Annotated in this window: 47 protein-coding genes, 1 tRNA gene and 2 pseudogenes (1 of these 50 running past the window's edge); 24 read left to right on the forward strand and 26 right to left on the reverse strand. The window is 55.6% G+C overall.

The genetic code is table 11. From position 1 onward, the window contains the following. Window positions 1-512: 512 nt before the first annotated feature. Together K5I40_RS17010 and K5I40_RS17015 are read left to right on the forward strand one after the other, a co-directional pair. Complete coding sequence (locus K5I40_RS17010) at window positions 513-1,952, forward strand: MFS transporter (RefSeq protein WP_197057129.1); 1,440 nt, start codon at window positions 513-515, stop codon at window positions 1,950-1,952. A gap of 64 nt (window positions 1,953-2,016) precedes the next feature. Further along, window positions 2,017-3,696: a glycoside hydrolase family 43 protein gene (locus K5I40_RS17015; RefSeq protein ID WP_223075107.1), complete on the forward strand. Its 1,680-nt coding sequence runs from the start codon at window positions 2,017-2,019 to the stop codon at window positions 3,694-3,696. Between the two features lie 57 nt (window positions 3,697-3,753). On the opposite strand, the gene K5I40_RS17020 is transcribed toward K5I40_RS17015, so the two are convergent. From K5I40_RS17020 to K5I40_RS17045, 6 genes are all read right to left on the reverse strand, one after another. Further along, complete coding sequence (locus K5I40_RS17020; RefSeq protein ID WP_223075106.1) at window positions 3,754-5,850, reverse strand: pyrroloquinoline quinone-dependent dehydrogenase; 2,097 nt, start codon at window positions 5,848-5,850, stop codon at window positions 3,754-3,756. 10 nt (window positions 5,851-5,860) lie between these two features. After that, window positions 5,861-6,226, reverse strand: a complete 366-nt coding sequence (locus tag K5I40_RS17025) for a hypothetical protein (RefSeq protein ID WP_039029424.1) — start codon at window positions 6,224-6,226, stop codon at window positions 5,861-5,863. 244 nt (window positions 6,227-6,470) lie between these two features. Then, window positions 6,471-7,754, reverse strand: coding sequence for a DUF2254 domain-containing protein (locus K5I40_RS17030; RefSeq protein WP_223075105.1), 1,284 nt, complete (start codon window positions 7,752-7,754; stop codon window positions 6,471-6,473). A 65-nt stretch (window positions 7,755-7,819) separates the two neighbouring features. Next, window positions 7,820-9,817 carry a choline BCCT transporter BetT gene (locus K5I40_RS17035; protein WP_039029426.1) on the reverse strand — a complete coding sequence of 666 codons (1,998 nt, stop codon included), beginning with the start codon at window positions 9,815-9,817 and terminating at the stop codon, window positions 7,820-7,822. 239 nt (window positions 9,818-10,056) lie between these two features. After that, a tRNA-Ser gene (locus K5I40_RS17040) sits at window positions 10,057-10,144 on the reverse strand. A 145-nt stretch (window positions 10,145-10,289) separates the two neighbouring features. Continuing rightward, window positions 10,290-11,918, reverse strand: coding sequence for an ABC transporter substrate-binding protein (locus K5I40_RS17045; RefSeq protein ID WP_223075104.1), 1,629 nt, complete (start codon window positions 11,916-11,918; stop codon window positions 10,290-10,292). A 267-nt stretch (window positions 11,919-12,185) separates the two neighbouring features. Here K5I40_RS17045 and yccA point away from each other — a divergent pair, with 267 nt between their 5' ends. Further along, on the forward strand, window positions 12,186-12,845 hold the full coding sequence (gene yccA / locus K5I40_RS17050; protein WP_039029428.1) for an FtsH protease modulator YccA: 660 nt from the start codon (window positions 12,186-12,188) through the stop codon (window positions 12,843-12,845). 86 nt (window positions 12,846-12,931) lie between these two features. Next, window positions 12,932-13,261: a sulfurtransferase TusE gene (tusE, locus tag K5I40_RS17055; protein ID WP_032617485.1), complete on the forward strand. Its 330-nt coding sequence runs from the start codon at window positions 12,932-12,934 to the stop codon at window positions 13,259-13,261. Here the strand turns inward: tusE and yccX are convergent. The 3 genes from yccX to K5I40_RS17070 form a co-directional block, all read right to left on the reverse strand. Next, window positions 13,258-13,539, reverse strand: a complete 282-nt coding sequence (gene yccX / locus K5I40_RS17060) for an acylphosphatase (protein WP_039029429.1) — start codon at window positions 13,537-13,539, stop codon at window positions 13,258-13,260. The genes tusE and yccX overlap by 4 nt on opposite strands. Before the next feature lie 62 nt (window positions 13,540-13,601). Beyond that, a complete protein-coding gene (locus K5I40_RS17065; RefSeq protein ID WP_039029430.1) occupies window positions 13,602-14,390 on the reverse strand; it encodes a helix-turn-helix transcriptional regulator in 789 nt (262 codons plus the stop codon). A 10-nt stretch (window positions 14,391-14,400) separates the two neighbouring features. Beyond that, entirely contained in the window at window positions 14,401-14,958 is a 558-nt protein-coding gene (locus K5I40_RS17070) for a kinase inhibitor (protein ID WP_223075103.1), read from the reverse strand. Window positions 14,959-15,133: 175 nt separating this feature from the next. Here K5I40_RS17070 and rlmI point away from each other — a divergent pair, with 175 nt between their 5' ends. Both rlmI and hspQ read left to right on the forward strand, forming a co-directional pair. Next, the gene (gene rlmI / locus K5I40_RS17075; RefSeq protein WP_223075102.1) at window positions 15,134-16,324 is read left to right on the forward strand and encodes a 23S rRNA (cytosine(1962)-C(5))-methyltransferase RlmI; all 1,191 of its coding nucleotides are present in this window, start codon (window positions 15,134-15,136) and stop codon (window positions 16,322-16,324) included. A 60-nt stretch (window positions 16,325-16,384) separates the two neighbouring features. Beyond that, window positions 16,385-16,702, forward strand: a complete 318-nt coding sequence (hspQ, locus tag K5I40_RS17080) for a heat shock protein HspQ (RefSeq protein ID WP_039029433.1) — start codon at window positions 16,385-16,387, stop codon at window positions 16,700-16,702. A 37-nt stretch (window positions 16,703-16,739) separates the two neighbouring features. Here the strand turns inward: hspQ and K5I40_RS17085 are convergent. Then, window positions 16,740-17,152, reverse strand: a pseudogene (locus K5I40_RS17085) (CoA-binding protein). Between the two features lie 170 nt (window positions 17,153-17,322). Between K5I40_RS17085 and K5I40_RS17090 the strand changes: the two are divergent. Next, window positions 17,323-17,985: a curli synthesis inhibitor gene (locus K5I40_RS17090; protein WP_039029435.1), complete on the forward strand. Its 663-nt coding sequence runs from the start codon at window positions 17,323-17,325 to the stop codon at window positions 17,983-17,985. Between the two features lie 79 nt (window positions 17,986-18,064). Then, complete coding sequence (mgsA, locus tag K5I40_RS17095; protein ID WP_223075101.1) at window positions 18,065-18,523, forward strand: methylglyoxal synthase; 459 nt, start codon at window positions 18,065-18,067, stop codon at window positions 18,521-18,523. A gap of 198 nt (window positions 18,524-18,721) precedes the next feature. Here mgsA and helD read toward each other — a convergent pair whose 3' ends face one another. Beyond that, on the reverse strand, window positions 18,722-20,776 hold the full coding sequence (gene helD, locus K5I40_RS17100) for a DNA helicase IV (protein WP_223075100.1): 2,055 nt from the start codon (window positions 20,774-20,776) through the stop codon (window positions 18,722-18,724). 122 nt (window positions 20,777-20,898) lie between these two features. Between helD and K5I40_RS17105 the strand changes: the two genes are divergently transcribed. Both K5I40_RS17105 and yccS read left to right on the forward strand, forming a co-directional pair. Continuing rightward, window positions 20,899-21,345, forward strand: a complete 447-nt coding sequence (locus tag K5I40_RS17105) for a YccF domain-containing protein (RefSeq protein WP_223075099.1) — start codon at window positions 20,899-20,901, stop codon at window positions 21,343-21,345. Between the two features lie 18 nt (window positions 21,346-21,363). After that, on the forward strand, window positions 21,364-23,499 hold the full coding sequence (gene yccS, locus K5I40_RS17110; protein WP_223075098.1) for a YccS family putative transporter: 2,136 nt from the start codon (window positions 21,364-21,366) through the stop codon (window positions 23,497-23,499). Here yccS and K5I40_RS17115 read toward each other — a convergent pair. Next, entirely contained in the window at window positions 23,484-24,110 is a 627-nt protein-coding gene (locus K5I40_RS17115) for a TfoX/Sxy family DNA transformation protein (protein WP_223075097.1), read from the reverse strand. The two genes, yccS and K5I40_RS17115, sit on opposite strands and share 16 nt — an antisense overlap. Before the next feature lie 217 nt (window positions 24,111-24,327). On the opposite strand from K5I40_RS17115, the gene sulA reads away from it, so the two are divergent. After that, complete coding sequence (gene sulA, locus K5I40_RS17120; RefSeq protein ID WP_223075096.1) at window positions 24,328-24,837, forward strand: SOS-induced cell division inhibitor SulA; 510 nt, start codon at window positions 24,328-24,330, stop codon at window positions 24,835-24,837. A 355-nt stretch (window positions 24,838-25,192) separates the two neighbouring features. Beyond that, window positions 25,193-26,245 carry a porin OmpA gene (gene ompA / locus K5I40_RS17125; protein WP_138369420.1) on the forward strand — a complete coding sequence of 351 codons (1,053 nt, stop codon included), beginning with the start codon at window positions 25,193-25,195 and terminating at the stop codon, window positions 26,243-26,245. Between the two features lie 66 nt (window positions 26,246-26,311). On the opposite strand, the gene matP is transcribed toward ompA, so the two are convergent. Further along, window positions 26,312-26,767 (reverse strand): macrodomain Ter protein MatP, encoded by a 456-nt coding sequence (gene matP, locus K5I40_RS17130; protein WP_039029443.1) that lies wholly within the window; start codon window positions 26,765-26,767, stop codon window positions 26,312-26,314. A 186-nt stretch (window positions 26,768-26,953) separates the two neighbouring features. Here matP and K5I40_RS17135 point away from each other — a divergent pair, with 186 nt between their 5' ends. Further along, window positions 26,954-28,711 (forward strand): Lon protease family protein, encoded by a 1,758-nt coding sequence (locus tag K5I40_RS17135; RefSeq protein ID WP_223075095.1) that lies wholly within the window; start codon window positions 26,954-26,956, stop codon window positions 28,709-28,711. A gap of 68 nt (window positions 28,712-28,779) precedes the next feature. Further along, window positions 28,780-29,298: a 3-hydroxyacyl-[acyl-carrier-protein] dehydratase FabA gene (gene fabA / locus K5I40_RS17140; protein WP_008499931.1), complete on the forward strand. Its 519-nt coding sequence runs from the start codon at window positions 28,780-28,782 to the stop codon at window positions 29,296-29,298. Window positions 29,299-29,371: 73 nt separating this feature from the next. On the opposite strand, the gene rmf is transcribed toward fabA, so the two are convergent. The 6 genes and pseudogenes from rmf to rlmKL all read right to left on the reverse strand — a co-directional run bounded on the left by rmf (window position 29,372) and on the right by rlmKL (window position 37,299). Then, window positions 29,372-29,539 carry a ribosome modulation factor gene (rmf, locus tag K5I40_RS17145; protein WP_032617397.1) on the reverse strand — a complete coding sequence of 56 codons (168 nt, stop codon included), beginning with the start codon at window positions 29,537-29,539 and terminating at the stop codon, window positions 29,372-29,374. Between the two features lie 255 nt (window positions 29,540-29,794). Continuing rightward, the gene (gene pqiC / locus K5I40_RS17150; protein WP_139564705.1) at window positions 29,795-30,358 is read right to left on the reverse strand and encodes a membrane integrity-associated transporter subunit PqiC; all 564 of its coding nucleotides are present in this window, start codon (window positions 30,356-30,358) and stop codon (window positions 29,795-29,797) included. Beyond that, entirely contained in the window at window positions 30,358-31,995 is a 1,638-nt protein-coding gene (pqiB, locus tag K5I40_RS17155) for an intermembrane transport protein PqiB (RefSeq protein ID WP_039029447.1), read from the reverse strand. Before pqiB ends, pqiC begins: the two co-directional genes overlap by 1 nt. Window positions 31,996-31,999: 4 nt before the next feature. Then, a pseudogene (gene pqiA, locus K5I40_RS17160) lies at window positions 32,000-33,252 on the reverse strand (membrane integrity-associated transporter subunit PqiA). An 18-nt stretch (window positions 33,253-33,270) separates the two neighbouring features. Continuing rightward, entirely contained in the window at window positions 33,271-35,178 is a 1,908-nt protein-coding gene (locus K5I40_RS17165) for an ABC transporter ATP-binding protein (protein WP_039029449.1), read from the reverse strand. 12 nt (window positions 35,179-35,190) lie between these two features. Beyond that, the gene (rlmKL, locus tag K5I40_RS17170) at window positions 35,191-37,299 is read right to left on the reverse strand and encodes a bifunctional 23S rRNA (guanine(2069)-N(7))-methyltransferase RlmK/23S rRNA (guanine(2445)-N(2))-methyltransferase RlmL (protein ID WP_223075094.1); all 2,109 of its coding nucleotides are present in this window, start codon (window positions 37,297-37,299) and stop codon (window positions 35,191-35,193) included. Between the two features lie 99 nt (window positions 37,300-37,398). Here rlmKL and K5I40_RS17175 point away from each other — a divergent pair, with 99 nt between their 5' ends. Then, window positions 37,399-38,508 carry a YcbX family protein gene (locus K5I40_RS17175; RefSeq protein WP_223075093.1) on the forward strand — a complete coding sequence of 370 codons (1,110 nt, stop codon included), beginning with the start codon at window positions 37,399-37,401 and terminating at the stop codon, window positions 38,506-38,508. Here K5I40_RS17175 and zapC read toward each other — a convergent pair. Then, on the reverse strand, window positions 38,505-39,041 hold the full coding sequence (gene zapC / locus K5I40_RS17180; protein WP_039029452.1) for a cell division protein ZapC: 537 nt from the start codon (window positions 39,039-39,041) through the stop codon (window positions 38,505-38,507). The two genes, K5I40_RS17175 and zapC, sit on opposite strands and share 4 nt — an antisense overlap. Window positions 39,042-39,208: 167 nt before the next feature. Further along, window positions 39,209-40,219: a quinone-dependent dihydroorotate dehydrogenase gene (gene pyrD / locus K5I40_RS17185; RefSeq protein ID WP_223075092.1), complete on the reverse strand. Its 1,011-nt coding sequence runs from the start codon at window positions 40,217-40,219 to the stop codon at window positions 39,209-39,211. Window positions 40,220-40,467: 248 nt separating this feature from the next. Here pyrD and ssuE point away from each other — a divergent pair, with 248 nt between their 5' ends. From ssuE to ssuB, 5 genes are read left to right on the forward strand one after another with little or no spacing between them, the layout of a single operon-like run. Then, window positions 40,468-41,043 carry an NADPH-dependent FMN reductase gene (gene ssuE, locus K5I40_RS17190; protein WP_223075091.1) on the forward strand — a complete coding sequence of 192 codons (576 nt, stop codon included), beginning with the start codon at window positions 40,468-40,470 and terminating at the stop codon, window positions 41,041-41,043. Further along, window positions 41,036-41,998: a sulfonate ABC transporter substrate-binding protein gene (locus tag K5I40_RS17195; RefSeq protein WP_139564700.1), complete on the forward strand. Its 963-nt coding sequence runs from the start codon at window positions 41,036-41,038 to the stop codon at window positions 41,996-41,998. The genes ssuE and K5I40_RS17195 overlap by 8 nt, the downstream gene beginning before the upstream one ends. After that, a complete protein-coding gene (ssuD, locus tag K5I40_RS17200) occupies window positions 41,995-43,140 on the forward strand; it encodes an FMNH2-dependent alkanesulfonate monooxygenase (protein WP_139564699.1) in 1,146 nt (381 codons plus the stop codon). Before K5I40_RS17195 ends, ssuD begins: the two co-directional genes overlap by 4 nt. 9 nt (window positions 43,141-43,149) lie before the next feature. Further along, window positions 43,150-43,941, forward strand: coding sequence for an aliphatic sulfonate ABC transporter permease SsuC (ssuC, locus tag K5I40_RS17205; RefSeq protein WP_039029457.1), 792 nt, complete (start codon window positions 43,150-43,152; stop codon window positions 43,939-43,941). After that, the gene (gene ssuB / locus K5I40_RS17210) at window positions 43,938-44,705 is read left to right on the forward strand and encodes an aliphatic sulfonates ABC transporter ATP-binding protein (RefSeq protein ID WP_223075090.1); all 768 of its coding nucleotides are present in this window, start codon (window positions 43,938-43,940) and stop codon (window positions 44,703-44,705) included. The genes ssuC and ssuB overlap by 4 nt, the downstream gene beginning before the upstream one ends. Before the next feature lie 155 nt (window positions 44,706-44,860). Here ssuB and pepN read toward each other — a convergent pair whose 3' ends face one another. Continuing rightward, window positions 44,861-47,473: an aminopeptidase N gene (gene pepN / locus K5I40_RS17215; RefSeq protein WP_223075089.1), complete on the reverse strand. Its 2,613-nt coding sequence runs from the start codon at window positions 47,471-47,473 to the stop codon at window positions 44,861-44,863. Between the two features lie 264 nt (window positions 47,474-47,737). Between pepN and pncB the strand changes: the two genes are divergently transcribed. Further along, window positions 47,738-48,940, forward strand: a complete 1,203-nt coding sequence (pncB, locus tag K5I40_RS17220) for a nicotinate phosphoribosyltransferase (RefSeq protein ID WP_223075088.1) — start codon at window positions 47,738-47,740, stop codon at window positions 48,938-48,940. Window positions 48,941-48,994: 54 nt separating this feature from the next. Here pncB and K5I40_RS17225 read toward each other — a convergent pair whose 3' ends face one another. From K5I40_RS17225 to dpaL, 4 genes are all read right to left on the reverse strand, one after another. Next, complete coding sequence (locus K5I40_RS17225; RefSeq protein ID WP_223075087.1) at window positions 48,995-50,158, reverse strand: M20 aminoacylase family protein; 1,164 nt, start codon at window positions 50,156-50,158, stop codon at window positions 48,995-48,997. Between the two features lie 17 nt (window positions 50,159-50,175). Next, window positions 50,176-51,414, reverse strand: a complete 1,239-nt coding sequence (locus K5I40_RS17230; RefSeq protein WP_138369432.1) for a Zn-dependent hydrolase — start codon at window positions 51,412-51,414, stop codon at window positions 50,176-50,178. A 23-nt stretch (window positions 51,415-51,437) separates the two neighbouring features. Further along, window positions 51,438-52,727 (reverse strand): amino acid permease, encoded by a 1,290-nt coding sequence (locus K5I40_RS17235; RefSeq protein WP_223075086.1) that lies wholly within the window; start codon window positions 52,725-52,727, stop codon window positions 51,438-51,440. 117 nt (window positions 52,728-52,844) lie between these two features. Then, the gene (dpaL, locus tag K5I40_RS17240; protein ID WP_223075085.1) at window positions 52,845-54,059 is read right to left on the reverse strand and encodes a diaminopropionate ammonia-lyase; all 1,215 of its coding nucleotides are present in this window, start codon (window positions 54,057-54,059) and stop codon (window positions 52,845-52,847) included. Between the two features lie 207 nt (window positions 54,060-54,266). Between dpaL and K5I40_RS17245 the strand changes: the two genes are divergently transcribed. From K5I40_RS17245 to K5I40_RS17255, 3 genes are all read left to right on the forward strand, one after another. After that, window positions 54,267-54,728, forward strand: a complete 462-nt coding sequence (locus K5I40_RS17245) for an Lrp/AsnC family transcriptional regulator (protein WP_138369435.1) — start codon at window positions 54,267-54,269, stop codon at window positions 54,726-54,728. Window positions 54,729-54,903: 175 nt separating this feature from the next. Continuing rightward, window positions 54,904-56,304, forward strand: a complete 1,401-nt coding sequence (gene asnS / locus K5I40_RS17250; RefSeq protein ID WP_039029466.1) for an asparagine--tRNA ligase — start codon at window positions 54,904-54,906, stop codon at window positions 56,302-56,304. Window positions 56,305-56,910: 606 nt separating this feature from the next. Then, window positions 56,911-57,671 carry the 5' portion of a porin gene (locus tag K5I40_RS17255; RefSeq protein WP_286011607.1) on the forward strand. 319 nt of this gene lie beyond the right edge of the window, so the window shows 761 of its 1,080 coding nt (coding positions 1-761); its start codon is at window positions 56,911-56,913; its stop codon lies off the right edge, out of view.

Raw genomic sequence — 57,671 nt, forward strand, 5'->3', positions numbered from 1 at the left:
GGTTATCTCAATATATTTAAATTTTATTCAGACAATAACCACCCCGTTCCGGATTGACAGAATATGTCGCTATCATCAGAACAAGTTGATTTTTATTTTTATAGGGCCAGAGGTTTTACACAATTATCGTAAGGCTATCTCCTTCTTTGAAACTTATAATGCGCGCTGACTGTTAAAGCGAGAGCGCTCTCAGGTAGCGGCAAGGATCGGCTGAGACATACCCTCTATTTTCCTGGCCTGTTGCTCAATTACGTTATTTCACTATCCGGGTAAGATAATGCTCAAACGTGAACTTCGTCGCAAAATCACCCTTATATTTCCAACACATTGACACCGCTTCACCAGAGCTATTTTATGGCTTTATATAGAACCTGTGCTCGACGATCACAGAAATAAAAAAACATAATAAATTAATTTAAAAACGTAATGGATCCTCCCTGGCCTCCTGTGTCAGAAAGAGCTTCGCGTTCATAAAACAAATCGGAGATCGGATTAGAATGAGTAAAAACATAATGCATAGCCGGCATGATGAATATCACAAATTATCTCGTGGGGAGCGCATTGGCTATGGAATGGGCGACTTTGCGCAAAACCTGGTCTTTGGCACGATTGGTGGTTTTCTGGCGCTTCACATGTTGACGGTAAATACCATCGGTACCGCGACGGCGGGATTCATCTTTCTTTTTGTACGCATCCTCAATGTTTTTTGGGATCCGATGGTCGGAACCTATGTTGACAAAAGAAGTTCATCGGCAGGGAAATATCGTCCGTGGATTTTAAGAGCCGGCGTTCCGCTCGTTATTCTGTCCGCTTTACTTTTTGCACCTATTCCTGGCGTAAAAGGTTCGGTTGCATTTGCCTTTATTGTTTATCTGGCTCTGGATCTGGTTTATTCCGTAGTGAACATTCCTTATGGTTCACTGAATGCCTCATTGACCCGGGATCCTGAATCTATCGATAAACTGACCAGTACGCGAATGATGCTGGCCAACAGCGCCAATCTTTTGGTCTATACCCTCTTCCCTATGTTTGTCCAGATGGCCTCGCCCAAGGATCGCAGCCTCAAGGACACCGGGTTCTTTGGCCTTGAGCTCAATATGGGCAACTATACCGATCCCTCAGCGAACTATGCCTGGTTTGGCGTTTACTCGATCTATATGGTCATCGGCGCAGTTGCCCTGTTCATTTGCTATAAATTCACCAAAGAACGCGTTGTGGCTTCAGCAGAGCAGACGGCCAACGTTAAAACCACCGACCTCTTCCTTGAACTCAAAAATAACCGCCCGCTGGTTATTCTCGGCCTGTTTTTCATGCTGGCATTCACATTTATGTTCTTCATGAACACCGTGAATGGCTTTTTCAATCAGTTTGTTGTCGGCCATTCCGAATGGATGGGCGCCGTCGGCCTTGTTGCCTCAATCCCCGGCATTCTGTTCCCCATTTTCTGGCCTAAGCTGAAGAAGATTTTTGGTAAAAAAGGATTCTTCCACATTTTCCTCGGCATGTTTATTGTCGGCGAATTACTGACCTACGTCTGGTCGCGCGAAGGTATGCATGATGCCCTCTGGCTCGCGTATATCGCCACCTTTATCAAGCAGTGGGGCTTAACCTCGGCGACCGGATTCATGTGGGCACTGGTGCCGGAAGTGATCGCTTATGGTGAATTAAAATCAGGCAAGCGCAATGCCGCCATCATCAATGCCATTATGGGGCTCTTTTTCAAAATTGGATTTACTATCGGCGGCGCAATTCCACTCTGGTTACTCGCAGCCTATGGATTTAGCGAAACCGGGGCCCAGCAAAGTGCGAGTGCAATCGACGGCATTATTATCACCGCAGTCTGGATCCCCATTGCTTTAGCCTTTATCTCGATGATCGTCATTCACATTTATCCCATCTCCGATAAACATGTCACCGATATCAATCGCCAGCTTGATGAGATCCGCGTGTAATTTCGAATATGAATTAAATAGTCTTTAAAAATAAAATTCAGAAAACGTTAAAAGGTAGAATGATATGTCGCTTATCCAGAACCCTGTACTGCCTGGTTTTAACCCGGACCCAAGCATTATTCGTGTAGAAGACACCTACTACATCGCCAACTCAACCTTTGAGTGGTTCCCTGGCGTGCGTCTGCATGAATCAAAAGACCTGAAAAACTGGGATCTTCTGCCCAGCCCATTATCAACGACAGCGCTTTTAGATATGAAAGGAAATCCCTCTTCCGGTGGGATTTGGGCGCCCGCGCTCTCATACGCCGATGGCAAATTCTGGCTGGTGTACACGGACGTGAAAATCACCGAAGGTGCCTTCAAGGACATGAAAAACTACCTGACCACCGCCACCGATATTCGGGGTCCCTGGTCCGATCCCATCAAACTTAATGGTGTCGGTTTCGATGCCTCACTCTTCCATGACGACGATGGGCGTAAATATCTGGTTCAACAAACCTGGGACCATCGCGAGTACCATCATCCCTTCAACGGCATCACGTTAACTGAGCTAAATACCGAGACGCTAAAATTAAAACCAGAGACAGCGCGAACGATTTACCGGGGCACTGCCGTTGCACTGGTTGAGGGGCCACATCTTTATAAACTGAACGGCTATTACTATCTTTTCGCCGCTCAGGGGGGGACGGTGTTCACCCACCAGGAGGTGGTTGCCCGTTCAAAAACTTTAGAGGCCGATAGCTTTGAAACCGAGCCAGGAGAGGTCTTCCTGACGAACGTCGATACTCCGGACAGCTATATTCAGAAACAGGGTCATGGTGCGTTAGTTTCCACCCCTGGCGGTGAATGGTATTACGCCTCGCTCTGCGCACGGCCGTGGAATCGCCCGGGTGAGTCAGCCTACGATCCCCGGGGCTGGTCAACCCTGGGCCGGGAAACCTCTATCCAGAAAGTGTACTGGGATGAAGCGGGCTGGCCACGCATTGAAGGCGGCCATGGGGGTAAAACCTTTGTCGAAGGCCCTGCCGATGCCATTTACACCGAAAGCGCACAAGATCATAGCCAGCGCGATGATTTTAAAAGTGCGACGCTCGATATTAACTGGAATACGCTTCGCGTCCCGTTCACCGAAAAAATGGGCACAACGGGCGACGGAAAATTGACGTTAAACGGCCAGGGTTCTTTAGCCAATACCCACGATCTTTCGCTGATTGCCCGCCGCTGGCAGGCCTTCTATTTTGATGCTCAGGTTAAAGTCAAATTCAATCCATTTAGCTATCAGCAGATGGCTGGCCTGACGAATTATTATAACGATCGTCACTGGAGCTTCGTATTCATCACCTGGAATGAAATTAACGGTGCCGTTATCGAAATAGGGGAAAATAACCGCGGAAAATATACCTCTTACCTGAAAGATAACGCGATCAAAATTCCGCAGGGAACAGAATACGTCTGGTTCCGCACGAAAGTCCGTAAGGAAACCTATACCTACGAATACAGCTTTGATGGCGTCGCGTTCACCGAGATCCCGGTCAAACTGGATGCCGCCGTTCTCTCAGATGATTATGTCCTGCAAAGCTATGGCGGGTTCTTTACCGGGGCGTTCGTGGGCCTCGCGGTCGTCGATTACTCTGGTTACGATGCCAGCGCAGATTTTTATGATTTCGTCTATCAGGAACTGGGCGATACATTGACTGCAAACGGCGAGTATAGCCGGGACGCAAGCGAGTCACGGTTTAATTAAAGACTGACAAAAAAGGGGCCCGCGGGCCCCATTACAGTGATAGTGCGCGTTGTGGAATTATTCAGGCAGCGCGTAAACTACAACCTGGTCGCCCACCTGATCCTTCAGGATAGTGTTCCCGCCCGCGACAAAAGCCACATACTGACGGCCTTTATATTCATAGACTGACGGGTTGGCAACCGCCGGGGCTTCAGCCTGATCGGACCACAGTTCTTCGCCGCTCTCCACCGAGTAAGCGCGTACTTTGGCATCCATAGAGGCACCGATGAAGATCACCCCACCCGCGGTGATCGCCGGGCCGCCGATGGTTGGCGAGCCCCAGCTTTCCGGCATAAAGAAACCGTATTGCTGCGAAGCCCCCACCGGACGGCGCCACTTCACGTCACCGGTATGCATATCCAGCGCGACAATCTCACCAAAAGGTGGCTTCCAGCACGGCATGCCCAGCCAGTTATTGGCCACCAGCAGACGCATACCGTACGGCGCGCCTTCCTGCGGCGCAAAACCACTCTCGTTGCCGGAGTCTTTATCGGCCTTATCGTAATCTTCACGGCTGTAGAGCTTCACGTACTGCACGATATGTGAGGTGTTGACGATAGCGATCTGCTTATTCGGATCGAACGCCACCCCGCCCCACTGCACGCCACCGGCGCTGTCGGGATAGGTCAGCGCGCCCTCGCCTTTGGTGGTTGGTGGGGTGTACATGCCCTCATAGGTCAGATTATCCCACAGGCGTGAGCACTGACCGGCCCCGACCATATCGGCCAACTTCCAGATCTCCGGCTTTTTCGACTGATCGAGCAGCGGCGCAGGCTTCGTCGGGAACGGCTGGGTTGGCGAAAGTTTTTCACCCTGTACAGAACCGTCGCCCTGCGGGACCGGACGCTCTTCGATAGGCCAGACGTCCTCCCCGGTCAGGCGGTTAACCACAAACAGGAAGCCCTGCTTGGTGGCCTGAATCAGCGCCGGGATCTGCTTACCATCAACGGTGATATCCATCAGCGTTGGCGCGGAGTTGATATCGTAATCCCAGACGTCATGATGCACCCACTGGCGGGACCAGACCACTTTACCGGTATTGATGTCCAGCGCGGTCGTTGAGGTGCCAAGCGGGATCGCGTCGACACGGTTACCGCCCCAGTAGTTAGGTGACGGAGAGGAAACAGGAAGATAGACCAGACCGTTGGCTTCGTCGGCGGACATGTGCGTCCAGACGTTAGCGGTCCCCGTGCGTTGGCGGATTTCGGCTGGAATCGCCTCGAAGGACCATTCCCGCTCGCCGGTCTGGGCGTTGATGGAAAATACGGTGCCCGGAGGCGCTTCGGCATAGGCCCAGTCTTTACCAGCCCAGCCCACCAGCAGATGGTTACCCACCACCGTCGGCGGCTGCAGGATGGAGAGCGGGAATTTAGCGTTCACCGTGTTCCACTGATTTACGTTCAGCACGCCGTTGTCCGCAAAGTTGCTGCACGGCTTGCCGGAGTCGGCGTCAAGGGCGTAGAGCTTACCGTCAACGGTGCCCATATAGACGATCTTCTGGCACGCTTCACCGGCGACCGGATTTTTGGCCTGCCAGTAAGAGACACCGCGGTTCTTCAGCACCGGTTGGGTCAGCGCCTTGCGCGGCGATTTGGTGTCATAGTGCCACTTCTCTTTCCCGGTGCCCGGGTCGAGCGCAATCAGGCGATCGAAAGGGGTGCCGATGTAGAGGGTGTCGTTGGCGAAGATGGGCGTGGCTGACCAGACGGTCGCCGGGGTATCGCCTTTACCATCCGATACATCGCCGGTATGAAACTCCCAGACTTTTTTTAATTTTCCGACGTTCTCTGCGGTGATCTGGGTCAGCGGGCTGTATTTCTGGGCATTAAGCTGCCCGTGGAAGCTGTCCCAGGTGGCGGTGGAAGGCACAAGCGGCGTCCCCGGATGCTCTGCCGAGGCCACGGACTGCCCTTCACTTTTTCCGCTTGCGGCGTCATCGGTGGTTTTGGTGGTGCCCGGCGCCTGCTGGTCGGCCGCATCCACGTTGAGCTCTTCCTGCGTTCCCTGAGAGGCCTCAGCGGCTTTATCCTGCGCATGCAGTGAGAGTGGCGCGATCAGCAGTGCCAGCGCTGTCATGCTGACTTTCATTAAAGGGTAGTGTTTATCGTTATGCACGGGTGGCTCCTCAGGCTCTGACGCGGGGATGGTGGTGAACGGAAGTGCTGCTCAGCATAATCAGACCAATCAGGCCGACCACCATGGCTGCCGTTATGATGTACTGGTGTAGCAGCGCGGCCGCAAAACCCGTACCAGCCAGAACCACAAGAGTGACAATAATCAGGAATATACGCCCGCCGCGACCGGATGCGGCACGCAGTATAAAGGTCAGTACCGCCAGCACGGCGCAGGCTATGGCGACGCCCAGCGCACCAATGGTACCGGTGACGCCGGTAAGGGGCGTCAGCCAGGCGTATAACGCCACCGCGAAGCCAATGACCGCAGCCAGCAACAGCAAAATGCTGCCGGTACGGGAGGGATGAGAATGCAACATACCAGGAAGTCCCCTATCAAAAATAAAAATGAGCCAATATGTCCTGTTCCCGGATGGATGCGGCTGTTGTGTGCATGGGCAATAGCTAAAAACTCAGGCAGTTAAGGAAAACAGCGGCATAGATCACTGAACGTAACTGAGTATAGAAGAAGGTTTTTAAAGGGGACGCTCAAACGCCTGAAAGCCAGGCAGTAACCAGGCGTAAAGCACGCATTGTTAACCGGGGATGGCAGCAAGACGACGTTCAGCTCTGCACGTCACGAGGAGATCCCGCCTCCGGAAACAAAGCGTGACAGGCCGCTCTCAGCCGCTGTTTATCCGATGCAATATAGGGCGTGATTTCTATGCGCTCTTTCATCTCCTCGACCATGCCCGCTGCGGCTGAGCCAAAGCGTTCGGGCCAGCCGCAGCTCAGCATGCTGAGGCTTTTCAGCACTCTCAGCTGTATTTCCCGCATCGCCGCGCCGTCGCGCGCGATGGGTGAAAAAAAGTCTTCCATCAGGTCGCAGTCCCGCAGAGGTGCCACGTGAACGGCAGGGTATTTCACCTCGCTCCCGGTGCTGGCGTGGCGGGCATATTCAGACAGTACCCGCACCCCGCGGCCGATAACGTCAATGGCGGTTCCGGGATCGTTCACCGCGGGCGAAAGTGCGCGGCAGGCAATTTCCGCCAGCACGCAAAGGCAAAAACGGGGGTCCTGATTAAAGGAGCGCACGTCAGACACGCGAACTGCTGACTGGATCGCTGAACTGAGTGCCGCGTCTACGCTATCGGTCACGTAGATCAGGGGCCGGGAAGGATGAACGAAGCTGCCCGGTTGCGCCACCAGATAGACATGCAACGAACTGTCGGACAGCAGCGCCTGAAGCCTGTCGACGTCAATATATTCAACGTATCCAATATCCCGGGGAAAAAGAGCGGTGGTGCCTTTTGGCTGCGTGTCGCTCTCAGGCCAGGGAAAGCCGCCGAGACAGGGGTTTTTGGCGCGTTCAATAAAGGTTTCTAACGCCGCATCCTCCACTTTTTTGGTTGTCTCTCCGACGCGGCCAAGGTAAGTCAGATGCTGGATCCAGCGCAGCAGCGTTAACAGAATCAGCGCAATAACGATCAGGGTGACGAAAAATAGAATCACCCGCCCCCGTTCCCCGTATGCGCCCATATTCAGGGCGATGATCCCTACCAGGCTGAACAGAAACGAGCCGATAAAGGTGGCCAGTACGTTTTGGGTAGTGACATCTTCGACAACAAGGCGCGTGGCCCTGGGGGTAACATTTGTTGTCGCTGACCCGTAGGCGGAGACCATAATGCTGAGGGAAAAGGTGGTCACCGCCAGCATGCTTGAAGCGAGGATATTGAGGATGTTGTCTACCGCTTCGGCGCCCACCTTGACCGATAAGGACTCCGGGATCATCGACTTAAAGACGATGGATAGCAGCGCGGTGATAATGGCCGCAATGGCGAACAGCGTTGCCCTGAACCAGAGTTTTTTAAAGACCTGTGCCAGTATCCACCGCCAGCGCGACATCATCGTTGACCTCTCTTCGTCAGTTGCAGGGCAAAAAAAATGCCGCCAGGGTTGGCGGCACCGGAAGATTAACGAACCAGATGCAGGAAGTGCAGATGCTTTTCGTACTGGTCCAGAATGTCGTTGATCAGCTGTTCCTGAGTCCAGCTCATGACATCGTAATCCTGTCCCCCCTCTTTGAGGTAGACTTCTGCACGGTAGTATCTGTGCTGCTCCGCTTGCTGTTCGTCGTTATCGATAGCCGCCAGGGCGAAAGTCGGCGAGTTATAGCCACGCAGCCTGACTTCATAGAGAAAGTTCAGCTCATTGCCTAAATCCACTTCCAGACGAAGACGATCGTCCGGCACATCGCTGATTCGGCTCACCGTGCCCTGCTTTTGCAACTCCTCCTGAACCAGCGTCATCGCCGGTTGGATCACCTCATCCATAAAGCGTTTCACCAGGGAGCGCTTCGGCAGATAGGCGATATTACGTAAACGCCGCTGCCACGGAATTGGATTGCGGGCTGCGGTGGGCGCGATAGTCGCCATACTCAGGCTTTCGCGCTTGGTTAAATCACGACGTAGCGCCTTCAACAGCCCGTAGATGGAGATAAGCAGGATGACGGAAAACGGTAACGCGCTGGCAATGGTGACCGTTTGCAGCGCGCTTAGCCCACCTGCAAGGAGCAGCGCAATCGCCACCACCCCCATCAGCGCGGCCCAGAAAATGCGCTGCCAGACGGGCGTATTCGGCTCGCCGCCGGACGCCAGCGTATCCACCACCATTGCACCCGAGTCGGCTGAGGTGACAAAGAAGACAATGACCATCGCCATGGCGATAAACGACAGTATGGATGAGAACGGGAAGTGCTCGAGGAAATTGAACAGCGCCAGCGCCACATCCTGCTGCACCGTGTTCGCCAGATCGGTTGCCCCCTGGCTCATGATGAGATAAATCGCGCTATTACCGAAAACGGTCATCCACATCAGGGTGAAACCCGCAGGGACAAAGAGCACGCCGGTCACGAATTCACGAATGGTTCTGCCGCGGGAGACTCGGGCAATAAACATCCCGACAAAGGGCGACCAGGAGAGCCACCAGCCCCAGTACAGCAGCGTCCAGCCTCCCAGCCAGTTGCTGGATTTTGGCTCGTAGGCGTAAAGGTTGAACGTCTTACTTACCAGTTCAGAGAGATAGCCGCCCGTGTTTTCAACGAAAGATTTCAGCAGCAGGACGGTAGGCCCCAGGCACAACACCAGCGCCAACAGCAGCAAGGCCAGACCCAGATTAATCTCGGACAGGATGCGGATGCCTTTATCCAGCCCGGAGACCACGGAAATGGTCGCCATACCGGTGATGACGACGATCAGGATCACCTGCACCGTTTCATTAACCGGCACACCGAAGAGATGATTAAGCCCGGCATTCACCTGCAATACGCCATAGCCCAGCGAGGTCGCCACCCCAAAAACGGTGCCAATAACGGCAAAAATATCGACGGCGTGGCCTATCGGCCCATAAATTTTGTCACCGATGATAGGATAGAGCGCCGAGCGCAACGTCAGCGGCAGGCCATGGCGGTAGCTGAAAAAGGCGAGGATCAACGCAACGATGGCATAGATAGCCCAGGCGTGAAGCCCCCAGTGGAAGAAGGTTAGCCGCATTGCTTCTTTGGCAGCGGCAACGGTCTCGGGGGTGCCTACCGGCGGAGAGAGATAGTGCATGACCGGCTCGGCGACGCCGAAGAACATCAGGCCTATCCCCATCCCTGCGGAAAACAGCATGGCAAACCAGGAGTGATAACTGAAATCGGGCTGGGCATGATCGGGACCCAGCTTGATATCGCCGTAGCGAGACAAACCAAGAAACGTCACGCTCAGTAATATCAGCGCGACCGCCAGGATGTAGAACCAGCTGGCGTTAGTGAATATCTGCTGCTGCAGCAGTTTGAAATTTTTGTCGGCAACGTCAGGGAAAATCGCTGCAAATGCAACGAGAAGGAAAATTAACAAAGCAGATGTATAGAAGACCGCTTTGTTAATCTTGCTTGTGGACTGCTTTGGGATGGGGGTATTTTCACTCATATGTTATGTATTCCATTAAAACTGAAACCGCTCCGGATGAGAGGAATCATCTCTTTCAGCTTAGCAAAACGAGTCTGCTTGTGCAGTTGATGATGGCAGAGTTACTTTTTTATGCTCCTGAGTTTTCTGGGGTTAATTTTATTCAGTGCGGGTCTGAATCTGGCTGACATTACGTCATTCTTTGGTAACACGATAAAAGAAAAAGCCCCGCGATATTGCTATCGCAGGGCTTTCAAATTTGGCGGAAGCGTAGAGATTCGAACTCTAGAACCCTTTCGGGTCGCCGGTTTTCAAGACCGGTGCCTTCAACCGCTCGGCCACGCTTCCTAAGTGAGGCGAACTATAAACACCTCCGTGTGCGCTGTAAAGTATGAACCCAATCGTTCGCCTGAAAAATAGCCAAAACGCGTTTAATCGGTTGAATAGACAACGCATTGGCCATTTTCTCAGCACCGGATCTCAGCCATAACCCTTAGTGCTTTTTGATGTACATATCCTTTGTGAAGTAGTACCCGAGCTTATCCGGCGTAAATCCGCCTATCCACGGCTTCACCAGGTGGGTACGCACGTAGTGATAGACCGGGATCGCCGGAACATCCCGCGCCAGCAGATCTTCCGCCTGCTGGTAGAATGCCCCGCGCTCGGCGGTGGTTTTGGCTTTGGCGGCGTTGACCAGCGCTTCGTCATAGGCCGGATTGCTGTACTGGCTGGTGTTCTCGCTGTCGCCGGTGCGGAAGTTGTTCAGGAAGGTCGCCGCATCGTCGTAATCGGCAATCCAGGCGTAGCGCACCGCATCAAAGTTGTGGGTGTGCATGGTATCCAGCATCGTTTTCCACTCCTGGTTTTGCAGCTTCGCCTCTACCCCGAGGTTTTTCTTCCACATTGAGCTGACGGCGATGGCAATACGCTGGTGTGATTCCGAGGTGTTATAGAGCAGATTAAAGCTCAGCGGGTGGCCCTCGTTAAAGCCCGCTTCGGTCAGCAGCTTTTTCGCCTCAGCGATGCGTTTATCCATCGGCCAGCTGGCGTAATCCGGATTTTTTATTTGCACTCCGCCGATATCCGGCTGGCTAATGACCCACGCCGGACGCTGCCCCTGCCCCAGCACTTTCCCGGCAATAATGTCTTTATCCAGGGCCATGTTCAGCGCCTTACGCACGCGCGGATCGTTAAACGGCGGACGGGTGGTGTTGAATTCGTAGTAGTAGGTTGCCAGCTGCGGTGAGACATCTACTTCTTTACCCAGCGTCTTTTGCAGCTGGGCAAACTGGTTGATCGGCAGGGTGTAGGCAATATCGATCTCCCCCGCCTTGTAGCGGTTAACATCGGCGGCTTCAGAAGTGATCGGCAGATACGTCACCTTGTTGATGATGGTATGGGCGTTGTCCCAGTAGCGCGGGTTGCGCTCGGCGATGATCCGCTCGTTGACCACCCACTGGCTGAGCTTATAGGCGCCGCTGCTGACAAAGTGCTCCGGTTTCGTCCACTTATCGCCATAGCGGCCAATCAGGACCTTATCCACCGGCACCAGCGACGGGTGCGCCAGCATGGCCAGGAACGCCGCGTTGGGCTGGGTCAGCGTCACTTCAAGCGTGGTGTCGTTCAGCGCCTTCACGCCCATGGTGTCGGGGGCCTTTTTGCCCTGGGCGATATCGGCGGCGTTAACCACGTGCATATTGCCCGGATAGCTGGCGTACGGCGAGGCGGTTTTCGGATCCACCAGCCGCTGCCAGCTCCAGACCACGTCCTGGGCGGTAATGGCCGTGCCGTCGCTCCAGGTAATGCCCGGGCGCAAATGGAAGGTCCAGACGGTGTTGTCCTTGTTCTCCCATTTCTCGGCCAGCCGCGGCTGGATCTCCCCCTGCGGCGAGACGCTGACCAGCCCGTCGAACAAATCGCTGATAATATTGAATTCGACATCGCTTTCGACTTTATGCGGATCGAGCGATGCCGGCTCATTGCCATTATTCCTGACCAGTTCCTGCTTCTCAGCCAGCTCGGTTCCTGCCGGCACGCTGGCTGCAAACGCCGTTGCGCTTGCGCACAGGATGCCTGCTGTCAGCAAAGAGAGGGTAAATGTTACTTGTGATGAGGGTTTCATGTCCTTCGCCTTATAGTTTAGTTTTGACGATGCAAAATAACTCTTAGCGCTGCGGCTGGAATAAGGCAATATATTTCAGTGACCTATAAGAGCTTGATCTGATTAATCCTGACAAACCGGGGTTTATTCTGCGTTAAAGGCGTTATGGAACACATCATGCTATATCGAGGCCTAAGACGTTGAGTAAAGATGGGTAAAATCACTTTGTAACCGGCGCGTCGTTTTCTATTCTTGCCGTTAATTACATCTGTCATAAGAGAGTGACTCATGGATCGTATTATTAGTTCTTCACGCGACCGCACATCGCTACTCAGCACCCACAAGGTGCTGCGCAATACTTACTTTATGCTCAGCCTGACGCTGGCCTTCTCCGCGCTGACGGCAACTGCCAGCACCGTGCTGATGCTGCCGTCACCGGGGCTGATCCTCACCCTGGTCGGCATGTATGGTCTGATGTTCCTGACCTACAAAACCGCGGATAAGCCGGTAGGCATTTTGTCCGCCTTCGCATTCACCGGTTTCCTGGGCTACATCCTGGGGCCAATGCTTAACACCTACCTGTCTGCCGGTATGGGCGACCTGATCGGCCTGGCGCTGGGTGGTACGGCTGCGGTGTTCTTCTGCTGTTCAGCCTACGTTCTGACCACCCGCAAAGACATGTCTTTCCTCGGCGGGATGCTGATGGCGGGCATCGTCGTGGTGCTGATCGGTATGGTTGCAAATATCTTCCTGCAGCTGCCAGCTCTGCACCTGGCTATCAGCGCCGTGTTCATCCTGATCTCCTCCGGGGCGATCCTGATGGAAACCAGCAACATCATTCATGGCGGCGAGACCAACTACATCCGCGCCACCGTGAGCCTGTATGTGTCGCTGTATAACATCTTCGTCAGCCTGCTGAGCATCCTGGGCTTTGCGAGCCGCGATTAACCGACAGTGCTGTATAACGAGCCCCGCTTATGCGGGGCTTTCTTTTTTGGTAAACTGCCGCGGTTTTCGATAAACCCGTGATGATTATGCTGAACTTTGAAGGTAAAGAGATTGAGACCGATAGCGAAGGCTATCTGAAAGAGACCAGCCAGTGGAGCGAAGGGCTGGCGGCTGTGATTGCCGAAAAAGAGTCTATCGCCCTGACGCCAGAGCACTGGGAAGTGGTGCGCTTCGTGCGTGATTTCTATCTGGAATTTAACACCTCCCCCGCCATCCGCATGCTGGTGAAAGCAATGGCCAATAAGTACGGCGAGGAGAAAGGCAACAGCCGCTATCTTTACCGCCTGTTCCCGAAAGGCCCGGCAAAACAGGCGACCAAAATCGCCGGTCTGCCTAAGCCCGTGAAGTGCATTTAATAGCGAATACCGAAATTCACGTATTCCCGGCCGGGTTGATGCGGTTCTGAGAGAACCTTTTCGACCCGGGCGATGCGTGGCCCGCCCGCCTTAAGCCAGTCGAGCAGTTTATCGACCTGCTCCGCCTCCCCGCACGCCACCACCTCGACGCTTCCGTCATCCATGTTGCGCGCGTAACCGGTCAGCCCCAGCTCAGTGGCTTCGCGCTGCGTGCTGTATCGAAAGCCAACCCCCTGAACCGTGCCGTGAACCCACGCGATGATGCAGACTTTTGCCATACTCCTTCCCCTTATCCATGCCTGGCTCTGAACCCAAAGAATAGCAAATTATGGCCGGAGAATTAGCGCAGCGTTTTGGGTAAACAGCCGTAATGCTGACGAAAACGGGCCGTAAATCGGGAGCTGGAAAGATACCCGCACTGCATGGCGATCTCGCCAATGGGCAGACGGGTCGACTGCAACTGAGAGAGCGCAACCGCCATACGCACCTCCTCCACGATCTGGCGAAAGCTTTGCGACTCTTCCCGTAAGCGTCGGCGTAAGGTCGGCACGCTTAAGGCCAGACGACTGGCCACATCATGAGCAGTCCATGCCCGGGCGGGCGCCAGCATAATGAAATGCCGCACCTGCTCGGTAAGATTGATATTTCGCTCGATCAGCAGCGGACCGGCCACCCCATCATGCAGCAGCGCCAGCAGGAGCCCGAAGGCCTGGTGCTTTTGCAGCTCATCCGAAAAATTATGCCGCACCGCGTGCAGCAGGTTGCCCCACATGAAGGCGAGTCCTTCGCTGAGCGGAGCACAGAGTGAGTCCGTTTTTGCCCGCGGCCAGGATTGCAGGTAGCGCGTTTTAAACTCGGCGATGAGGTCGGGGGATAACAGCAACAGATCGGAATGAAACACGTCCTGCGCAGGCTGGTTAATGATCTCCATCGGGGTGTTCGCCGGAATGATAATGAGCTCATCCGGCGTCGCCACTAAGCGTCTCTCATCCTGGATAATCACCTTACTGCCGTGCGTAATGTGACAGATGGCCGGGTAGAAGAGCTTTACGTGGTGCAGGCGATGCATTTTGCTGGCATTGACCTCAGCCGCTGTCAGATGGTTATGTTGAAAATGAAACTCCTGCACCGGGCCACCTTTATCGTGCGTATGTTGCGGTTAATTGTGCTTTCGCCAGCACGTGACTGTTGAGCATAAAGCCAACCAGTGCCCCGCTGGCGTTGCCGTCGAGCGGCAGTTTTTCCACATTCAGCGCCCAGACGGTGAACTGATAAGGGTGCGGTTTATCCCCTTCAGGCGGACATGCCCCGCCGAAGCCAGCATAACCGAAATCATTACGTCCCTGCACCGCTCCCGCCGGTAATTTATCGCTGTTCGTTTTCCCGGCACCTGAAGGCAGGCTCTGCGTCTTAGCGGGAATGTTGACCAGCGTCCAGTGCCACCAGCCGCTGCCGGTGGGTGCGTCAGGATCGTAGGCGGTAATGGCGAAGCTTTTTGTGCCTGCGGGTGGATTTTGCCAGGCCAACTGTGGCGAGGCATTGCCCCCCTGGCAGCCGAACCCGGCAAAGACCTGCTGTTGCGTTAAGGGGTGACCGTTGGCGATATCCTGGCTGCTGAGGCTAAACGGCAGGGCTGCAGAAACCGTAAAACTGATTGTCGCCAGGGCGCTGACGGCGATGGCAATATGCTTTTTCATTGTTGTCTCCTTTTGCTGAACCGGAAACCACACTGTAAAGCCTGCGACACACTCATAATGTGCCTGACCGATTTTAAAATGTGCCGAAACGCTCAATAGTGTCCGCAGATGATTGCCACTGGCCATCTGTGCTACTCTACGCGCCATTTCCCTGGAATCGACAGAACAGAAAATTATGAGTGTACGTTTAGTGTTAGCCAAAGGGCGCGAGAAGTCATTGCTGCGCCGCCATCCCTGGGTCTTCTCCGGCGCGGTTGCCCGCATGGAAGGCAAAGCCAGCCTCGGTGAAACCATCGATATCGTTGACCACCAGGGGAAATGGTTAGCGCGCGGCGCATACTCGCCTGCCTCGCAGATCCGTGCCCGCGTCTGGACGTTTGATAAAGATGAATCCATCGACATCGACTTCTTTGTCCGCCGCCTGCAGCAGGCGCAGCAGTGGCGCGACTGGCTGGCAAAACGCGACGGGCTGGACAGCTATCGTCTGATCGCCGGCGAATCCGACGGTCTGCCGGGCGTGACCATCGACCGTTTCGGCAATTTCCTGGTGCTGCAGCTGTTAAGCGCGGGTGCTGAGTATCAGCGTGCGGCGTTAATTAGCGCCCTGCAGACGCTGTTCCCCGAGTGCGCTATTTACGATCGCAGCGACGTTGCGGTGCGTAAAAAAGAGGGGATGGAGCTGACCCAGGGTCCGGTGACGGGAGAACTGCCGCCTGCCCTGCTGCCTATCGAAGAGCACGGCATGAAGCTGCTGGTGGATATTCAGGGCGGCCATAAAACCGGTTACTACCTCGATCAGCGCGACAGCCGCCTGGCAACACGCCAGTACGTTGCCGACAAACGCGTGTTGAACTGCTTCTCCTACACCGGCGGCTTTGCGGTTTCGGCCCTGATGGGCGGCTGCAGCCAGGTGGTGAGCGTCGATACCTCACAGGAAGCGCTGGACGTGGCGAAGCAGAACGTTGAGCTGAACCAGCTGGATCTGAGCAAAGCGGAATTTGTCCGCGACGACGTCTTCAAACTGCTGCGCAAATACCGCGACCAGGGTGAAAAGTTTGACGTGATTGTGATGGATCCGCCGAAGTTCGTGGAAAACAAGAACCAGCTGATGGGCGCCTGTCGTGGGTATAAAGACATCAACATGCTGGCAATCCAGCTGCTTAACCCGGGCGGCGTGCTGCTGACCTTCTCCTGCTCCGGCCTGATGACCACCGAATTATTCCAGAAAATTATCGCAGATGCCGCTGTAGATGCTGGGCGTGATGTACAATTTATAGAGCAGTTCCGTCAGGCGGCCGATCATCCGGTGATCGCTACCTATCCGGAAGGGCTGTATCTGAAAGGATTTGCCTGTCGCATCATGTAACTTGAAAAGTGGAATGTTGCCCACACCTATAGTGTAAGTAACGTTTCCCGGGAGGTGACTATGATTGCCAGCAAATTCGGTATCGGCCAGCAGGTCCGCCACTCCCTGTTAGGTTATCTGGGCGTGGTCGTGGATATCGACCCGGAATATTCCCTCGACGAACCGTCAGCGGATGAGCTGGCGGTGAACGCAGAACTCCGCGCCGCGCCCTGGTACCACGTGGTCATGGAAGATGACGACGGACAGGCCGTGCATACCTATCTTGCCGAAGCCCAGTTAAGTAGCGAACAGCAGGATGAACACCCAGAGCAGCCATCTATGGATGAACTGGCGCAAACTATCCGCAGACAGTTACAGGCTCCGCGCCTGCGCAACTAATGAAAACCCGGTAGCCGACGGCTGACCGGGTTTTTTATTACTTCGCCATCCCCAGGCGGGGGATCTCAATGGCCGGACAGCGGTCCATCACTACATTCATGCCCGCATCGCGCGCCAGAACCGCCGCCTGTTCATTAATCACCCCGAGCTGTAACCAAAGGGTTTTCGCCCGACCGCAATTGCCTCCTGAGCAACGCCCCAGGCCGCTTCGGAATTGCGGAACACGTCCACCATATCGATTTTTTCCGGCACTTCTGCCAGGGTGCCGTATCCCTGCTGGCCCAGCAACGTTTTACCTGCCACTTTTGGCGAAACCGGGATCACGTGGTAGCCCTGATCGAGCAGGTATTTCATCACCCTGTAGCTCGGGCGATCCGGCTTGTCGCTTGCCCCCACCAGCGCAATGGTACGGGTGGTAGTAAGGATGTCAGCGATATCGTTCTCTTTCATTTATGTCCTCCTGGCTCGTTCAATCTGGGTATCAATTCCGTTACAGCAACTGCCATCCCATACGTCTGCATGAGGGCAAATTGCCGGGATATGTCTATATGTTAGTAAATATGATTAGCGAAAAATTTTGATACATTATTCATGACGCATGTCTTTTAAGAGGGCTCTCTATGAAAACCGGCATTGCCTGGAGTCTGTTTGCGCTGCTCATGCCGGTTTGCGTTTTTGCCACAACGCTGCGGCTCTCTACGGACATCGACCTGCTGGTATTGGATGGCAAAAAAGTTTCCAGTTCCCTGCTGCGCGGTGCGGACAGTATTGAGCTGGATAACGGCCCGCATCAGATCGTCTTCCGGGTAGAAAAAACCATTCGCCTTGGCAATCACGAGGAGCGGGTCTATATCTCTCCTCCCCTTGTCGCCAGCTTCAACACCCAGCGCATCAGTCAGGTTAATTTTAGCCTTCCACGGCTGGAAACAGAAAAAGAGTCACAACTTTTTGATAAATCACCGCAAATCGAGTTGCTGGATGGCGACGCGACCCCGATCCCGGTGAAGCTGGATATTCTGGCGCTCACCGATACGCCGAACGGCGTGAATTACGAATATGATACCGAGCGCTATAACAAAGCCGGGCAGAGCGCCTCGCTGCCGCAGTTTTCAACCACCATGGCGGATGACAGTACGCTGTTATCCGGGGTGTCTGAGCTGGACATGCCGCCGCCGCAATCCCAGAGCATGACGGAGCAGCGTCTCAAATACTGGTTTGCCCAGGCCGATCCTGAAACCCGAAGCCGTTTCCTGCAATGGGCGAAGCAACAACCCTCGTCCTGAGCCGCATTTTTTCTCCCTTTCTCTTGCAGCGTCAGGTGCTTCCAGTAATCTGTAACCAGTTAACTAACGGATAGAGATTATGGAATCCACAACCCGCACACTGCCGGAACGCAAACATATCGCCCTGGTGGCGCACGATCACTGCAAACAGATGCTGCTCAACTGGGTTCAGCGTCATCAATCCCTGCTGGAAAAACATCAGCTGTCGGCCACCGGGACCACCGGCAACCTGATTCATCGCGAGACCGGACTTGAAGTGAATGCCATGCTGAGCGGCCCGATGGGCGGCGATCAGCAGGTCGGCGCACAGATTTCGGAAGGTAAGATTGATGTGCTGATCTTCTTCTGGGACCCGCTCAATGCGGTGCCGCACGATCCGGACGTAAAAGCCCTGCTGCGTCTGGCAACGGTGTGGAATATACCGGTCGCCACCAACCTGTCGACGGCGGACTTTATTATCGAGTCCCCGCAGTTCAACTCGTCGGTTGAGATCCTGATCCCGGACTATCAGCGCTATCTGGCTGAACGTCTGAAGTAAAAGTGGGCATCGCCGGGTGGCGGCTCCGTCTTACCCGGCCTACAAAACCTCAAACCGCACGCCCCGTAGGCCCGGTAAGCAAAGCGCCACCGGGCAACAGACCGCACGAGCCGTAAGCCCGGTAAGCAAAGCGCCACCGCGCAACAAACCGCACATCCCGTAGGCCCGGTAAGCGAAGCGCCACCGGACAAAACAACGCTAGGGTTTGCGTGCCACCGGAACATCAATTTCTTTGAGGATATCGACAAAGCGTGATGGCTGCTCTTTGTTGAACAGCAACCAGACCCGGTGACGAGCACGGGTGATAGCCACGTAGAGTAATCGCCGCTCCTCGGCGTCGGGAAAATCTTCCACCACTGGCAGCAGGGCCTGCTCCATGACCGATTCCCGGGCAGGTGCCGGGAAGCCATCGCTCCCTTCCTGCAATCCCACCACAATGGCATAGTCCGCCTGCTGGCCCTTGCTGGCGTGAATGGTCATAAAATCCAGCTGCAGTTTCGGCCAGCGGGTCGCGGCTTTCTCCAGGCTGGCGGGCTTCAGGTGGTGATAACGCGCCAGCACCAGAATACGCTCATCCGCCCGGGCGTAACCGCTCAGCTTATCCAGCAGGGCATCGAGCTGATCCTCTGCCAGCAGCGTAACCGCTTTCTTGTCGCCAGCCGACAGGCTGTTGAGCGGTTTTGCCAGCTGATGCGGGTTTTGCTGGATAAACCGGTTGGCGATCTCACCGATCCGGTTATTGAAACGGTAGGTGGTGTCCAGATCGCAGCGATCCCCTTCGCCAAAGTAATGATGAAACGCCGTCGTCAGCGACAGTTGCGCACCACTGAAACGGTAGATCGCCTGCCAGTCATCCCCCACGGCAAACAAAGTGGTGTACTTGTTTTGCGCCCGCAGCGCCGCCAGCAACGCCGCGCGTTGAGGAGAGATATCCTGAAACTCATCCACCAGAATGTGCTTCCACGGGCTGATAAAGCGACCTTTCTCCAGAATGACGATCGCCTGATGAATCAACCCGGAAAAGTCGACGGCGTTCTCCGCCTTGAGGGCGGCTTTCCATGCCTTAAGCAACGGAGCCATTAACTTGACCCGCTTTGAGAACAGGGCCCGCACCTCTTCCGGCGCGCCGGCAATCATCTCGGCCTGCGCGCCACCGTGCATACGCATCAGGCTCACCCAGCGATCGAGCCGGGGTGCCAGTCGGCGCGCCAGCTTTTCGTTTTGCCAGAAACTGCCCTCCGGCACGCTCCAGTCAAGCTCCTCTTCGAGCCACTGTCGCCAGCCTTTGGCCTGAGCTTTTTTCTCGCTGCACTGCTGCTGCCAGGCGTCGATGAAAATTTTCTGCCGCGCCATGGTGTCATTTTCAAGCTCGCTGACTACCGGCACCTTTTTGCTTCCCTGCTGGATGATATGCAGGGCAAGAGAGTGGAAGGTCCTCGCGGTAATGTCGCGGGTGTGCAGTCGCGCCTCGATTCGCTCATCCATCTCCTGAGCCGCCTTACGCCCAAACGCCAGGAGCAATATTTGCTCGGGAGCGGCTTCATTGCGGGCCAGCAGCCAGCCTGCCCGCGCCACCAGCACCGAGGTTTTTCCGCTACCGGCCCCCGCCAGCACCAGCAGCGACTGTTCGCCATTGACCACCGCCCGGGCCTGGGCCGGGTTCAATGGGGATGACTCAATACTGGCAAAAAAATCGGCATACTGGCTGAGCATGGTGTCAGTCCACGCCTGATTGTGCGCCAACCGGCTCTGGTCAATGTCCTGTAGCCAGGCCTGACACTGCCGCCAGGCTTCACGGCAGTTATCAAACTCGTCGAGCCGCGAGACGGATAACGGCAAGGCCTGCAACGCCTGGCGGATTTTTTGCTGAAGGCCGAGCGTTTTTTCCCGCGTCAGCCAGCTGTTTTGCTCATTCGTGGCGGCAATGTCATTCAGCGCGTTTTGCAGCACCTGTGCCGCAACCTCACTCATTTCAGCACTCCATTGCTGCCAGAGCGTGTTCAGATGGCGGTGAAAACGCTGGGTTTCCGCCCACTCGGTGCCGTGCAGCCGCACCACTTTTTCGTCTGTCAGCACAAACTCCAGCTCGCCCCAGACCAGGCCGCGCTTACAGTGAATCGCTAACAGCTGATTGAAGGGGATGAGATATTCGTGACGTTCGCCCGAGACTTTAACCCCGGCGTTAAGCAGAACGACTTTGTCGTACGGATGTTGTGCCAGGCGTTTGCCTAACGATGTTGCTTTCAGTTCCATGTCCAGCCTGATCCACGACGTGAATAATTGCATAACAGTTTAACTGCCAGTTTTCAGGTGCTCCAGCGCAAAAAACGTTACAATCATCAGGGCTTCAACATTACGGAAAGAATTGAGGTTTTATGCGTACCATTCTGAATATTTTGAATTTTGTGTTGGGTGGTTTTGCCACCACTCTCTCCTGGCTGCTGGCGACGCTGGTCAGCGTGGTCCTGATCTTCACCCTTCCGCTAACCCGCTCCTGCTGGGAAATTACCATACTCTCGCTGGTCCCATACGGCAACGAAGCGGTTCACGTAGACGAACTGGAGCCTGGCAATAAAAGCGCGCTGATGAACACCGGCGGAACGCTGCTCAATATTCTGTGGCTGATCTTTTTCGGCTGGTGGCTGTGTCTGATGCACATTGCGGCGGGGATCGCCCAGTGCCTGACGCTTATCGGCATCCCCGTCGGGATCGCCAATTTCAAAATTGCCGCCATCGCCCTGTGGCCTGTCGGACGCCGGGTTGTCCCGGTGGAAGTGGCCCGCGCCGCGCGGGAAGCTAATGCCCGCCGTCGTTTTCCGTAACAAGGACCCCGCGCGCACATGCTAAGCCCACTGCTTCGCCGCTACACCCTGAACAGCGCCTGGCTCTACAATGTCAGGATCTTTATTGCCCTGTGTGGCAGTACCGCCCTGCCCTGGTGGTTGGGCGACGTGAAGCTGACCATCCCCCTGACGCTGGGGGTGGTTGCCGGCGCGCTGGCCGATCTGGATGACCGCCTTACCGGTCGGCTGCGCAATCTGGTCATCACCCTGATCTGCTTTTTTATCGCCTCGGCGTCGGTGGAGCTGCTCTTCCCATGGCCTTGGCTTTTTGCGATTGGGCTGATGCTCTCCACCAGCGTGTTTATTCTGCTCGGTGGGCTAGGCCAGCGCTACGCCACCATCGCTTTCGGCGCATTGCTTATTGCCATCTACACCATGTTGGGGGTATCGCTGTACGACCAGTGGTATCAACAGCCGGTGCTGCTGTTGCTGGGCGCGGTCTGGTATAACCTGCTGACGCTGGCCGGGCATCTCATATTTCCCATTCGCCCGCTGCAGGACAATCTGGCCCGCAGCTATGAGCAGTTGGCCCATTACCTTGAGTTAAAGTCCCGGCTGTTCGATCCGGATATCGAAGGTGACGGCCAGGGGCCGCTGTACGATCTGGCGCTGGCGAACGGGCAACTGGTGACAACCTTAAACCAGACCAAGGCCTCGTTACTTACCCGCCTGCGCGGCGATCGCGGTCAGCGCGGCACCCGCCGGACCCTGCACTATTACTTTGTGGCGCAGGATATCCACGAGCGCGCCAGCTCTTCGCATATTCAGTACGCCGATCTTCGCGAGAAGTTTCGCTACAGCGACGTAATGTTTCGCTTCCAGCGCCTGTTATCCATGCAGTCGCAGGCCTGCCACCAGCTGTCGCGCTCTATCCTGCTGCGTACCCCCTATCAGCACGATCCGCGATTTGAACGGGCGTTCACCCATCTCGATGCGGCCCTCGACCGGGTTCAGGCCAGCGGTACCTCTGCCGAGCATATGAAAGCGCTGGGCTTTTTGTTGAATAACCTGCGCGCCATTGATGCCCAGCTCGCCACCATCGAATCCGAACAGGCGCTGGCTACACCCGGTAATGATGTGGAAAATCAGCTTGCGGACGACAGCCTGCATGGTTTTAGCGATATGTGGCTGCGTTTGAGCCGCAACTTTTCCCCGGAATCCGCGCTGTTTCGCCATGCGGTAAGGATGTCCGTGGTGCTCTGCATTGGCTATGCTTTTATACAGATAACCGGCCTGGACCATGGCTACTGGATCCTGCTCACCAGCCTGTTTGTCTGTCAGCCCAACTACAACGCCACCCGGCATCGTCTGGCGCTGCGTATTATCGGCACTCTGGTGGGGGTCGCCATCGGGTTACCCATCCTTTACTTTGTCCCCTCGCTGGAAGGACAGCTGATCTTAATTGTGATCACCGGCGTGCTGTTCTTCGCCTTTCGCAACGTGCAGTACGCGCACGCCACGATGTTTATCACCCTGCTGGTATTGCTCTGTTTCAACCTGCTCGGGGAAGGCTTTGAAGTGGCCCTGCCGCGCGTCATTGATACCCTGATTGGCTGCGCCATCGCCTGGGCTGCGGTAAGCTTTATCTGGCCGGACTGGCGGTTCCGTAATCTGCCCCGCGTGCTGGATCAGGCCATGAACGCCAACTGCCGTTATCTTGATGCTATCCTGGAGCAGTATCATCAGGGGCGTGATAACCGCCTGGCGTATCGTATCGCACGACGTGACGCCTATAACCGCGACGCGGAGCTGGCGTCTGTGGTGTCGAATATGTCTACGGAACCGAGGGCAACAGCAGAAATCCGGGAAGTCGCGTTCCGTCTGCTGTGCCTGAACCATACGTTTACCAGCTATATCGCCGCACTGGGCGCACACCGAGAGCGGCTCACCAGCCCCGCAATCCTCGGATTACTGGACGATGCTGTCTGCTACGTTGATGATGCGCTACATCAACGCCCCGCGGATGAGCCTCGTGTTCAGCAGGCCTTAACCGAACTGGCGCAACGCATTTCACATATCGAGCCGGGAGCCGAGAGCAAAGCGCCTCTGGTTCTGCAGCAAATCGGTCTGCTTATCGCGTTGCTGCCAGAAATTTGTCGATTACAGCAGCACGTTAATCAACTGCCGGAGTGAGCACTGCTCTCTGCCGGCAGTCTTTTGTACCACTCCACCAGCTCCCGGCGTCTTATCTCCGGGAGCGCCGCGACGTGTAATCCGGTGATTGCCCCCTCCAGCGCAAACAGCACCTTGTAACTCAGGTGCTTGTTGAGCGCCCTGATCTTGAGCCAGCACTGTTCAGCCCCCAGCGTGCGTAATGCCTCTTCGGTGGTGATGCCCGCCTCAAACAGCAGGATTTCGAGTTGAAAGGTGAGATTGGGTAAATCTTTCAGGCGCTCGCGTTTGTAGCGTTCACAGCGTTCCCGCCGCGCAGCTTCCAGGGCAAACGAGGAGAGTTGCAGCAATTTCTCCTGATCCTGCCAGAGCCCTTCATCGACGCGAAAATAATTCAACAAAACGGGCCGCCCCCGCTTCACCAGCGACAGGAAAGAAGAGGCATGCTTTACACAGTAAGACGCGCTCTCTTCGCAGGCACGCAGATACAACTCCCCCTCCGACACCATGGCAAAAACCGTGTCATCAACCGCCAGGGTGTATCCGCCAAACAGGGCGCGATAATGAACTTCGCCGAGGGGTGAAAGATATTTTGCAGATTGATAGATCCGTTCATAAGATAATTTTTTCATGATATTTCCCTTTTAAATCATGGCGTAATGGTTGAGTCGAGTATTAACGGATCCGTTAGCCAGAAAATAGGTAACTTACGATCGAACGGCAAGGTGAATTTTCAATACGCCTGAATTACAAACCAAATTTGCGAGGAGCTTTCCGAAAATGAGGTTGATCTTTAGTCGCACAGGGGTTACTGTATATCCATACAGTAACTACAGGGCTGGATTGATTATGTACTCTTCAGGCTATGCAAACCGTTCAACAACTTTCTCTACTTCCGCTGGCAAAAGCGCGATGAACTCCGCGGCGCAAATGACCACCGGGCTGATTAGTGAAGTGCTCTACCGTGAAGACCAGCCCATGATGACGCAGCTGTTATTGCTGCCACTGTTGCAACAGCTTGGCCAGCAGTCGCGCTGGCAGTTGTGGCTCACGCCGCAGCAGAAATTAAGTCGGGAATGGGTGCAATCCGCAGGCTTGCCGCTAACGAAAGTGATGCAGATTAGTCAGATGGATCCATGCCATACTGTAGACTCAATGGCGAGGGCGCTGCGTACCGGAAATTACAGCGTAGTGATTGGCTGGTTTACGCATGAGTTGACGGAATCGGAACAACACCGTCTGGCTGAAGCTGCCGAAGAAGGGAATGCACTCGGCTTCATTATGCGTCCCATTCGAATGAACACTTTGAGCAACGGACACCTTTCTGGGCTAAAAATTCACTCGAATTTGTATCATTGAGTAAAAATAAGAGTTTTCCTGGAATTTTTTTTGCCATCTCTGTACACCGTTGGTTCCCTGTGTAAAAGCCGCGAAAAGTCTTGTCTGCCGCGGCTTTCTCCATTTTAGCACGCCTCAAATTGCGCAATAAATGTTAAATATTGTGTATACAAAACTTTTTTTTTCATATGCCTGACGGAGTTCACACTTGTAAGTTTTCAGGTACGTTGTAGACTTTACATCGCCAGGGGTGCTCGGCCTAAACCGAAGATATCGGTAAGTTTTACTCTTTGTCCCCGCCCCCCGGTGAAGGATTTAACCGTGACTCTCATTGAGATTCTCATGGCGATTTTTGGATGATAACGAGGCGCAAAAAATGAAAAAGACAGCTATCGCGATTGCAGTGGCACTGGCAGGTTTCGCTACCGTAGCGCAGGCCGCTCCAAAAGATAATACCTGGTACGCAGGTGGTAAACTGGGCTGGTCTCAGTTCCACGACACCGGCTGGTATAACGACGCTCTGAACAACGACGGCCCAACTCACGAAAGCCAGCTGGGCGCAGGCGCGTTCGGTGGTTATCAGGTTAACCCGTACGTTGGTTTCGAAATGGGTTACGACTGGCTGGGCCGTATGCCTTACAAAGGCGACAACGTTAACGGCGCATTCAAAGCTCAAGGCGTTCAGCTGACTGCTAAACTGGGCTACCCAGTAAATGACGCTGTAGACATCTACACCCGTCTGGGCGGCATGGTATGGCGTGCAGACTCCAGCAACAGCATCGCTGGCGACGACCACGACACTGGCGTATCCCCAGTATTCGCTGGTGGCGTTGAGTGGGCTATGACCCGTGACATCGCTACCCGTCTGGAATACCAGTGGGTTAACAACATCGGCGACGGCAACACCGTTGGTGTTCGTCCAGACAACGGCATGCTGAGCGTAGGTGTTTCTTACCGCTTCGGTCAGGCTGAGCCAGCACCAGTTGTTGCTCCAGCTCCAGCACCAGCTCCAGAAGTACAGACCAAGCACTTCACTCTGAAGTCTGACGTTCTGTTCAACTTCAACAAAGCAACTCTGAAACCAGAAGGCCAGCAGGCACTGGATCAGCTGTACACCCAGCTGAGCAACCTGGATCCGAAAGACGGTTCCGTAGTGGTTCTGGGCTTCACCGACCGTATCGGTTCTGACGCTTACAACCAGGGTCTGTCTGAGAAACGTGCTCAGTCCGTTGTTGATTACCTGATCTCTAAAGGTATCCCGGCTAACAAGATCTCCCCACGTGGTATGGGCGAATCTAACCCAGTTACCGGTTCTACCTGTGACAACGTGAAACCTCGCGCTGCACTGATCGACTGCCTGGCTCCAGATCGTCGCGTAGAGATCGAAGTTAAAGGCATCAAAGACGTTGTAACTCAGCCAGCGGCATAAGTTATCGTCTGACAAAAAACCCCGCCATGTTGCGGGGTTTTTTATTGCCTGAAGAAAAGCAGTACGTTACTTCTTTCCGGCCAGCAGCGCCTGGAGATCGGTTTTCAGGGTCGACATCTGACTGGCGTACTTCTCTTTATGTTCCGCATCTTCAATCAGCTGCACGATGGTTTCTGACAGGGTTTTCCCGCGTCGCTGGGCAAGGCCAGCCAGACGCTGCCAGACCATAAACTCCAGATCGATCGACTTCTTACGGGTATGCTGGTGCTCAGCGTTGAAATGCCGCTTACGTCGCGCACGGATAGTCTGCTTCATTCGGTTCAGTAATGCAGGATTGATATGCTTTTCAATCCAGCTATTGACCAGAATGGGTTCATTTTCGAGGGTCAGCAATAAATCTACAGCTTCTTTTGCAGCACTGGCTTCGAGGTAGCACGTGATCAACTCCCCTTCACGGTGTTTTTTGACCAGATACTTCCATTTCCAGCCGCTTTCGAGATTTTCCAGTTGTTGGTATTTCATTGCGATCTCAGTGTGACCGTGTAACTGTGTTCAGAATATCAGTTTTTTGGCAATCTGCTGAAAAGAAATCATATCCTGTGACGCGCGGTAACGCATTCATGCCCGGAAACTCCCATTCCCTCATGTGCAGAGCCTGCGCCTTACGGTATACTCCATCGTTTTACATCTGACTAAAAAACATCAACTTTGACCATTACGAAACTTGCATGGCGTGACCTTGTTCCGGATACAGATAGCTATCAGGAACTGTTTGCACAGCCAGATCTCGCGAAAGAACACGAATACATCCTCAGCGACACTCAGCCCCGTTTGCATTACGCGCTGGAGCAGATGTTAAGCCCATGGACAACCTCACCATTCATGTTGTTGAAAGCGCCAGACGAAGCGGAGTATCTGAGTCTTCTGGCGGATGCCGTACGGCATCCGCCAGAAGCCGGAACGGTCTTTGGTGGTGAATACAGCATCAACGGCCACACCGTTACCTTTGCACCCGCTACCGTACCCGATGGCCGTTTTGCGGTCACCGGCAACGTCATCCAGGCGGGCTGGACGGAAGCAGAGCAGCTGTTCGGCTGCTTGCGCCAGTTTAACGGTGAGTTAACCCTGCATCCTGGTCTGGTTCATCAGGCCAACGGCGGCGTGCTGATCATCTCCCTGCGTTCGCTGCTCGCACAGCCCCTGCTGTGGATGCGCCTGAAAAATATCGTCAGCCAGCAACGCTTTGACTGGGTTGGCTGGGATGAGTCGCGCCCTCTTCCGGTCGCCGTACCGTCCATGCCGCTCTCCCTGAAAGTCGTCCTGACAGGCGATCGCGAAGCGCTGGCTGATTTCCAGGAGATGGAGCCCGAGCTGGCTGATCAGGTGGTCTACAGCGAATTTGAAGACAGCACCCAAATTGCGGATGCCGAAGACATGCAACAGTGGCTGCAGTGGGTTTACGCCGTCTGCCAACGCGCGCAGCTGCCAACGCCAGCTGCGGATGCATGGCCGGTGCTGATTCGCGAAGCGGTCCGCTATACCGGCGATCAGGAGACACTGCCGCTTTGCCCTCTCTGGCTTGGCAAGCAGCTGCGTGAAGCCGCTGCCATGACCGAAGACGATACGGTGAACGGCGAGCAGCTCTCCCAAATGCTGGTGCAGCGCGAGTGGCGCGAAGGCTATCTCGCCGATCGTATGCAGGATGAGATCCTGCTCGAGCAGATCCTGGTCGAAACCGAAGGCGAATGCGTAGGACAGATTAACGCCCTTTCGGTGATTGAATTCCCTGGCCATCCGCGCGCCTTTGGCGAGCCGTCGCGTATCAGCTGCGTGGTGCACATCGGTGACGGTGAATTTATCGATGTCGAACGTAAAGCGGAGCTGGGCGGGAACATTCATGCCAAGGGCATGATGATCATGCAGGCTTTCCTGATGTCGGAGCTGCAGCTTGAGCAGCAGATCCCGTTCACCGCCTCGCTGACCTTTGAGCAGTCCTACAGCGAAGTGGATGGCGATAGCGCCTCAATGGCGGAACTGTGTGCACTCATCAGCGCCCTGGCCGACGTGCCGGTGAATCAGAGCATTGCTATTACCGGCTCGGTAGACCAGTTTGGTCGTGCGCAGCCGGTCGGCGGCCTGAATGAGAAGATCGAAGGCTTCTTTAACATTTGCCAGCAACGTGGGCTGAGCGGTAAACAGGGCGTGATCATTCCACTGGCGAACGTGCGCCACCTCAGCCTGAGTCAGGAGCTGCTGAAAGCGGTCGAAGAGGAACAATTCAGCCTCTGGGCCATCGAAGATATTGCTGATGCGCTACCCTTACTGACAAACCTGGTGTGGGATGCCGAAGGGCAGACATCACTGATGCAAACCATCCAGGAACGCATTGCGCAGGCAACGCAGCAGGAAGCACGTCATCGTTATCCCTGGCCGTTACGCTGGTTGAACTGGTTCACGCCAAACTGATCGGACTTGTTCAGCGTACACGTGTTAGCTATCCTGCGTCCTTCACTAAAATAAGGCTTACTGAGAACATGGTAGATAAACGCGAATCCTATACAAAAGAAGATCTTCTTGCCTCTGGTCGCGGTGAACTGTTTGGTGCTAAAGGCCCACAGTTACCGGCCCCGAACATGCTGATGATGGACCGTGTCGTGAAGATGACGGAAACCGGCGGCAACTTCGATAAGGGTTACGTAGAAGCAGAGCTCGATATCAACCCGGACCTGTGGTTCTTCGGTTGCCACTTTATTGGCGATCCGGTAATGCCAGGCTGCCTGGGCCTGGACGCAATGTGGCAGCTGGTTGGTTTCTACCTCGGCTGGCTCGGCGGTGAAGGCAAAGGCCGCGCGCTGGGCGTGGGCGAAGTGAAATTCACCGGTCAGGTTCTGCCGACCGCGAAGAAAGTCACCTACCGTATTCACTTCAAACGCATTGTTAACCGTCGCCTGATCATGGGCCTGGCGGATGGCGAAGTGCTGGTTGACGGTCGTCTGATCTACTCCGCATCCGACCTGAAAGTGGGCCTGTTCCAGGACACTTCCGCATTCTGATTTTTGCTTTTCTCAAAGCATAAAACGGCGAAACCTCCGCAATGCGGAGGTTTCTTTTCTTAAAGAGACGCTATCAAGCAAGTACTGCCCTGTCTCCGATGGCTTCTCGCCAGCCCCCTAACCATTGCGACCTTTGATTGATGGTCTGATAGGGACACATTTCTTTAGAACGTCCGGCGATGCCAGCCTGATAACCACGTTGATGAGCCCTTTCAAGGCGATCTCGTTTCTGTCTCTTCATGCCTCGTTTCCCTCATTATTTGATCTGGTGGAAAAGAAAACAGTGATTACAAAACATGCAATCACGACTAACGAATACCGCGAATCCCGCTTAGCGTCAATGCGCAAAATTCACGCCAGTGTCATAAATGTGACCTATACAAAAGTTCATTTGTACAAAAACTGTGATGCGGCACAAGTAACCACCTGAGCTTCAAACGAAAAAAAAGCCGCAATTAGCATGACGCTAAATGCGGCCCGGTGCGATGAATTTTACTTATGGCTGACGGGAGATCTCCCTGGCAATACTGGCGGATTCCTGCGCCCAGCCCTGTGCCAGGACTTTCACCATCTCATCATAACCATCTTTCTGCTGTACCAGTTCCAGATGGAAAGGCCGCTTGATCAGCTGACCCTGATGGTTCAACAGCCACTCCCCGCTGATGATAACTCTGCCATCGTAACGCCCGTGGAAATTGGTCACGTTGACGTTGAGCGTATCCTGGTCGCTGCCCAACGGCTGCGATGCCACCACCCACCCCGGCAGCTGGCTGCCCAGATTGGCGACCAGCGTATTACGCAGCTGCTGATCCAGCGGGCTGGCCCACAGGTTGTTGTTGGCGATGACATACTGCACATCGCTGGTTTGATAGACCACGCCATTGCCGGCAAGGTAGTCAGGCACGGCCACCTGCTCTACCCACAGCAGGCGATTCCCCTGGCTGGCGATACTCTGCCCGCCCGCCTGCGCTGCCACCGGCAGCTGGTAGTAGCTCTTGTTCTCGGAAGAGCTACAGGCGGACAGAAGTGCCATTGCGGTGATAATTAGCCATTTTTTCATTATTTAGCCCCCTTCGGCTCAGGGTCCTTTTTGTCTTTTGCTTCGAATACCAGCGCATTGCTCTTCGTATTCAGCGTTTTCAGCACCGGCTGGAGTTCGCGCAGAACCTGATCGAGGCGCTGCATATCCGCCACCATCTTGTTGTACGCGGCGGAGCCCGGCTGGAAGCCCTGCATACTGCGGTTCAGCTCACGCAGGGTTTTCTGCATGTCCTGCGGCAGCTGCTGCATCGACTGGCTGGCGGTCAGCTTGTTCAGGTTATCCAGCGTGGCCTGCAGACGGCGCATCGTCGCCTGACTTTCGCTAAGCGTGTTAGTGGCCTGCTGAATCATCGGATTGAGCGGCAGGCTGTTGATCTTATCCAGCGTCTCCATCAGACGCTGCTGGATCTGCGCCAGGCCACTGCTCACGGTCGGGATGATTTTATAGCCGCCAAACTCGCGGATCTCTTTAACCGGTGGCTCTTTCGGGAAGAAGTCCATATCCACGTACAGCGCCCCGGTCACCAGGTTACCGGTTTTGAGCGAGCCGCGCAGGCCACGCTTCATCAACCCGTCGATATGCTCAGCGATATCAGGCGTATCACCAACCTGATTAATCAGGCGCTCTGGCTCGATGCGGATCAGCACCGGAATACGGTAATCGTCATCGAGCACCTGACGCAGGCCCGGCGCGAAGAACGGCACCTTACCGACGGTTCCGAGACGGATACCACGGAATTCAACCGGCGCGCCCGGCTGCAGGCCACGGACCGAATCCTTGAAGAACATCAGGTAGTCGATATGGTCGGTATAGAGCGAATCCTGAATGCTCTTCTGATCGTCATAGAGCCTGAACGCGGTCTGTTGCGCCACCGGCTGGCCTTGATCCATGCCTTCCGGCACGTCAAAGCTCACTCCGCCGCCGAACAGCGTGGAGAGGGAACCCATCTCGACGCGCATGCCTGCGGAGGTTAAGTCAACGGCGATGCCGCTATCCTTCCAGAAGCGTACATTGCCGGTGACCAGGCGATCGTTTGGCGCACTGATAAACAGCTGATAGCTGATGGTGCGCTTCTGGGCGTCGAAGGTGCTGGTTTCCACCGATCCCACACGATAACCGCGGAACAGCACCGGATCGCCCGGGCTGAGCTGGCCCGCTTTTTTACTGTCGAGGGTTATACGGATGCCCTTCGCATCCGGCGGTGCCAGCGGCGGAGAGTCCAGCAGTTGATACTGCTCCGGCTGCGAGCCCTTTTTCCCCGGCTGTAGTTCGATGTAGGCCCCGGATAACAGGGTTCCCAGACCGCTAATGCCTTCACGGCCCACCTGCGGTTTCACCACCCAGAATACCGAGTCGCCATGCAGCAGCTTTTCCATGCCAGCATTGAGTCGGGCTTTAATTTCTACATGCGTCAGATCGTCGGTCAGGGTGGCGCTTTCGACAACGCCCACATCCACGCTGCGGCTTTTGATGGTGGTTTTACCGCCCTCAATGCCCTCGGCGTTGGTGGTGATGAGCGTCACTTCCGGGCCCTGATGGCTGTAATGATAAAACAGGATCCATGCACCGATCAGCGCCGTCACGATGGGAAAAATCCACACCGGCGACCAGTTTCTGACCTTCTGCACTTTCGCCTCTCCACTCTTATTTTCCATGCTTTTATTCATCCTCATGGCTCGGCTCTGACTCACGATCCCACGATAACCGCGGATCGAAGGTCATGGCCGCAAACATGGTCATAATAACGACCAATGCAAACATCACCGCTCCGATGGCGGGATAGATGCTCATTAATCCTCCCATACGCACCAGCGCAGAGAGTACGGCAATCACAAACACGTCAATCATTGACCAGCGTCCGACAAACTCCACAACCTCATAAATCAGATGCATGCGCTCGCTGTCGCGCTTGCCGTGCCCTTTGGCATCCCAGCAGAGCCAGGCAATGGCAATCATTTTGAGCGTCGGTACCATGATGCTGGCGATAAAGATCACCAGCGCCACCGGATAGGAGCCTTCCCCCCACAGCAACACCACCCCGGCCATGATGGTCGACGGCATTTTGTCGCCCAGTAGATCGGTGATCATAATCGGCAGAATGTTGGCGGGAAGATAGAGAATCATCGACGTGATAAGCAGCGCCATCGTCCACTGCAGGCTGTTTTTACGCCGCACGTGCCCTTTGGTTTCGCAGCGCGGGCAGATCTCCTGGTTGGCCGGGAGGATAGCCGTGCAGCACGGACACAGGCGCAGATTCTGATTAATACCCGGTACCCCGGCTTTCAGCGTCTGATGCAGTACGGGCGCAGGGGCGATGTCGTCCCACGCCCAGCGGCGATCAACGCACTGAAAAGCGCGTAACTGGAGGATGCAATACAGGCACCAGGGGATAAAGCTGAGGCCCACTCCGACATCACCGTAGGCCATCAGCTTAACGAAGCTCACCAGAATACCGGCGAGGAAGATCTCCGCCATTCCCCAGCTTTTTAACTGGAAGAGGATCCGCGCCAGCCTGATTTTCAGCGCCATAGGCATCACGACGCGGTTGACGAGCAGCAGGATCACCACCAGGCAAAATGCCGGGACGATCTGAACGAAGAGCATAAAGAACGTGCCGAGGCTGGCGTAATCTTCTGAGAACATCACGCCGGGTATCTCCAGCAAATGCACTTCGCTGGTGATGCCCCCCACTTTCATATAAATGAAAGGAAAGAGGTTGGAGAGTAACAGCATGAACAGCGCAGCAAAAGCATACGCGGTGGGACGCTGCCGCGGCGCGTCCCACTCAGTTGTCAGCGTTGTCCCGCAGCGCGGGCATGCCGCTTTGTGCCCATGCTCGAGCGCGGGAAGCGCCACGAGCATGTCGCACTGTGAGCATAAAATATGCCGATCGCATGGTGATGTTCACACATACTGGCTCCATGGTTAACTTATGCGCCGTTTTTCAGAGCCTCAAGATATTCCCAGCGTTCAAATGCTTCTTCCAGCGCCTGCTCAGCCTGGGCCATATCGGCCAGGACTTTTTGAGTATAGTCATGCGGCTGGCTAAAGAATGACGCGTCGGCCACCTGAGCCTGCAAACTTTCCAGACTGGCTTCGAGCTCTTCCAGACGCAGCGGCAGGCCTTCCAGTTCGCGCTGAAGGTTATAGCTTAATTTATTACTGCCGCGTTTGATGTTTTCTGCTTTTGTAACAGCAACTTCCGCTTCAACCTTCGCTTTTGACTGTTTTGTCGCCTGCGATTGCGCCTGCTGTCCGCGGGCATCATGGTAGCCGCCCACATACTGACCAATGCGGCCCTGGCCTTCAAAGATCCAGCACTCGGTGACGGTGTTATCCACGAACTGACGATCGTGGCTCACCAACATCACGGTTCCCTGATAACTATCAATCAGTTCTTCCAGAAGTTCCAGCGTTTCGACATCAAGATCGTTGGTCGGTTCGTCAAGGATCAGCAGGTTGCTGGGTTTCAGGAACAAACGCGCCAGTAACAGGCGGTTACGCTCCCCACCGGAGAGGGCGCGCACCGGGGTCATTGCCCGTTTCGGATGGAACAGGAAGTCCTGCAGATAGCCCAGCACGTGGCGCGGCTTACCGTTCACCATCACTTCCTGCTTACCTTCGGCGAGGTTGTCCATCACCGTTCTGTCCGGGTCCAGCTCTGCGCGGTGCTGGTCGAAGTAGGCGACTTCCAGCTTGGTTCCGCAGTGGATGCGGCCGCTATCGGCCTTAAGTTGATCCAGCATCAGCTTCAGCAGCGTGGTTTTACCGCAGCCGTTCGGGCCGATAAGGGCGATTTTGTCCCCGCGCTGCACCTGGGCGGAGAAGTCCTTCACCAGCACTTTGCCATCAACCTGGTAGTTGACGTGTTCCATCTCGAAGACGATTTTGCCTGAGCGGCTCGCCTCTTCGACCTGCATCTTCGCGCTGCCCATCACTTCGCGGCGTTCACTGCGCTCGCGGCGCATCGCTTTCAGGGCGCGAACGCGACCTTCGTTACGGGTACGACGTGCTTTAATACCCTGACGGATCCACACCTCTTCCTGGGCGAGTTTGCGGTCGAACTCGGCATTTTGCAGCTCCTCAACGCGCAGGTTTTCCTCTTTCTCCAGCAGGTAGGTGTCGTAGTCGCCGGGATAGGTCACCAGCTTGCCGCGATCGAGATCGACAATGCGGGTCGCCATGTTGCGAATAAACGAACGGTCGTGCGAGATAAAGATGATGGTGCCGTTGAAGGTTTTCAGGAACCCTTCCAGCCAGTCGATGGTTTCGATATCCAGGTGGTTCGTCGGTTCATCGAGCAGCAGCACTTTCGGCCCGCTGACCAGCGCCCGGCCCAGCGCGGCCTTACGCAGCCAGCCGCCGGAGAGCGAGCCCAGCGGCATGTCCGCTTCCAGACCTAATTGCGCCAGCACTTCGTTGATGCGGTTTTCCAGCTGCCACAGGCCGTGGTGATCCAGCAGCTCCTGCAGGCGCGCCATCTCATTGAGGTTTTTGGTGCTCGGGTCGGTCATGACCAGATGCGAGATCTCGTGATAGCTCTTCAGATACTCGGCCTGCTCTTCGATGCCTTCGGCAACAAAATCGTAGACGCTGCCCTGAACGTTACGCGGCGGATCCTGTTGCAGACGCGCCACAATCAGATCCTGTTCATAGATAATGCGCCCGTCGTCCAGCCCCTGCTCGCGATTCAGGATCTTCATCAGCGTCGATTTACCGGCGCCGTTACGACCTACCAGACAGACACGTTCGTTATCTTCGATATGCAGTTCAGCATTATCGAGAAGCGGCGCGTCGCTGAACGACAGCCACGCCCCATGCATACTAATTAATGACATTTACTTTTCCTTTCAGGCCGCGGTAATCAGCCAGCAGTTGTGGATCTGACGGTTACGGGCAAAATCCTGGGACAGGGTTTTTTGACTGATCTCTTGTGCTTTCAGCCCCAGTTTTTCCAGCCCTTCGTGATCCATGCGGAATCCGCGTTTGTTGTTCGAGAACATGATGGTGCCGCCTTTACGCAGCATACGTTTCAGGTCTTTCATCAGCGTTAAATGGTCGCGCTGGACATCAAAAGACTCTTCCATGCGTTTGGAGTTGGAGAAGGTTGGCGGATCGATAAAGATCAGATCGAACTGCTCTTCAGATTCACGCAGCCAGCCCAGCACATCGGCCTGCAGCAGACGGTGCGCGCGGCCGGTCAGGCCGTTGAGGCGCAGGTTGCGCTCTGCCCACTCCAGATAGGTGCGGGACATGTCCACGGTGGTGGTGGTACGCGCGCCGCCCAGACCCGCGTGCACGCTGGCGCTGCCGGTATAGGAGAAGAGGTTCAGGAAGTCCTTGCCTTTGCTCATCTGGCCCAGCATACGACGGGCGATGCGGTGGTCGAGGAACAGGCCGGTATCGAGATAGTCGGTGAGGTTCACCCACAGGCGCGCGTTGTATTCGCCCACTTCGATAAACTCGCCCTTGCTGTTCATCTTTTCGTACTGGTTTTTGCCTTTCTGACGCTCACGGGTTTTGAGGATCAGCTTGTTCGGGGCAATATTCAGCACGCTGATGGTCGCGGCAATAATATCCAGCATACGCTGACGGGCTTTCTGCGGATCGATGGTTTTTGGCGGAGCATACTCCTGCACCACCACCCAGTCGCCGTAACGGTCGACCGCCACGTTGTACTCCGGCAGATCGGCGTCATACAGGCGATAGCATTCGATGCCTTCCTGCTTCGCCCATTTTTCAAATTTCTTCAGATTCTTACGCAGACGGTTAGCGTAATCTTCCGCGATGCTGGACGGCTTGCTGTCGGCCTCTTTCTCGGCCAGATGGTAGTTCTTCTGCACGCAGTCCAGCGGGCCGTTTTTGGCTTTGAACTGGCGCTCGGCGCGCAGCTGCAGGCAGCTCAGCAGCTCTGGCGAGGCGCTGAACAGGGAGAGATTCCAGCCGCCAAACAGATCCTTCATGGTGCGCCCCAGCAGGCTGTGCAGGGCAATCAGCGCTGGCTCGCTGTCCAGGCGTTCGCCGTAAGGCGGGTTGCTGATCACCGTGCCGTACGGGCCTTTTGGCAGCGGGTTAGTGAGCTGAGAAACGTCTTTTACCTCGAAGGCAATCAGATCGCCGATCCCGGCGCGACGGGCGTTGCTGCGCGCGCGTTCAATCACGCGGGCGTCGCTGTCAGAGCCGTAGAAGCGGGATTCATAGACCGCCAGCCCGGCACGGGCGCGGGTCTGGGCTTCGGCTTTCACTTCCTGCCAGACTGCTTCGTCGTGATGTGCCCAGCCTTTGAAACCCCACGCGCCACGATGCAGGCCCGGCGCACGGTCGGTCGCCAGCATCGCCGCTTCGATCAGCAGCGTGCCGGAACCACACATGGGATCCAGCAGCGGCGTGCCCGGCTGCCAGCCGGAACGCATCACGATGGCGGCCGCCAGGTTCTCTTTGATTGGCGCGATACCGGCACGATCGCGGTAACCGCGCTGGTGCAGGCCTTCGCCACAGAGATCCAGCGCGATGCTGGCGATCTCTTTATTCAGGCGAACGTTGATACGCAAATCCGGGTTTTCACGATCGACGTTAGGACGCTCCAGATTTTTACGGGTGAAGCAGTCGACGATGGCATCTTTAACCTTCAGCGCGCCGTACTGACTGTTGCGGATCTCGTCATTCAGGCCGCTGAAGTGGACGGCAAAAGTGGCGCCCGGCGCAAAAATCTCTGTCCAGTCGATAGTCTGCACGCCCAGGTAAAGATCGAGATCGCTGTAAACCTTGCACTCTCTCATCGGCAACATGATGCGTGAGGCCAGGCGACTCCACATCAGGCTCTGGTAAATAAGCCGTGTGTCGCCCTGAAAATGGACACCACCCTGAACCACCTGGCACTCTTGCGCACCCAGGCTTTCCAGTTCAGTTTTTAACAGCTCTTCCAGCCCACGGGCCGTACTGGCAAACAGAGAATTCATATCGTCACTTTTACTCTAAGAAAATTGCTGCGCATTATAGCCAATCTGGGCTCTATGTCATAAAGTTGAGGGCTTATTTTCATTTTAGGGGGCGGTGCCGTGGCGACGTTATCCAGGCTTTTCATTCATCCGGTTAAATCCATGCGCGGTATTGGGCTCACTCATGCCCTCGCAGACATGAGCGGCTTTGCCTTTGACCGCATTTTTATGGTCACCGAACCGGACGGCACGTTCATTACCGCACGCCAGTTCCCGCAAATGGTTCGCTTCACGCCGGTGCCGGTGCATGACGGTCTGCATCTCACCGCGCCGGATGGTTCCAGTAGTATCGTCCGCTTCAGCGACTTTGCGCCAGCAGACGCCCCCACCGAAGTCTGGGGCAACCACTTTACCGCCCGCATTGCCCCGGACGAGATTAACCGCTGGCTGAGCGAGTTCTTTTCGCGCCCGGTCCAGCTCCGTTGGGTGGGGCCTGAGCTGACGCGCCGCGTAGATAAGTTTGCCGCAGTGCCGCTGTCGTTTGCCGACGGGTTCCCCTTCCTGCTGACCAACGAGGCCTCGCTGCGCGATCTGCAACAGCGCTGCCCGGCCAGCGTGCAGATGGAGCAGTTCCGCCCTAACCTGGTGGTGACCGGCGCGGCCGCGTGGGAAGAAGACACCTGGAAAACGATCCGCATCGGCGACGTGATTTTCGACGTGGTAAAACCGTGCAGCCGCTGCATCTTTACCACCGTCAGTCCGGAAAAGGGGCAGAAGCACCCGGCCGGCGAGCCGCTGAAGACCCTGCAATCCTTCCGCACCGCGCAGGATAACGGCGATGTCGATTTTGGGCAGAACCTGATCCCACGCTCCAGCGGGGTGATCCGCGTGGGCGATGAGGTGGAGATCCTCTCGACCGGGCCGGGCCGTATCTACGGGGCTGGCGCCGAGGAAGAGCCCACTGAAGTGGAAACCCAGCCCGCAACGGCGGTGACTATCCAGTGGCAAGGGCAGACCATTCGGGGCAACAATCAGCAGGTGTTACTGGAGCAGCTTGAACAGGCCGGTATTCGCGTGCCCTATTCCTGTCGTGCGGGGATCTGCGGATGCTGTCGCATCACGCTGGTAGAAGGTGAAGTGAGTGCACTGAAGAAATCGGCCATTGGCAGCGACGGCACCATTCTGTGCTGCAGCTGCGTACCTAAAACGTCGTTACAGCTCGAAGCCTAAACGGCCTGCTCGAGGCTGAAGCTGACCGGTTGCGGTTTCAGCCTGTCGTTCATCACTTTAATCGGGTCCCCCAGCTGCATGGTGCGCCCGGCGATAGTTACCGCCGGCTGCGCCAGTAAACAGAGCGCGGCGTTGTCGCCTGGCTCGACTACCAGCAAATTCACCTGCTCGGCATTCTCGCTCAGGCTGACGCACGCGGCATCACCGGTGACCGGCGTCCAGCGCCCACCGTGGGCAAGAAAGTGCCAGCTTTTTGGCATCTGAGGTTTAAGGAAGCGGATTGCCACCAGCGCATTGAGCACCAGTTCGGCGCGTTGTTCTTTAGAGAGGTCCAGATCCCGACATTTCTCTTCAAAGGAGAAATAGAGCGCGGCATCGTCGACGCAAAAACCGGTATCGGCAAAGGCATCCGGGGTTAACATCCGGCGGGCAAAACGCGAGCGGAACAGCATACCATTAGCCAGATCGAGCATCATACGATCGTGCTCTTCGCAGAAATACCATCGCCAGTTATCGTCAGGTTTAATTCGCATCTGTCTCTCCCGTTCCCGAAACGTCCTGTAGTAAGAAAGTCCTTATTGCCGCTTCGCTTTTTTAACTTCAATAATAAAAGACTACAATGTCTAATAAAGCAACAGTCCGGGAATATAAAACAACCAGAGCTGGAAATAAAGCCCTGGTTGTCAATAGCGATAAAAGATTAGATATGATTAACGATTTCTTTAATCAGCGGCGGGCCTTTAAAAATAAAGCCTGAATATATCTGAACAAGCGAAGCGCCAGCGGCCATTTTTTCCCGGGCAGCCATCACCGAATCAATCCCGCCCACGCCAATAATCGGCAGGCGACCCATTAACTCCTGCGACAGGCGACGGATAATTTCGGTGCTTTTTAACTGTACCGGACGTCCGCTCAACCCACCCATTTCGTCGCAATGTTTCATCCCCTGAACCAGGGAACGATCGAGCGTAGTATTGGTGGCAATAACGCCATCAATATTATGGCGAACTAAACTGTCGGCTACCTGAATCAGCTCTTCTTCTGTCAGATCCGGGGCAATTTTAACGGCCACCGGGACATATTTATGGTGCGTCGCCTGCAGTTCATTTTGCTTATTTTTGATGCCGACCAATAAGTCATCCAGCGCTTCACCGTATTGCAGGGTGCGCAGACCCGGGGTGTTAGGCGAGGAGATATTCACCGCAATATACCCGGCGTAAGCATAGACTTTCTCCATACAGATCAGATAGTCATCTTTGCCCTGCTCTACCGGCGTGTCTTTATTTTTGCCGATATTAATGCCTAATACGCCGTCGAAATGGGCTTTCTTCACATTCTCGACCAGGTGATCGACGCCGAGATTATTGAACCCCATGCGGTTGATCAGCCCTTCGGCCTCGACCAGGCGGAACAGGCGCGGCTTGTCGTTACCCGGCTGCGGACGCGGCGTGACGGTGCCAATTTCAATGGAGCCGAAGCCCATCGCACCCAGCGCATCAATACATTCGCCATTTTTATCCAGACCTGCCGCCAGACCCAGAGGGTTTTTAAAAGTTAACCCCATGCAGGTGACCGGCTTCTCCATCACTTTCTGGCGCACCAGCGCTTCGAGCGGGGTTCCCGTAATACGGCGTAATTGCTGGAATGTAAATTCATGAGCGCGCTCAGGATCGAGCTGGAAAAGGGCTTTACGAACGAAGGGGTAGTACATGAACTCTCCTGGATTCCCGGTGTGCAAACCGGGGGCGTATTATCTGCGATCGCAGCGGGAAAGGGAATTGACCTGAGGCAAAAAAAGCCGCATGCCGCGCAATCGTTTACTTTTCATCCCTCCTTTATTCATTTTCTGGCATTTCACTTGCGGATAAATCATTTAGTGGAATAAGCCAGCGGTGCCACACTGCCAACAAATGTTATCAATGTTAGATAAAAGCAAACAATTGGTTATAAGGAGCATGTATGCGCGTCATTACGTTGGCCGGCAGTCCGCGATTCCCTTCCCGCTCCAGCGCGCTGCTGGAGTATGCCCGGGAGCAGCTTACTTCTCTGGATGTGGAGGTGTTTCACTGGAATCTGCACAACTTCGCCCCGGAAGATCTGCTCTATGCCCGCTTCGACAGCCCGGCGCTGAAAACCCTCAATGAACAACTGAAGGATGCCGATGGGCTGATTGTCGCCACCCCGGTCTATAAAGCCTCGTTTTCCGGTGCGCTGAAAACCCTGCTGGACCTGCTTCCGGAGCGCGCGCTGGAGAGCAAAATCGTGCTGCCGCTGGCGACGGGCGGCACTGTGGCCCACCTGCTGGCGGTGGATTACGCCCTGAGACCGGTGCTCAACGCCCTGAAAGCCCAGGAGATCCTCCACGGCGTGTTTGCCGACGATTCTCAGGTCATCGACTACCAGCACAAGCCGCACTTTACCCCGAACCTGCAAACCCGCCTCGACAGCGCGCTGGAGACCTTCTGGCAGGCGCTGCATCGCCGCGACGTCGAGGTTCCTGCCTTTGGCCTTCAGAAAGGAGTCGCCCATGTTTAAATCTCTTGCCCGCCTTAGCCTGGCAGGCCTGGTGGCCCTCTCCGGCCTGGCGCACGCCGCAGAGCCCGCCCCTGAAAGCCTGCGTATTGGTTACCAGAAAGGCAGCGTCAGCATGGTGCTGGCGAAAAGCCATCAACTGCTGGAAAAACGCTACCCGGACACCAAATTCTCCTGGGTGGAGTTCCCGGCAGGCCCGCAGATGCTCGAGGCGCTGAACGTGGGCAGTATCGATCTGGGCAGTACCGGTGACATCCCGCCGATCTTCGCTCAGGCCGCCGGGGCGGATCTGGTCTACGTTGGCGTTGAGCCGCCAAAGCCCAAAGCCGAAGTGATCCTGGTGCCTGAAAACAGCCCGATTAAAACCGTGGCGGATCTTAAAGGCCACAAGGTGGCTTTCCAGAAGGGTTCCAGCTCGCACAATCTTTTATTGCGTGCCCTGCAGCAGGCGGGACTGACCTTTAAAGATATTCAGCCGGTTTATCTTTCCCCGGCGGATGCCCGCGCCGCCTTCCAGCAAAATAATGTCGACGCCTGGGCTATCTGGGATCCCTACTACTCTGCCGCCCTGCTGCAGGGTGGCGTGAAGGTGCTGAAGGACGGTGAAACCCTGAAACAGACCGGCTCCTTCTACCTTGCCGCGCGTCCTTATGCGGAGAAAAACGGCGCATTTGTTCAGGGCGTACTGAATACCTTCAGCGAGGCAGACGCCCTTACCCAGAGTCAGCGTCAGGCCAGTATCGCACTGCTGGCAAAAACGATGGGTCTTCCGGAGCCGGTCATTGCCTCCTACCTTGACCATCGCCCGCCAACCGTCATCAAACCGGTGGATGCCAAAACCGCCGTGTTACAGCAGCAAACCGCCGACCTGTTTTACGAGAACCGCCTGGTACCGAAAAAAATCGATATTCGCGACCGCATCTGGCACCCCACTTCCTCTAAAGGAGATAAGTCATGAGTCTGAATCTGTTCTGGTTTTTACCTACCCACGGTGATGGTCACTATCTTGGCACCGAAGAGGGCGCCCGCCCGGTGGATCATGCTTATCTTCAGCAGATCGCCCAGGCCGCAGATCGGATTGGCTTTACCGGGGTGCTGATCCCCACCGGGCGCTCCTGCGAGGATGCGTGGCTGGTGGCGGCGTCGATGATCCCGGTGACCCAGCGCCTGAAGTTTCTTGTGGCCCTGCGTCCAAGCGTGACCTCCCCGACGGTGGCCGCACGTCAGGCCGCGACGCTGGATCGTCTGTCAAACGGACGCGCTCTGTTTAACCTGGTCACCGGCAGCGATCCGCAGGAGCTGGCGGGCGACGGCGTCTTCCTGGATCACACCGAGCGGTATGAAGCCTCTTCTGAGTTCACCCACGTCTGGCGTCGTCTGCTGGAGGGGGAGAACGTGACCTTCGAGGGCAAGCATATTCATGTCCGTGATGCCCAACTCTTCTTCCCGCCGGTTCAGCAACCCCGTCCACCGCTCTATTTTGGTGGTTCGTCCGACGTTGCCCAGGACCTGGCTGCCGAACAGGTGGATCTCTACCTCACCTGGGGCGAGCCGCCGGCGCTGGTAAAAGAGAAGATTGAGCAGGTGCGCGCCAAAGCCGCGGCCCACGGTCGTAAGGTCCGGTTCGGGATCCGCCTGCACGTGATTGTCCGCGAAACCAACGAAGAGGCGTGGCAGGCCGCCGACCGTCTGATCTCCCATCTGGACGATGCGACCATTGCCAAAGCGCAGGCCGCCTTTGCCCGCACCGATTCTGTCGGGCAGCACCGGATGGCCTCCCTGCACAACGGCAAGCGAGAAAACCTGGAGATCAGCCCGAACCTGTGGGCGGGCGTGGGGCTGGTGCGCGGCGGCGCGGGGACCGCGCTGGTGGGCGATGGCCCGACGGTGGCGGCGCGTATTAATGAATATGCAGACCTCGGTATCGACAGCTTTATTCTTTCCGGTTATCCGCATCTGGAAGAGGCCTGGAAGGTGGGGGAACTGCTGTTCCCGCATCTGGATGTTGCCATTCCGGAAATCCCGCAGCCGCAGCGGCTGTTGCAGCAGGGCGAAGCGGTCGCTAACGAATTTATCCCGCGTAAAGTCGCCCAGAGCTAAGGAGTCACTATGGCTAATCCTTCCCAAAAATGGCTGCTGCGCATTGCGCCCTGGCTGCTCCCTGTCGGTATTGTGCTTATCTGGCAGCTGGCCTCCTCCGTGGGCTGGCTCTCAAGCCGCATACTGCCCTCACCCGAAGGCGTTGTGGAGGCCTTCTGGTCGCTGAGTTCAAGCGGAGAGCTGTGGCAGCATCTGGCGATCAGTTCCTGGCGTGCGGTGATTGGCTTTTCCATCGGCGGGACGATTGGCCTGACGCTCGGCCTGGTCAGCGGCCTCTCCCGCTGGGGCGAGCGTCTGCTGGACACCTCAATTCAGATGCTGCGTAACGTGCCGCATCTGGCGCTGATCCCGCTGGTGATCCTGTGGTTTGGCATCGATGAGACGGCGAAGATCTTCCTCGTCGCCCTCGGCACCCTATTCCCGATCTATATCAATACCTGGCACGGGATCCGTAATATCGATCGCGGGCTGGTGGAGATGGCGCGCAGCTACGGCTTGTCCGGCTTCGCCCTGTTCATCCACGTCATCCTGCCGGGTGCCCTGCCCTCGATTATGGTGGGCGTGCGCTTTGCCCTGGGTCTGATGTGGCTGACGCTGATCGTGGCGGAAACTATCTCCGCCAACTCCGGCATCGGCTATCTGGCGATGAACGCACGCGAATTCCTGCAAACCGACGTCGTTGTGGTGGCCATTATTCTCTATGCCCTGCTCGGTAAACTTGCAGATGTCAGCGCCCAGTGGCTTGAACGAAGCTGGCTGCGCTGGAATCCCGCCTACGTTAAAAAGGAGGCACACGCATGAACACGGCTCGCTTAAATCAGGGTACGCCGCTGCTGTTAAATGGCGTGACCAAACGCTACGGCAATAACACCATTCTGAACGAACTGGAACTGCATATTCCCGCCGGACAGTTTCTGGCGGTGGTGGGCCGCAGCGGTGGAGGAAAAAGCACCCTGCTGCGCCTGCTGGCCGGGCTGGAGGCACCGAACGGCGGCGAACTGCTGGCCGGGAATACTCCGCTGGCTGACATCCAGGATGATACCCGGATGATGTTCCAGGACGCGCGACTGCTGCCGTGGAAAACGGTGATAGATAACGTCGGGCTGGGGCTGAAAGGCAACTGGAAAGCATCCGCCCGCCAGGCGCTGGCCGCCGTCGGGCTGGAGAATCGCGCCGATGAGTGGCCTGCCGCCCTGTCCGGCGGACAGAAGCAGCGCGTGGCGCTGGCCAGAGCGTTGATCCATCGCCCGGGACTGTTGCTGCTGGATGAGCCGCTGGGGGCGCTGGATGCGCTGACGCGAATTGAGATGCAGGATCTGATCGTCTCGTTATGGCAGGAGCATGGCTTTACGGTACTGCTGGTGACCCATGACGTGAGCGAAGCCGTCGCCATGGCTGACCGGGTGTTGCTGATTGAAGACGGCAAGATTGGCCTGGATCTGACGGTGGATCTGCCTCGCCCTCGCCGGGTGGGATCCGCGCGACTGGCGGAGCTCGAAGCAGAGGTGCTGGATCGGGTGATGAAGCGTGGCACCAGCGAGGTACCCGCCAGAAAGCACGGATAAAAAAAGCCGGGTAACTCCCTACGGTTATTTTTTGTAGGCCGGGTAAGGCAAAGCCGCCACCCGGCACTGCTGTGCGGCCTGATGCCCGGTGGCGCTACGCTTACCGGGCCTACAGGATCACTGCCCGGTAAGCGTAGCGCCACCGGGCATTTCTTTTAAGCTAACGCCTTACTGATCTTCTCGTACAGATCTCCGGACAGGTTCTCCAGCCCTTTCAGCTGCTCCAGCGCGGCACGCATCTTCGCCTGACGTCTGGCGTCATAGCGTTTCAGACGGATCAGCGGCTCAATCAGACGTGACGCCACCTGCGGGTTACGGCTGTTAAGCTCGGTCAGCATCTCCACCATAAACTGGTAGCCGCTGCCATCTTCCGCATGGAAGGCGGCCGGGTTGCTGCTGGCAAACGCGCCAATCAGGGAACGGACGCGGTTCGGGTTGCTCATTGTGAATGAACGGTGGTTGAGCAGGCTGCGCACCTTGTTCACCACATCGGCCGCCGGGCTGGTGGACTGCAGAATAAACCACTTGTCCATCACCAGACCGTCCTGATGCCACTTGTCGTCGTACTCCTGCATCAGGGCATCGCGGCAAGGCAGTTCAGCGGCGACGCTCGCGGCCAACGCAGCCAGGGCGTCGGTCATGTTGTCGGCCGTGTGATACTGCTTGCTCACCAGTTCGTCGGCGAGCGCCGTTTCCCCAAACGCCAGATAGCGCAGGCAGGTGTTACGCAGCGCACGCTTGCCGATGTCGGCATGCTCAACGCGATACGCATCCAGTTTGTGGTAGTTGTAGACCGCCAGGAACTCATCCGCCAGCTCAGCGGCCAGAGTACGGGTCAGGGCTTCACGCACGGCCACAATCGCAATCGGGTCGATAATCTCGAACAGCTCGGCGATTTCAGTCGCCGATGGCAGGGTCAGGATTTCAGCCGCCAGCGCCGGATCAATTTTCTCATCCAGCAGGATCGCGCGGAAGGCATCAGCAACATGGGCCGGCAATGAGAGCGGCTGCCCCTGCTGATGACGGTTCACGTTCAGCTTGATGTAGGTTGCCAGCAGGCTCTGGGCCGCATCCCAGCGGGAGAAGTCATTGCGCGCGTGACGCATCAGGAAGGTGAGCTGCTGATCGCTCCACTTGTACTCAAGCTTGACCGGCGCGGAGAACTCGCACAGCAGCGCAGGTACCGGCTGGAAGTAGACATTATCGAAGACAAACGTCTGCTCGGCCTGCGTCACGTTGAGCACGTTGTGCACCGCGTGGCCGCCTTTCTTCAGCGGGATCACCTTGCCTTCGCTGTCATACAGCTCAATGGCGAACGGAATGTGCAGCGGATGCTTCTCTTCCTGCTCGGCCGTTGGCGGCGTACGCTGGCTGATGGTCAGCGTGTACTGCTCGGTTTCCGGGTTGTAGTCGTCTTTGACGGTAACAACTGGCGTACCGGCCTGGCTGTACCAGCGGCGGAAATGGGACAGATCGACGTTAGACGCATCTTCCATCGCCTGGACAAAATCGTCGCAGGTGGCGGCGCTGCCGTCATGACGTTCGAAATAGAGCTGCATCCCTTTCTGGAAATTCACTTCGCCCAGCAGGGTGTGGATCATGCGGATGATTTCAGAACCCTTTTCATACACCGTCAGGGTGTAGAAGTTGTTCATCTCGATCACTTTGTCCGGACGGATCGGGTGCGCCATCGGGCTGGCGTCTTCAGCAAACTGCAGGCCACGCATGGTGCGCACGTTGTTGATGCGGTTAACCGCCCGCGAGCCGAGGTCGGAGCTGAACTCCTGATCGCGGAAGACGGTCAGGCCCTCTTTCAGGCTTAACTGGAACCAGTCGCGGCAGGTCACGCGGTTGCCGGTCCAGTTATGGAAATATTCGTGGCCGATGACACGCTCGATATCGAGGTAGTCTTTATCGGTGGCGGTGTCGGTACGCGCCAGCACGTATTTGGAGTTAAAGACGTTGAGGCCTTTGTTCTCCATCGCGCCCATATTAAAGAAGTCGACGGCGACGATCATATAGATGTCGAGGTCGTACTCGAGACCGAAACGCTCTTCATCCCATTTCATGGAGTTGATAAGCGAGGTCATCGCCCATGGGGCACGGTCGAGGTTGCCGCGGTCGACAAACAGTTCCAGCGCCACTTCGCGGCCTGAACGGGTGGTGAAGGTGTCGCGCAGAACGTCAAAATCACCCGCCACCAGCGCAAACAGGTAGCAGGGTTTCGGGAACGGATCCTGCCACTGCACCCAGTGACGGCCATTCTCCAGCTCGCCCTCACCCACCCGGTTGCCGTTGGAAAGCAGGAACGGATAGGTAGCTTTATCGGCGATGATTTTAGTGGTGAAGCGGGCCAACACGTCAGGGCGGTCGAGATACCAGGTAATGTGACGGAAACCTTCGGCTTCGCACTGGGTACATAGCGCTACGCCCGACTGGTACAGACCTTCCAGCGCGGTGTTGGACGCCGGACTGATCTCGTTAACGATGCGTAAGGTAAACCGCTCCGGCAGATTATCCAGCACCAGCTGGTTATCTTCTTCTTTATAGTCGGTCCATGGAGCGTCGTTCACATGCACCGACACTAAGGTCAGGTCTTCACCATCAAGACGCAGCGGCACCGCCGTGGCGTTGTGGCGCGTTACCTGGCTGACCGCCGTGACAACGGTTTTTGTGGCATCCAGGTCAAAAGTCAGATCGATATCGCTAATCAGGTAATCCGGCGCACGGTAGTCGTGGCGGTATTTGGCTTGAGGCTGTTGTGTCATAGAAAACCTTTTGCATCGTTTGTCGAATAACGAGTCAGTCTATTCCTGTTGTGGAAATCGCGCTATGCAGAATGTTCATCTTTTCAGTCACAAACACTCTATTTGCTACATTTATATAACATGCGGCACGAAATGCACTCGACCCTGAATCAGGCTTATGGTGTGATCAGGGTTCAATAAATCGCTAAACAAGGTATACTCCAGCGGTTTCATTAGTCGTTTATTGTACTAAACGCTCCCGTGAGAGGATGCTACTGCGCACCTATGACTCAATTCGCTTCACCTGTTCTGCATACGCTGCTGGATACCGATGCGTACAAACTGCATATGCAGCAAGCCGTTTTCCACCAATACTACGACGTACAGGTCGCGGCTGAATTCCGCTGCCGCGGTGACGATTTGCTGGGCATCTATGCTGACGCCATTCGTGAGCAAGTCGACGCAATGCAGCATCTTCGTCTGCAGGATGATGAATTCCAGTGGCTTTCCGGCCTGCCCTTCTTTAAACAAGATTACCTTCAGTGGCTGCGCGATTTCCGCTACGACCCGAAACAGGTCAACATCAGCAACGACAATGGCAAACTGCATATTCGCCTTGAAGGTCCCTGGCGGGAAGTGATCATGTGGGAAGTGCCGCTGCTGGCCGTGATCAGTGAGCTGGTGCACCGCTATCGCTCGCCGGAGGCCAGCGTTGAGCAGGCTCTGGCAACACTGGAGCAGAAGCTGGTTGGGTTCGCTGAACTCACCGACTCGCTGGATATGTCGCGTTTCCGTCTGATGGATTTCGGTACCCGTCGCCGTTTCTCCCGCGAGGTGCAGCAGGCCATTGTTGAGCGTCTGCAGCAGGAGCCGTGGTTTGTCGGCACCAGCAATTACGATCTCGCCCGCCGCCTGAATCTGACCCCAATGGGCACCCAGGCACACGAGTGGTTCCAGGCACATCAGCAGATCAGCCCCGAGCTGGCGACCAGCCAACGTGCGGCGCTGGCGGCCTGGCTAACTGAATACCCGGACCAGCTCGGCATTGCCTTAACCGACTGCATTACCATGGACGCTTTCCTGCGCGATTTCGGGCCAGAGTTCGCGTCCGTCTATCAGGGGCTGCGCCATGACTCCGGGGATCCGCTGGAGTGGGGTGAGAAAGCGATCGCCCACTACCAAAAGCTGGGTATCGATCCGATGAGCAAAGTGCTGGTCTTCTCCGATAACCTCGACCTGCCAAAAGCGGTAGATCTGTACCGTCATTTCTCCTCGCGGGTGAACCTGAGTTTTGGGATTGGCACCCGGTTAACCTGCGATATTCCCCAGGTAAAACCGCTGAATATCGTTATTAAACTGGTGGAATGTAACGGCAAGCCGGTGGCGAAGCTCTCCGACAGCCCGGGCAAAACCATCTGCCATGACAAAGCCTTCGTCCGGGCGCTGCGCAAAGCGTTCGACCTGCCGCAGGTAAAAATCGCCAGCTAACGCACAGTAAAAAGGGCCCCTGCAGCGCTGCAGGGGCCCATTTTTTCTCTCAGATTACAGCGGCAGACGGGTTCTGACGACCTCCGCAAAATACTCCGCTCCGGTCAGTAAAATCTCATCGTTAAAGTCATAGCGGGCATTGTGCAGCGGCGTATTGCCCTGAGGGTCCGACGCATCGCCATTGCCTAAAAAGACAAAGCAGCCGGGAACCTGCTGCAGAAAAGCGCCGAAATCTTCTGAGATCATCATCGGCGCGATATTGCCATCCACCCTCTCCGCCCCTACAACGTTTATCGCCGCATTCACCGCCACCTCCACGCACTGTGGCCAGTTGACGGTCGGCGCGAACTCATGGGTGTAAGTGAACTCGCACTGTGCCCCGTGCATGGCGCAAATCGCTTCGCTGAGGGTGCGCATCCGCTCCTCAAGCAGGGCCTGCACCGCCGGGGCGTCGCTGCGGGTATCGCCTTTGATGATGACATGGGTCGGAATGGCATTGCGGATGCCATCGGTGTGCAGCTCCGTACAGGAGATCACCGCCGGTACGTTTGGATCGACGTTGCGTGAGACGATGGTTTGCAGCGCCAGAATAATCTCCGCCGCAATCACCAGCGGATCTTTGGCCATATGCGGTCTTGCGGCATGCGCCTCCTGGCCTGTGATACGAATGATAAAGTTATCTTCGCTGGCCATAATGCCGCCAACCCGGGTGGCTATCGTCCCGGCCTTCATGCCCGGCATATTGTGCAAGCCATACATCTCTTCAATACCAAAGCGTTCGATAACCCCGTCCGCCATCATCGCCTTCGCTCCGTAACCCGGCTCCTCGGCTGGCTGGAAGACAAAGCAGACGGTGCCGTTGAAGTTCTGGCGCTGTAACAGTAGCTGCGCCGCTCCCAGCGCAATGCAGGTGTGACCGTCATGCCCGCAGCCGTGCATGCGTTCTGGCGTGTCTGAGCGATAAGACATCTCGCCCTGTTCCGTCAGTTGTATGGCGTCGATATCGGCGCGGATCGCGATAACACCTTTACCTTCCCCGCATTTCAGCACCCCTACCAGCCCGGTTTTGCCGATGTCACGATGCACCTCAACCCCCATACTCTCGAGTTTTTCGGCAATAAACTGCGCGGTTTTCACCTCTTCAAAGGCGCTTTCCGGGTTGGCATGCAGGTGGTGACGCCATGCGATAAGCTGCTGTTTGAGCTGTTCCTGATCCATCATAATCTCCCGTAAAGTTAAGCCGGACGCTGAGCGCGCTGTAAGACCACCTGCAGCAGCACGTTGGCTCCGGCAACCAGGTCTTTGGGATCGCTGTGTTCGTTGACGTTATGGCTGACGCCGTCGACGCAGGGGACGAAGATCATCCCGGCCGGGCACACCGAGGCCATAAATTGCGCATCGTGGCCTGCGCCACTCGGCAGCCGCCGGAAGCTCAGGCTCTGACGCTTCGCTTCTTCCTCTACGGCGTTGACGATCTCATCGGCAAAAATGACCGGATTAAAACGCACCAGCGAACGGCTGGTGATCGCTACCCCTTCTTCCTGCGCAGTTGTGGCGACAAAATCCGCCAGCCGTTGTTCTGCCAGTTTTAAGACTGCGTTATCGGTATTGCGTAGATCCACCGACATCACCACCTGGTTGGGGATGACGTTAATCAGATTGGGTTTGACGCTGATGTGCCCCACCGTTGAGACCTGATCGCCGCCGAGGCTCAGCGCCAGTTCACGGGCGAAGACGGCGATTCTGGCCGCCGCCAGACCGGCGTCGTGACGCATCGACATCGGCGTGGTACCGGCATGATTGGAGACACCGGTCAGGGTCAGCTCCTGCCAGGAGATCCCCTGAACACCAGTGACGACTCCGATATTGGTTCCCTCTTTATCGAGGATCGGTCCCTGTTCAATATGCAGTTCGACGTAGCTGTCCACCGGCATATCGCCAGGCCTGCGTTCACCTTTGTAGCCAATCGCCCGCAGCGCCTCGTCAAGGGTAATGCCATTGCTGTCTTTCGCTGCCAGCGCTGTCTCCAGGGGATACTCCCCGGCAAACACCACGCTGCCCATCATGTCGGGCTGGAAGCGCACCCCCTCTTCATTGGTAAAGAAGGTAACCGCCAGCGGACGGCGGGGACGGATCCCCGCCTCCTGTAGCGTGGCAATCACTTCCAGCCCGGCCATGACGCCGTAGTTGCCGTCGTACAGGCCGCCGGTGCCGACGGTATCGATATGTGAACCCATCATCACCATGGGGAGAGCCTCTTCTCCGGCATACACGCCGGTGACGTTGCCGATCGCATCAATAGTGATATCCAGCCCCAGGGCCTTCATTCTGGCGAGAACAAAATCCCTGCCCGCTTTGTCCTCTGCGGTGGCCGCGAGGCGACAGACTCCCCCGCCCTCCAGCGCGCCGAGCTCGCCGAGAGCGAACAAAGAACCGATAAGCCGCTGGCCGTTAATCTGTAGATAGTGATGCATAAAGATCTCGCTATTGATCGTGGTTACTGGAACATGCCGTAAAAAATGGCAGATACGGTAATCAGCCCAATCAGGGTGACAAAAACGTTGCTGGCTTTGCCGCGATATGGTGCCAGCGCGGGTAATTTATGGATGGCGTACATGGGTAACAGCAGCAGGATCACCGCCCCGGTGGGGCCGCTGATGTATTCGATAATGCCGAGGATACTGGGGTTTTTGTAGGCGGCGAACCAGCAGGTCAGGACCATAAAAATCAGGATCGCCACGTCAACCGAGCGGATGGCGAATGTCTTCCCCCGCGCGGCGGCCGCTTCAAGGATCAGATCGCGCAACGATTCATAGGCGCCGATATAGTGGCCCAGGAAGGACTTGGTAATGGCAACAAAGGCGATAATCGGCGACAACCAGGCGATAACTGGCGTATCGAACTGGTTGGCAAGATACGACAGAATAGAAAGATTCTGCGCCTTCGCCTCTGCCAACTGCTGCGGTGACAGGCTTAACACGCAGCTGAGCACGAAAAAGAGCACCACCAGGGTCATCAGCAGGATGCCATACCGCTGAATCTGTTCGCATTTACGCTCGGCGAGCGCCAGGCCATAGCGCTGCTTCTGACGCACCACCATCGGGGAGATAATCGGATAGTGGTTAAAGGACATCACCAGCACCGGAAACGTCATCCACAGCGTCAATAACATGCCATGTCCGTTATCCGCCGCGTCGGGATTCAGGGTGTGCAGAATCGCCACGTTCCAGTGTGGGATCAGAAACAGCGCCATAAAAACAAGTGAGAGAATAAAGGGATAGACCAGGGCGCTCATCACCCTCATGATCAGCCGCTGCCCGAAGCGGACGATAAACATCAGCCCGAGGATCAGCACGATAGCCACCAGCGCCCGCGGCGGCTCCACCATCCCGAGTTGGTGAGTGATAAAGCTCTGGGCGGTATTGGTGATCGCCACCGCGTACATAATCAGAATGGTATAGACGGCGAACAAATAGATAAGGGTGAACACTTTTCCCGCCAGTGCGCCGAAATGTTCACCGATCGCATCGGTAATGGTGCTTTCTGGCGTATTGGACGAATAAATAAAGCGCGCCAGCCCGCGGTGCGCCAGATAGGTAATGGGAAAGGCCAGGACAAAAACGATTAGCAGCGGCCAGAAGCCGCCGATCCCGGCGTTTATCGGCAAAAACAGCACCCCGGCGCCAATCGCCGTCCCGAACAGGCCAAGTACCCAGACGGTATCTTCGCTATGCCATTTTGCAGGATTGCAGCATCCTCTTTCTGTAACAGCATTTTCACTATTCATTGGTCATGTTCTCTCTGTGCATTACGCGATACCGCGTATGTTTTATTGTCAGAACGCGTGCCATACCGAGAGCCTGGAGGGTAGGTAAGATGGCCCTCTTGTGATTACCGTGGGAAATTAACCGTTACGGCCAAACCAGACGATCTCCTCATAGATATCCGGGGAGGTGTCCCCTTCGGTGCTGATTAACAGGACGTGAGCTTCGGCATTAAGGCGTAGTGATTCGGCGAGTTCGCGGTACTCTGGTTGCGTCATCAGCGCATGAAGCACCCCGGCGCCGATTGCGCCAGATTCACCGGAGATAAAGGGCTCATCGGTACCGGGGCGCGGCGCGGCAAGCAGGCGCATGCCGTTGGCGGCAAGCTGGTCATCGGCGGAGATAAAACAGGTGGCGTAGTCGCGCAGCATCGGCCAGCTGGTAATATTGGGTTCGCCACAGGCCAGCCCGGCCATCAGGGTGGACATGTCGCCACCTACGCTGTGCGGCTGGCCGTCATTGACGACCGCCGAGCGGTACAGGCAGTTCGCTTTATGCGGTTCCACAATGACAATCGTCGGCGCCTGGTGCTGCATCTTCCCGACAAAATAGCCCATGATGCTGCCCGCGAATGACCCGACCCCGGCCTGTAAAAAGAGATGTGTCGGCAACGGCGCCCCGCTTTGCCGCAGCTGTTCCCAGATTTCAACGGCAAGGGTCATATAGCCCTGCATAATCCAGGTGGGGATCTGCTCATAGCCCTGCCAGGCCGTATCCTGCAGCAGCACCCAGCCCTGCTCACGGGCCATTTTGTCGGCCAGCCGCACGGTATCGTCGTAGTTGAGATCGGTGATGGAGCACTCGGCGCCGTGCTGGCGAATATTCTGCGCCCGCACCGGCGATGAGCCTTTCGGCATGTAGACCACCGCCCGCAATCCGAGCTGCTCTGCAGCCCATGCGACGCCGCGTCCGTGATTGCCATCGGTAGCGGTGACAAAGACAATATCTTTGATACGCGCTTTAATTTCTGCAGAATTAAGGTCGGTGAAACTCAGGGTATTAATGTCGCGACCAAGCAGGCTGGCGAGATATTTCCCCATCGCATACGAGCCACCAAGACCTTTAAAGGCATTGAGGCCGAATCGCCGGGCTTCATCCTTAATATGTAACGACCCCAGCCCCAGACGCTGGCTTAAATGGTTTAACCTGCGCAGCGGCGTCACCTGGTATGCCGGGAATTTTTGATGGAAAGCCAGCACTTCATCGCTGACCTGCTTATTGAGCAGGCTGAGGTTCCCCCCCTGCTCATACCCTTTGCGTCGGGCGTTAAATTGATAATTAATCCTGTCCGTCATACGTGCACCTTTATCCTGTGAATTCGCGAGGGCTGACTCTTGAAAGCGAGTTAACGCTTTCCTGATGACTGTGATGGTACACTTGGCCGGATGCGAAAATGGCGCAAAATTGACCATGAATACGCAACTTCCACCCTTATTTGCCTCTGTAACGCAACAAAGTTGCATAAGTGAGGCCGATCACACTGTTTAAAGGCCGTCGACACGATGAAAATGGATACCTGGGATAAAAAAATCCTCACGCTTTTGCAGCAGACAAGTCGCCTTTCGCAGCGGGAAATCGCCGATCGCGTCAGCCTGTCAGCCTCGGCGGTCAATCGCCGGATCGCCGCGCTGGAGGAGGCTGGCATTATCAAGGGCAACGTCAGCCTGGTTGACGCCAGTAAGGTGGGTCGCCCGATAACCATCATGGTTCAGGTCACGATTGAGAACGAACGCCTGGACCTGCTGGAGGAAGATAAGCAGCGGTTCGTGAATTGTCCGCAGGTGCAGCAGGTCTATTACGTCACGGGAGATTTCGATTTTCTGCTGGTAGTTAACGTGCGTGATATGGCGGAATATGAGCTGCTGACGCGCGAGCTGTTCTTCGCTTCGGGGAATATTAAGTCCTTCCGTACTATTGTTTCGATGCAAAATGCCAAGCAAGAGATGACGGTGGTGATTGAGTAGTTCACCCGAAAGACAATAGCGAAAGGTAAGGAATCTGTCTGGGCCATTATTATTTCCGAAATCCCCCCTTTCATATGCGAATTCTACTTGTCTGATGGAAGATGACAGGTAACATAGATATCCCCCCATTGAAGGGGATACAGATTTTATTTTTGGACAACATAGAGAGACTATTATGAGCGTTGTGCCTGTAGCCGACGTACTCCAGGGCCGCGTAGCCGTTGACAGCGAAGTCACCGTGCGCGGATGGGTGCGTACCCGCCGAGATTCAAAAGCTGGCTTTTCATTCCTCGCCGTCTATGACGGTTCCTGCTTTGATCCTGTACAGGCCGTTATTAATAATTCTCTGCCCAATTACAATCAGGAAGTGCTGCGTCTGACCACGGGTTGCTCCGTTGTCGTCACCGGTAAAATCGTGGCCTCTCAGGGCCAGGGTCAGAGCTATGAACTGCAGGCCACCTCAATTGAAGTGACCGGCTGGGTTGAAGATCCGGACACCTACCCGATGGCGGCAAAACGCCACAGCATCGAGTATCTGCGTGAAGTGGCTCACCTGCGTCCGCGTACCAACATGATTGGGGCCGTCGCCCGTGTACGTCACACCCTGGCGCAGGCGCTGCACCGTTTCTTTGACGAGCAGGGTTACTTCTGGGTTTCCACGCCGCTGATCACCGCCTCCGATACCGAAGGCGCAGGCGAGATGTTCCGCGTTTCGACGCTGGACATGGAAAACCTGCCGCGCACGCCGGAAGGCAAAGTGGACTACGACAAAGATTTCTTTGGTAAAGAGTCCTTCCTGACCGTATCTGGCCAGCTGAACGGCGAAACCTACGCCTGCGCGCTGTCCAAAATCTACACCTTCGGTCCGACCTTCCGCGCCGAGAACTCCAACACCAGCCGCCACCTGGCGGAATTCTGGATGCTGGAGCCGGAAGTGGCTTTCGCTGACCTCGATGACGTTGCTGGTCTGGCAGAAGCGATGCTGAAGTACGTCTTTAACGCCGTACTGACTGAACGCGCCGATGACATGAAATTCTTCGCCGAGCGCGTCGACAGCGATGCTATCGCCCGTCTGGAACGTTTCGTCTCTGCTGATTTTGCTCAGGTGGATTACACCGATGCGGTGACCATCCTCGAAAACTGCGGTCAGCAGTTCGAGAACCCGGTTTACTGGGGCGTTGATCTCTCCTCCGAGCACGAACGCTACCTGGCCGAGAAGCACTTCAAGGCACCGGTTGTCGTGAAAAACTATCCGAAAGACATTAAGGCGTTCTACATGCGCCTTAACGAAGACGGCAAAACCGTTGCCGCGATGGACGTACTCGCCCCGGGCATCGGTGAAATCATCGGTGGTTCTCAGCGTGAAGAGCGTCTGGACGTACTGGATGCACGTATGGCTGAAATGGGCCTCAACAAAGAGGACTACTGGTGGTATCGCGACTTGCGTCGCTACGGCACCGTGCCACACTCCGGTTTCGGGCTCGGCTTTGAGCGTCTGATTGCCTATGTTACCGGTGTTCAGAACGTGCGTGATGTGATTCCATTCCCGCGCACCCCGCGCAACGCAACGTTCTAATCCCTCACTACACAATGGCCAGCTAATGCTGGCCATTATTTTATTCTGCACTGTCAACTTATGTCAGTTAAAAGTCAGCGTCTTTAAAGTGCAACCCCGCCAGATCCTCTCCAGTGTTACGCTATATTTCCATGAAACATCTTTGAACACAAAATAAACCCTATTCTTATTGCGCCTAATACTTATCTCAAGCATTAGCACACTTTTTGTGCAAAATCCCGGCTATCCAGATGTCTATTTCCAAAGATAAGAAAAATAGTGCGCTAATGCTTCGGATCATAAAAAAAGTCATTATCTAAAATTAAGATAAGAAATTCATATAGATAGAATTAGTGAAGCTTTAATTTTAGCCATTCAACTCTGAACTTTGAGGTCCCTCACAAAGTTCCTTAAAATTCACATTTAGTTACACATATTTTCTTATTGTAACCGATTCTTGATGTTTGTAGCACTTTCAGAGTAGCGAAACGTTTATTTGAATGGAAAGATGCCTGTCAGATACATAAAGACACCAAACTCTCATCAATAGTTCCGGAAATATTTATTGACAGAATTTATTGACGGCAGTGGCGAGTGTCATAAAAAAACCAATGAGGGTAATAAATAATGATGAAGCGCAATATCCTGGCAGTGGTTATCCCTGCCCTGCTGGTAGCCGGTGCAGCTAACGCAGCAGAAATCTATAACAAAAACGGTAACAAGCTGGACTTCTATGGTAAAGCAGTAGGCGAACACCAGTGGACCACCAACGGTGATTCCGATAACGGTGACACCACCTATGCGCGTATCGGCTTCAAAGGTGAAACTCAGATTAATGACCAACTGGCCGGTTACGGTCAGTGGGAATACAACATGGACGCTTCCGCTCAGGAAGGCGCTCAGGGTACTAAAACCCGTCTGGCATTCGCAGGCCTGAAAGCCGGTGAGATTGGTTCATTCGATTATGGTCGTAACTACGGCGTGTTCTATGATGCGCTGGCTTCAACCGATATGTTCGTTATCTGGGGCGGCGACTCCCTGGCTGCAACCGACAACTTCATGACTGGACGTAGCACCGGTCTGGCTACCTACCGTAACTCTGACTTCTTCGGTCTGGTTGATGGCCTGGCGCTGGGTCTGCAGTACCAGGGTAAAAACGAATCTGGCCACACCACCAGCCGTCAGAACGGCGACGGCGGCAGCTACTCTCTGGGCTATGACTTCGCTGAAGGTTTCAACGTAACCGCAGCCTACTCTAACTCAGACCGCTCTACTGCGCAGAGTGCAGACGGTAAAGGCGAACGTGCTGAAGGCTGGGCAACCTCCCTGAAGTATGATGCAAACAACCTGTACGCAGCGGTAATGTACGGCGAATCTCAGAACATGAC

Origin of the sequence: Leclercia sp. LTM14, assembly GCF_023736175.1 — a bacterium.
In the GTDB taxonomy this organism is placed as follows: Bacteria; Pseudomonadota; Gammaproteobacteria; order Enterobacterales; family Enterobacteriaceae; genus Enterobacter; species Enterobacter barmai.

Coding starts and splice junctions, on each gene's coding strand:
- K5I40_RS17010 (WP_197057129.1), top strand. CDS start 513: ATGCATAGCCGGCATGATGAATATCACAAATTATCTCGTGGGGAGCGC.
- K5I40_RS17015 (WP_223075107.1), top strand. CDS start 2,017: ATGTCGCTTATCCAGAACCCTGTACTGCCTGGTTTTAACCCGGACCCA.
- K5I40_RS17025 (WP_039029424.1), bottom strand. CDS start 6,226: ATGTTGCATTCTCATCCCTCCCGTACCGGCAGCATTTTGCTGTTGCTG.
- K5I40_RS17030 (WP_223075105.1), bottom strand. CDS start 7,754: ATGATGTCGCGCTGGCGGTGGATACTGGCACAGGTCTTTAAAAAACTC.
- K5I40_RS17035 (WP_039029426.1), bottom strand. CDS start 9,817: ATGAGTGAAAATACCCCCATCCCAAAGCAGTCCACAAGCAAGATTAAC.
- K5I40_RS17045 (WP_223075104.1), bottom strand. CDS start 11,918: ATGAAACCCTCATCACAAGTAACATTTACCCTCTCTTTGCTGACAGCA.
- yccA (WP_039029428.1), top strand. CDS start 12,186: ATGGATCGTATTATTAGTTCTTCACGCGACCGCACATCGCTACTCAGC.
- tusE (WP_032617485.1), top strand. CDS start 12,932: ATGCTGAACTTTGAAGGTAAAGAGATTGAGACCGATAGCGAAGGCTAT.
- yccX (WP_039029429.1), bottom strand. CDS start 13,539: ATGGCAAAAGTCTGCATCATCGCGTGGGTTCACGGCACGGTTCAGGGG.
- K5I40_RS17070 (WP_223075103.1), bottom strand. CDS start 14,958: ATGAAAAAGCATATTGCCATCGCCGTCAGCGCCCTGGCGACAATCAGT.
- rlmI (WP_223075102.1), top strand. CDS start 15,134: ATGAGTGTACGTTTAGTGTTAGCCAAAGGGCGCGAGAAGTCATTGCTG.
- hspQ (WP_039029433.1), top strand. CDS start 16,385: ATGATTGCCAGCAAATTCGGTATCGGCCAGCAGGTCCGCCACTCCCTG.
- K5I40_RS17090 (WP_039029435.1), top strand. CDS start 17,323: ATGAAAACCGGCATTGCCTGGAGTCTGTTTGCGCTGCTCATGCCGGTT.
- mgsA (WP_223075101.1), top strand. CDS start 18,065: ATGGAATCCACAACCCGCACACTGCCGGAACGCAAACATATCGCCCTG.
- helD (WP_223075100.1), bottom strand. CDS start 20,776: ATGGAACTGAAAGCAACATCGTTAGGCAAACGCCTGGCACAACATCCG.
- K5I40_RS17105 (WP_223075099.1), top strand. CDS start 20,899: ATGCGTACCATTCTGAATATTTTGAATTTTGTGTTGGGTGGTTTTGCC.
- yccS (WP_223075098.1), top strand. CDS start 21,364: ATGCTAAGCCCACTGCTTCGCCGCTACACCCTGAACAGCGCCTGGCTC.
- K5I40_RS17115 (WP_223075097.1), bottom strand. CDS start 24,110: ATGAAAAAATTATCTTATGAACGGATCTATCAATCTGCAAAATATCTT.
- sulA (WP_223075096.1), top strand. CDS start 24,328: ATGTACTCTTCAGGCTATGCAAACCGTTCAACAACTTTCTCTACTTCC.
- ompA (WP_138369420.1), top strand. CDS start 25,193: ATGAAAAAGACAGCTATCGCGATTGCAGTGGCACTGGCAGGTTTCGCT.
- matP (WP_039029443.1), bottom strand. CDS start 26,767: ATGAAATACCAACAACTGGAAAATCTCGAAAGCGGCTGGAAATGGAAG.
- fabA (WP_008499931.1), top strand. CDS start 28,780: ATGGTAGATAAACGCGAATCCTATACAAAAGAAGATCTTCTTGCCTCT.
- rmf (WP_032617397.1), bottom strand. CDS start 29,539: ATGAAGAGACAGAAACGAGATCGCCTTGAAAGGGCTCATCAACGTGGT.
- pqiC (WP_139564705.1), bottom strand. CDS start 30,358: ATGAAAAAATGGCTAATTATCACCGCAATGGCACTTCTGTCCGCCTGT.
- pqiB (WP_039029447.1), bottom strand. CDS start 31,995: ATGGAAAATAAGAGTGGAGAGGCGAAAGTGCAGAAGGTCAGAAACTGG.
- K5I40_RS17165 (WP_039029449.1), bottom strand. CDS start 35,178: ATGTCATTAATTAGTATGCATGGGGCGTGGCTGTCGTTCAGCGACGCG.
- rlmKL (WP_223075094.1), bottom strand. CDS start 37,299: ATGAATTCTCTGTTTGCCAGTACGGCCCGTGGGCTGGAAGAGCTGTTA.
- zapC (WP_039029452.1), bottom strand. CDS start 39,041: ATGCGAATTAAACCTGACGATAACTGGCGATGGTATTTCTGCGAAGAG.
- pyrD (WP_223075092.1), bottom strand. CDS start 40,219: ATGTACTACCCCTTCGTTCGTAAAGCCCTTTTCCAGCTCGATCCTGAG.
- ssuE (WP_223075091.1), top strand. CDS start 40,468: ATGCGCGTCATTACGTTGGCCGGCAGTCCGCGATTCCCTTCCCGCTCC.
- K5I40_RS17195 (WP_139564700.1), top strand. CDS start 41,036: ATGTTTAAATCTCTTGCCCGCCTTAGCCTGGCAGGCCTGGTGGCCCTC.
- ssuD (WP_139564699.1), top strand. CDS start 41,995: ATGAGTCTGAATCTGTTCTGGTTTTTACCTACCCACGGTGATGGTCAC.
- ssuC (WP_039029457.1), top strand. CDS start 43,150: ATGGCTAATCCTTCCCAAAAATGGCTGCTGCGCATTGCGCCCTGGCTG.
- ssuB (WP_223075090.1), top strand. CDS start 43,938: ATGAACACGGCTCGCTTAAATCAGGGTACGCCGCTGCTGTTAAATGGC.
- pepN (WP_223075089.1), bottom strand. CDS start 47,473: ATGACACAACAGCCTCAAGCCAAATACCGCCACGACTACCGTGCGCCG.
- pncB (WP_223075088.1), top strand. CDS start 47,738: ATGACTCAATTCGCTTCACCTGTTCTGCATACGCTGCTGGATACCGAT.
- K5I40_RS17225 (WP_223075087.1), bottom strand. CDS start 50,158: ATGGATCAGGAACAGCTCAAACAGCAGCTTATCGCATGGCGTCACCAC.
- K5I40_RS17230 (WP_138369432.1), bottom strand. CDS start 51,414: ATGCATCACTATCTACAGATTAACGGCCAGCGGCTTATCGGTTCTTTG.
- K5I40_RS17235 (WP_223075086.1), bottom strand. CDS start 52,727: ATGAATAGTGAAAATGCTGTTACAGAAAGAGGATGCTGCAATCCTGCA.
- dpaL (WP_223075085.1), bottom strand. CDS start 54,059: ATGACGGACAGGATTAATTATCAATTTAACGCCCGACGCAAAGGGTAT.
- K5I40_RS17245 (WP_138369435.1), top strand. CDS start 54,267: ATGAAAATGGATACCTGGGATAAAAAAATCCTCACGCTTTTGCAGCAG.
- asnS (WP_039029466.1), top strand. CDS start 54,904: ATGAGCGTTGTGCCTGTAGCCGACGTACTCCAGGGCCGCGTAGCCGTT.